The following is a 55,856-nucleotide window of genomic DNA, read 5'->3' as shown; positions in this document are numbered from 1 at the left end:
GACGCCCGGCGCCGACTGATCGTCACCGACGGCGTCTTCTCGATGGACGGCTACGTGGCGCCGCTGCGCGAGATCTGCGACCTGGCCGACCGGTACGACGCCATGGTGATGGTCGACGACTCGCACGCGGTCGGCTTCGTCGGCCCCGGCGGGCGCGGCACCCCGGAGCTGCACGGGGTGATGGACCGGGTCGACATCATCACCGGCACCCTGGGCAAGGCGCTCGGCGGGGCCTCCGGCGGCTATGTCGCGGCCCGCCAGGAGATCGTGGCGCTGCTGCGCCAGCGCTCGCGCCCGTACCTGTTCTCGAACTCGCTCGCGCCGGTGATCGCGGCCGCCTCGCTGACCGTGCTGGACCTGATCGAGAGCTCGCACGAGCTGCGCGAGCGGCTGGCGGCCAACACCGCGCTGTTCCGCACCGAGATGACCGCGGCCGGGTTCGAGATCCTGCCCGGCGACCACCCGATCGCCCCGGTGATGATCGGCGACGCGGCCAAGGCCGGGCGGCTGGCCGAGCTGCTGCTGGAGCGCGGGGTGTACGTGATCGGGTTCTCCTACCCGGTGGTCCCGCACGGTGCGGCCCGGATCCGGGTCCAGCTGTCGGCCGCCCACTCGGAGGCGGACGTGCGCCGCGCGGTCGCCGCCTTCGTGGACGCCCGGGCGGCGCTGGAGGGCTGAGCGGCGCCGAGGCCTTGTCGGCGCAGGATCCGACCTGCCCGCTGCCGGGGCTGCCCCGCCGGCGGGGCTGGCAGAATTGCCTCGTGATCGACGCGAGACGGCTGCGGACGCTGCGCGCCGTGGCGGACCACCGAACGGTGACCGCCGCGGCTGCGGCGCTCTACCTCACCCCCTCCGCCGTCTCCCAGCAGCTGGCCGCGCTGGAACAGGAGACGGGGCACGCGCTGCTCGCCCGGGACGGGCGCGGGGTGCGGCTGACGGCAGCCGGGGAGATCCTGGTCGGCCACGCGGACGCGGTGCTGGCCCAGCTGGAGCGGGCCGAGGCGGACCTGGCGGCCTACGCCACCGGCGCCCAGGGCCAGGTCACCGTGGCCGCCTTCGCCACCGGCATCGCCCAGGTGCTCGCACCCGCGATCGAGGTGCTGGCCGAGTCCGCCCCCGGGGTCCGGCTCAAGGTGCTGGACGCCGAGGGGGATGCCAGCCTGCCGATGGTGCTGGACGGGCAGGCCGACCTCGCGGTCGCGGTCGAGTACCGCGGTGCGCCGCGCGCCGACGACCAGCGGCTGGCCCGCTTCCCGCTCTACGCCGAACCGTTCGAGGCGGTGCTGCCGCTGCACCACCGGCTGGCCGGCCGCGGACCGGTGCCGATGGCGGACCTCGCCGACGAGCCGTGGATCGGCCCGTACCCCGGCAACCCGTGCCACGACGTGGTGCTGCTGGCCTGCGAGCACGCCGGCTTCGCGCCGCGCCTGGTGCACTCCTCGGACGACTTCCGGGCCGTGGTGGCCCTGGCCGCCGCCGGTGCCGGGGTCGCGCTGGTGCCGCGCTCGGCGCTCAGCGGCGTCGACCTGTCCCGCGTCGCGGTGCGCGCGGTGGACAGCGAGCTGGCCACCCGCAAGGTCTTCGCCGCGGTGCGCGGCGGCGCGGAGCAGCACCCGCTGATCCGCCCGGTGCTGGACGCGCTGCGCACGGCGGCGGCCCAGCTCGCCCTGGCCCCGTAGGGCACTGCTGTTACCCCGGCCGCCGGCGCCAATTTGTCGGCTGCTGCCAGCACACATGCCGCTGGCGCCCCGTAGGCTACGGCCATGATCACGAACCCTGGTACCGACGGTCCCGACGCCCTGCTGCCCGTCGGGGTGATCGGCCTCGGCGACATCGCGCAGAAGGCCTACCTGCCGGTGGTCACCGCGCTGCCCGGCCTCGATCTCCGGCTGATGACCCGGGACCGGGCCAAGCTGGGCCGGATCGGCGACCGCCACCGGATCCCCGCCGCGGCCCGCTTCACCGAACTCGGCGCGCTGATCGACAGTGGCGTCCGGGCCGCCTTCGTGCACGCCGCCACCGAGCAGCACGTGCCGATCGTCGAGCAACTGCTCACCGCGGGCGTGGACGTGTACGTGGACAAGCCGCTGGACTACACCCTCGCCGGGGCCCGACGCCTGGTCGAGCTGGCCGAGGGCACCGGGCGCTCGCTCGAGGTCGGCTTCAACCGCCGCCACGCGCCCGGCTACCAGCAGGCCCAGGAGCGCCCGCGCGACCTGATCGTGCTGCAGAAGAACCGCGAGGGCCTGCCCGAGCAGGCCCGCACCCTGGTCTTCGACGACTTCATCCACGTGGTGGACACGCTGCGGTTCCTGGCCCCGGGCGAGATCTCCCACGTCGACGTCCGGGCTCGGACCAGGGACGGGCTGGTCGAGCACCTGGTGCTCACACTCGGCGGCGAGGGGTTCACCGCACTCGGCATCATGAACCGGGTCTCCGGCGCCACCGAGGAAGTCCTCCAGGTGTCCGGCGCCGACGCCAAGCGCGAGGTGCACAACCTCGCCGAGGTGATCGACCACCGCGGCCAGCCCACCGTGCGCCGACGCGGTGACTGGGTGTCAGTGGCCCGCCAGCGCGGCATCGAGCAGTGCGTCACCGGCTTCCTGGACGCGGTGCGGGCCGGGCGGACGGTCTCGGCCCGGGACGCGCTGGCCACCCACGAGCTGTGCGAGGAGATCGTGCGGCGGATCGGCGAGTAGCGCATCGGGGGCGGGGCGGGGTGCCCGGTTCCGTTCCCGGTGCGGGCACCCCATCCCACCCCCGTTCGGTCAGTGCCCGGTCAACTCCCCATCAGCGCGGGGAACCCGGCCGGGTCGGTTTCGAAGCCGCGCCGGCTCTCCCCCCGCAGCACCCAGACGCCGGCCGCGTCGCGCACGAAGTCGGCCACCCGGGCCGCGGTGGTGGACCCGAACTGGGACAGGTCCACGGTGGCCAGCAGCCGCCGGTGCTCGTTGATCCGCACCTCGGGCGCGGCCACCTGCCGGAAGGTCAGCCGGCCGTCCTGCTGCTGGATCGCGACCCCGATCACCACCCGCTTGTACCGGGTGGAGACCCGCTCGAACTCCACCGTGAGCCGCTCGTCGATCGCGGCGCCGCGCCCGTCCCGGCTGTCCCGGCTCAGCTCGATGGTGCCCTCGGGGGAGCGGCTGTCGAAGTGGACCAGGTAGGCGGGGGCCGCCTGCGGGTCGTCCACCTGGTAGACGGCGGCGATCAGGTCCAGGTCGTGTGCGGGCGTGCCCGCCGGGTTCGGATCCCAGGCCAGGGTCACCTCGACCCGCCCGAGGCCCTTGTTGAGGCTGCTCATGACGTTCTCCCCCTCCGCTTGTCGGCGTACCGGCCAGCCATCGTATGACGAACTGTCAGGCACCGGGTGAGTTCGGGCTGGCCGAGCCGACCTTGAGCGGCTCGGCCGAGCTGAGACCGCAGCAGTTGCCGCTCCTACCTCTTGGGCTTGGCCGACTTGGGCGCTGACTTCGGCGCCGACTTGGGCGCCGGCTTCTCCTGCACCGCCTTCGCCGCCTGCTTCTCGTGCAGGGCCTTCACCCGGGCCGCCTCATTGCGCACCTCGCCCTGGATCAGGCGCTCGGAGCGCAGCCAGTCCGGGACCGACTCCTTGATCTCCTCGATCTCGGCGCTGGTCAGCGCCTCGGTGATGCCGCCCCGGGCCAGGCCGGAGACGGAGATGCCGAGCTTGGCGGCCACCACCGGGCGCGGGTGCGGGCCGTTCTGGCGCAGGTCGAGCAGCCACTGCGGCGGCGTGGTCTGGAGCGCGTTCAGCTCCTCCCGGGAGACGACACCCTCCTGGAACTCGGCCGGGGTGGCCGGGAGGTAGACGCCGAGCTTCTTGGCAGCGGTGGCCGGCTTCATCGTCTGGGTCGTCTTGGGCTTGTGCGAAGTCATGGGCACCAGGGTAAGCGAGAAGTACGGAGTCGCTGGTCACGGTGGGTAGCCTGGGGGCGTGACGGATATCCAGGCGACCGACCCGGCCCCCTCCACGGCAGCGTTCCGGCTCGCGTACGTGCCCGGCGTGACCCCCACCAAGTGGCTGCGGGTCTGGGCCGAGCGGCTGCCCGACGTGCCGCTGACCCTGGTGCAGGTCGGGTCGACCGAGGGCGGCGCGGCGCTGGTCGCGGGGGAGGCGGACGCCGGTCTGGTGCGGCTGCCGGTCGACCGCACGGTGCTCAGCGCGATCCCGCTGTACACCGAGACCACGGTGATCGTGCTTCCCAAGGACCACCTGCTGACCGCGTTGGACGAGGTCACCGTGGCGGACCTGGCCGAGGAGGTGCTCTGGCAGCCGCTGGACGACACCCTGGACTGGGCCGAGCGTCCCGGCACACCCGCCTACGAGCGGCCGGAGACCACGGCGGGCGCGATCGAGCTGGTGGCCGCGGGGGTGGGCCTGCTGCCGGTGCCGCAGTCGCTGGCCCGGCTGCACCACCGGCGGGACCTGACGTTCCGACCACTGGTGGGCGTGCCCCAGTCGCAGATCGCGCTGGCCTGGCCGGAGGCGGCGACCACCGAGCTGGTCGAGGAGTTCATCGGGATCGTCCGGGGCCGCACCGCGAACAGCTCGCGCGGGCGCGCCAAGGAGGAGCCGAAGCCGGCGGCCGCGCCCAAGGCGAAGAAGCCCCAGCAGAAGGGCCAGGCCGCCGGTCAGGGGGTGCGGGCCAAGCAGGGTGGCAAGCCGGGTGCGAAGTCGGGAGCCAAGGCCGCCCCGGCCAAGCGCGGCCGCCCGGGCCGCCGCGCCCGGTAGGCGAGCCGCTCGCCCCCTCCAACGTGGCGCAGGCCCACCCCTGCTTGGGGGTGGGCCTGCGTCAGGTCCGACGGTGCGTCACTCGGTGCGTCACTGCGAGGGGCTGTCCGTCGCCCCCGGGGAGGCCTCCGCCGACGGAGCACCCGAGCCGCGGGCCGGCAGCAGCGGCGCGCAGGTCTTGTACGCGGCGGCGGTGGCCGGGTCCGCGGTGTTCAGGTCGCGCATGCTGCCGTTGGTGGGCAGCGTGACGCCGTGGTCCTTCAGGCAGCTGGCGAAGGCCTGCAGCGCACTGTTGTTCAGGTTGCCGCCGCGGCCCTGCCCGTTGCCCTGCGGGCGCAGCGAGGCGCAGGCCTGCATCGCGGCCTGCCGGGTCGGGTCGGCCGAGCCGCCCCCGAAACCGCCGCCGAAGCCGGCCCCGGGGCTGCCGCTGGGGCGACTGGACGGGCGCCCGCTGGGCCGTCCGCTCGGGCGGCCGGAAGGCAGGGTGACGCCGTGCTGCTTGAGGCAGTCGGAGTAGGCGGCGTACTGCTGCTGGTCACCGGAGGCGGAGGGCGAGGCGGTGGCCGGCGCCGACGAGGCGGTGCCGGCGGAGGACGAGCAGCCGGTCAGCAGCAGGCCGGCGGCCAGCAGGGCCGCGGCGCCGGCGGAGCGGATGGTGGTCCGGGTCAAGGCCGGTGCCTCCTGGTCTAGATGAAGCGGTCACCGCAGACTGTTGCGCACGGTCGTGGGGAAAGGCTGGGCCTTCCTGGGAGTTCCCCGCGCACCAGCCGGGCCACCTGACACCCTCGCCGCCCGGATTGCCCCACTCCACCCCCGTACGCGGCGAACCGGCTCCCACCTGCCTCCCACCTCCCTCCCAGCCTCTTCGAAGCGCGAGCTGGCCGAACCTTTGCCCGCCCGTACCTCCCTTTGACGATCTTGGGTTCCCACGCTCCCTCGAAGTCGGCCCGGCCGATCTCCCGCGCGGCAAGCTGCGTCCCGAGTCCGCGAGGTGATCAACTCGCGCCGGCCGGGCTGACTCCCTTGACCTGGAACGAGTTCCACCGCGCCCGCCATTGCCGCTAGTGCCGCGTCAGGCAGCCATCCAGCCATGGAGATCACGATTGTCGGGCCCCTCGGCTGGAGCTTCAGGCTGGATCCACGTGCCTGCTCACGATCCATGCGTGCTTGCCCACCTGGCGGAGACGGGTGAATCCGTAGTCCTCGAACAGTTCGACCGTCCCGCTGAAGAGGAAGCGGCCCTGGGCCTGGCGGCCGAGAGTGGCTTCGGTGATGGCCTCGACCAAGCCTCCGCCGGCCTGGGCGATCTGGTCGAGGGCACCCGCCAGGGCTGCGTGGGCGATGCCCCGGCGGCGGTGTTGCCTGTCGACGTAGATGCAGGTGATCCGCCAGTCCGGGAGCGGGGGCGCGTCCTTGTCGTACGCGCGTCGGTGCTTGATGTTGGACAGTTCCTCAGGGCTGCCGTACTGGCACCAGCCCTGGGCGGCGCCCTCGTCGTCGAGAACGAGTGCCGCATGTGCCTGGTCCGTGCGTACACGCTCCTCTTTGGCGGTGCGGTGGTCGATTCCCGGCCGGCCGCACTCGGGGTGGTAGCCGATGCACCAACAGCCGCCGAAGATGCCGTTGTTGCGTTCGACGAGTTCGGCGAACGCGTCCCAGGTCGAGGCGTTCAGTCGGCGGATGGTGTAACCCGCAGTCAGGGCCCGTTCGGTCACTGTCCGGCTGCCACGGCGCCGAGGAGGCGGGCGAGTTCGGCGGGCCTGGTGAACATCGGCCAGTGGCCGGAGTCGATGTCGACGAACTCGACGTTCTTGGCTCGGGTGAGCTCGGGCGCCTCGCCGGCGGCGATCCATTCGCGGGCCTGCTCCGGGGTGAACTCCGTGCAGACCACCACGACCGGGACCTCGTAGCGGCGTTCGTCCGACAGCCGGACCACGCCCCTGGCCACCTGCTCGGGGACGGGGATGGCATCGGCTTCGATGCGCTGTCGCAGTTCCTCGTCGAGGTCGGCGCTGTCCGCGCCCTCGAACGGGCCCCAGCCGGGGAAGGGCATGGCGCCGTCGCGCATCTCGAAGAAGTCGGCGTACGGCTGGCCGTCCTCGTTCGGGAAGCCGCCGATCAGCACCAGCTTGGCCACCCGCTCCGGGCGGGCGTCAGTGGCCAGCCAGCCGAGCGTGCAGGCGGCCGAGTGCGCCACGAGCAGGGGCTTTTCCGCCGCTGTGTCAACGGCGGCGAGGACCGCCGCCACCTGTTCGTCGAGCGTGGCCGAGGAGTGTCCGTCGCCCTGGCCCGGAAGGGTCACCGGCCGCGGACGGTGACCGAGCGCCTCAAGGGCCGGTGCCACCGCGTCCCACGCGGTGCCGTCCAGCCACAGGCCGCCGATGAGCAGGATTTCCACAGTGAGATCAACTTTCCGTCGAGGTGGGAGCGGTGGCAGCAGCCGAAAGCGTCGCGTGCGCCGCGCAGCGGACACGGCCTGCCCGGTCGGGCTTTGCCATGCTAGGAGCGATTCAGGACGATCTGCTTCCTGATTGCCAGGAAGCCGCCTACGCTGTCCGGCGTGGAGACCGGAACGAGCCCCACCGCCCGCGCACTGCGCACCCTTGAAATCCTGCGGACCCGCCCCGGCACGACGGCCGAGCAACTCGCGGAGAAGCTCGGAGTGACCGATCGCGCCGCACGTCGCTACGTCGCGATCCTGCGGGAGGCCGGCATCCCCGTGGATTCCGTGCGCGGCCCGCACGGCGGCTACCAACTGCGCCGCGGGACCAGGCTGCCACCGGTGAGCTTCACCCAGAGCGAAGCGGTCGGCCTGGTCATGGCGGTGCTCGACGGCAGGCCCGCCGCCACCGACTCTGGGGACCTCGTCGGCTCCGCCCTCGCCAAGGTCATCCACGCGCTGCCCGAGGGGATCGGGCGTCAGGCGGCGGCACTGCGCGAGCACGCCGCGGCCGCGCCCGATCCGAGTGCGGCCTACGCCGATCCCGCCATCACGAGCGCCCTGGTGGACGCGATCGCGTCCAGGCGGCGTGTGGTGATCACCTACCGCAGCGAGGCCGGCAACCAGTGGCAGGCGGCGGTGGACCCGTGGGCGGTCGTCGTGCGCCGGGCGCGCTGGTACCTGCTCTGCCATTCCCATCGTGCGGACGCCGTGCGCACCTACCGGGTCGACCGGGTACTGGCGGCCGAGGAGACTGCGGTCGCGTTCCGGATGCCTGAGGACCTCGACCCGGTCGCAGTGCTGGAGGAGAACCTCGGCACCGGATGGGCCTATCCCACGCGGGTGCTCTTCGACGCACCGGCGGAGCAGGTAGCCCCGTGGGTCGGGCCATCGATGGGGCGGCTCGAACCCGTCGGGGCGGCGGGACAGCAGTGCGTGCTCGTCGGCAGCACCCGCAACCCGGCGATGTATGCGCAGGAATGGTTGGCGGCGGTCCCCTTCGCCTTCCATATCGTGGGCGGGACGGAGCTTCGGGACGCGGTGGCCAACCTGGCGTCCCACCTTGCCGCCGCCGTCTCCGAACCGGCATCGGGGGCGGGGCAGGGTTGGCGCCGAGGCGTCGGCGGCCAGTGAACTCCTGACCTCCACAGCTGGCTCAGGCGGACGTCTCAGCGGCGCTCGCGCATCCCGTGGTGGCCGGCGTTTCCGGTCCGGTGCGCCAGACAGCCGCACGGGGGAGTGGCCGAAGCGGGCCCCGCCTCGGCGATGCCGTAGGGGTGCGACAACAGGGCCCCTGAAAGGTTGGTTGGCTTCGACGCCGTTCGAGCTACCAAGGGGCTCTGCGGTGTTGACGGTGTCGAAGCTCGGAGCCCCTGCCCTGGGGTCGGCAGGCGGTGTCGGAGGAGGTGCCCGGGGTTGAAAACAAGCACGCATGATTGCTTTTTTCGTTCCGCTGGCCCACCATCGTTCCCAGCTACGCCCCGTGCCCCGCGCCAGAGAGGCCGCCGCATGTCCGCCAGCACTGCCCCCCAACCTGTTCGGCCGGTGCGGCCGCTTCGGATCGGGAACGCGTCCGGTTTCTACGGGGACCGGTTCGCCGCGTTCGAGGAGATGCTCGGTGGGGGGCCGCTGGATGTGGTGACCGGGGACTACCTGGCCGAGTTGACCATGTTGATCCTGGCCCGGGACCGGCTGAAGGATCCGCAGGCCGGGTATGCCAAGGGGTTCCTGCGGCAGTTGGAGGGGTGCCTGGGGCTGGCGGCGGACCGGGGGGTGCGGATCGTGGTCAACGCCGGCGGGCTGAACCCGGCGCGGCTGGCCGAGGCGGTCGAGAAGCTGGCCGGGCGCCTGGGCGTCGCGACCCGGGTGGGGTACGTCACGGGTGACGACCTGCTGGGCCGGGCCGCCGAGTTCACCGAGCCGGCCCAACTGCTCGCCGCCAACGCCTACCTGGGCGCCTTCGGCATCGCGGACTGCCTGCGGTCCGGCGCGGATGTCGTGGTGACCGGCCGGGTGACCGACGCCGCCCTGGTGGTCGGCCCGGGGGTGGCCCACTTCGACTGGCAGCGCACCGACTTCGACGCGCTGGCCGGGGCCGTGGTGGCCGGCCACGTGCTGGAGTGCGGCGCGCAGGCCACCGGCGGCAACTACGCGTGGTTCACCGAGCTCGCCGACCCGGCCCGCCCCGGCTTTCCGCTGGCCGAGCTGCACGCGGACGGCAGCAGCGTGATCACCAAGCACCCTGGCACCGGCGGGGCCGTCACCGTCGACACGGTCACCGCCCAACTCCTCTACGAGACGGGCGGACCGCGCTACCTGGGACCCGACGTCACGGCGCGGCTGGACACCGTGCAGCTGGCGCAGCAGGGCCCGGACCGGGTGCGGATCAGCGGGGTGCGCGGCGAGGCCCCGCCCGCCACCCTCAAGGTGGGCCTCAACCGGCTGGCCGGCTGGCGCAACGAGGTGGTCTTCGTGCTCACCGGCCTGGACATCGAGCAGAAGGCCGAGTTGGTGCAGCGCCAGGTCGAGGCGGGGCTGGGGCCGGACGGGCCGGCCGAGGTCCGGTGGACGCTGGCTCGGACCGACCAGCCGGACGCCCCCACCGAACAGCAGGCCGGCGCGCTGCTCCAACTCACCGTGCGCGACTCGGACCAGGCCAAGGTCGGCCGGTCGGTCAGCTCGGCCGCCGTCGAGCTGGGCCTGGCCAGCTACCCCGGTTTCCATCTGACGGCGCTGCCCGGCCCGGGAACCCCGTACGGTGTGTTCACCGCCGCCTACGTCGAGCAGGGCAGCGTCGAGCACTGGGCGGTGCGCCCGGACGGCGGGAGGGAGTTGATCCCGCCGGCCCCGGTGACTGCGGGGGAGGAACCCGAACTCCCGCTGCACCAAGCGCAGTACGAGCCGCACGGACCCACCCGCCGCGCCCCGCTCGGCCTGCTGGCCGCCGCGCGCAGCGGTGACAAGGGCGGCGACGCCAACCTGGGCGTGTGGGTGCGCAGTGACCCCGCCTGGCACTGGCTGGCCACCACCCTGACTACCGAACAGCTGCGCGAACTCCTCCCGGAGACGGAAAAGCTGACGATCCATCGGCATCTGCTGCCGAACCTGCGCGCCGTCAACTTCGTGATCGAGGGCCTGCTCGGCGAGGGCGTGGCCGCCCAGGCCCGGTTCGACCCGCAGGCCAAGGCGCTGGGGGAGTGGCTGCGCTCCCGCTACCTGGACATCCCCGAGGCTCTGCTGCCGAGCCTCCTCGCAAGCTCGGAGACTGCCCTGTGACCGTCCTGCCCACCCGGCTCGACCCGGCCGCGCCCGAGTACGCCGCCAACCGCACCGCGATGCTGGACAAGCTCGCGGCGCTGGACACCGAGCACGCCAAGGCGCTGGCCGGCGGCGGCCCCAAGTACGTGGAACGCCACCGCAAGCGCGGCAAGATGCTGGCCCGCGAGCGGATCGAGGCGCTGCTCGACCCGGACACCCCGTTCCTGGAACTGTCCCCGCTGGCCGCCTGGGGCAGCGACTACCCGGTCGGCGCGGCGATGGTCACCGGCATCGGCACGGTGGAGGGCACCGAGTGCCTGATCACCGCCAACGACCCCACCGTGCGCGGGGGTGCCAGCAACCCTTGGACCCTGCGCAAGGCGCTGCGGGCCAACGAGATCGCGCTGCGCAACCGGCTGCCGGTGGTCAACCTGGTCGAGTCCGGCGGTGCCGACCTGCCCAGCCAGAAGGAGATCTTCATCCCGGGCGGCGCGCTCTTCCGCGACCTCACCCGGCTCTCCGCGGCCGGCATCCCCACCATCGCCGTGGTCTTCGGCAACTCGACGGCCGGCGGCGCGTACGTGCCGGGCATGTCCGACCACACCATCCTGGTCAGGGAGCGGGCCAAGGTCTTCCTCGGCGGCCCGCCGCTGGTCAAGATGGCCACCGGCGAGGAGGCCGACGACGAGTCGCTCGGTGGCGCCGAGATGCACGCCCGCATCTCGGGCCTGGCCGACCAGTTCGCCGCCGACGAGCTGGACGCGCTGCGGCTGGCCCGGCGCACCGTGCTGCGCCTCAACTGGCGCAAGCCCGGCCCGCAGCCCGACCCGCTGGCCGCGCCGCCCCGGTACGCCGAGGAGGAGCTGCTCGGCATCGTGCCGGGCGACCTCAAGGTGCCGTTCGACCCGCGTGAGGTGATCGCCCGGATCGTCGACGGCTCCGACTTCGACGAGTTCAAGCCGCTCTACGGCACCAGCCTGGCCGCCGGCTGGGCCCGGATCCACGGCTACCCGGTCGGCATCCTGGCCAACGCGCAGGGTGTGCTGTTCAGCGCCGAGTCGCAGAAGGCCACCCAGTTCATCCAGTTGGCCAACCAGCGGGACATCCCGCTGGTCTTCCTGCACAACACCACCGGTTACATGGTCGGCAAGCAGTACGAGCAGGGCGGCATCATCAAGCACGGCGCGATGATGATCAACGCGGTCTCCAACAGCCGGGTGCCGCACCTGTCGGTGCTGATGGGCGCCTCCTACGGGGCCGGGCACTACGGGATGTGCGGGCGGGCCTACGAGCCGCGGTTCCTGTTCGCGTGGCCGAGCGCCAAGTCCGCGGTGATGGGACCGCAGCAACTGGCCGGCGTGCTCTCGATCGTGGCCCGCCAGTCGGCCGCGGCCAAGGGCCAGCCGTACGACGAGGAGGCGGACGCCACCATCCGCGCCATGGTCGAGCAGCAGATCGAGGCCGAGTCGCTGCCCGCCTTCCTGTCCGGCCGGCTCTACGACGACGGCGTGATCGACCCGCGCGACACCCGCACCGTCCTCGGGCTCGCCCTGTCCGCCGTGCACGGCGCGCCGGTCGAGGGCGCGCGCGGCTACGGCGTCTTCCGGATGTGAGGGCGATGAGCGAGGCGAGAGTGACGACCAACGCGAAGGCCGCGAGCGGGCTGACGGCCACCAGCGAGGGGGCGTCGACGAGCGACGTGCAGGCCGCGAGCGAGCTGACGGCCACCAGCGAGGGGGCGCCGATGAGCGACGTGCAGTCCACGAGCGAGCCGAAGGACCGTCAGACCATGATCCAGCGCCTGCTGATCGCGAACCGGGGCGAGATCGCCCGCCGGATCGCCCGCACCTGCCGCGAACTGGGCATCGCCACCGTGGCGGTGCACTCCGACCCGGACACGGGCGCCGCCCACGTGCGGGAGGCGGACAGCGCGGTGCGGCTGCCCGGCGCCGCCCCGGCGGACACCTACCTGCGGGCCGACCTGCTGGTCGCCGCCGCGCTGGCGGCCGGCGCCGACGCGGTGCACCCGGGCTACGGATTCCTCTCCGAGGACCCGCAGTTCGCCCGCGCCGTGCTGGCCGCCGGGCTGACCTGGGTCGGGCCGCCCCCGGCGGCGATGGCGGCGATGGGGTCCAAGACCGCCGCCAAGCAGCTGATGGCCGCCGCCGGCGTCCCGGTGCTGGCCCCGGTGGACCCGGCCGCCGCGACCGCGGCCGACCTGCCGCTGCTGGTCAAGGCGGCGGCCGGCGGCGGCGGCCGCGGCATGCGGGTGGTCACCGAACTCGCCGCGCTCCAAGGCGAACTGGCGGCGGCGGGCGCCGAGGCGCTGGCCGCCTTCGGCGACGGCGAGGTGTTCCTGGAGCCCTATCTGGCCACCGGTCGGCACATCGAGGTGCAGCTGCTCGCCGACGGACACGGCACGGTGTGGGCGCTCGGCGAGCGCGACTGCTCGATCCAGCGCCGCCACCAGAAGGTGATCGAGGAGACCCCCGCCCCTGGGCTGGACCCCGAACTGCGGGCCCGGCTGGCCGAGGCCGCCACCGCCGCGGCCCGGGCGATCGGCTACACCGGCGCCGGCACCGCCGAGTTCCTGCTCGGCTCGGACGGCCGGTTCTTCTTCCTGGAGATGAACACCCGCCTGCAGGTCGAGCACCCGGTCACCGAGTGCGTCACCGGCCTGGACCTGGTGGCCCTCCAACTGGCCGTCGCCGAAGGGGAGCGGCTCGGCCCCGAGCCGCCCGCCCCCGCCGGGCACGCGATCGAGGCCCGGCTGTACGCCGAGGACCCGGGCGCCGACTGGCAGCCGCAGAGCGGGGTGCTGCACCGGATCGAGTTCCCCGCGGGCCCGGGCCTACGGGTGGACTCCGGCGTGGTCAGCGGCGACACCGTCGGCGTGCACTACGACCCGATGCTCGCCAAGGTGATCGCCTGGGCGCCCACCCGGGCCGGCGCGGCCCGCCGGCTGGCCGACGCGCTGTCCCGCACCCGGATCCACGGCCTGACCACCAACCGCGAACTGCTCGCCCGCACCCTGCGCCACCCGGCGTTCCTGGCAGCCGAGTTGGACACCGCGTTCCTGACCCGCCACCCGGAGCTGCGCACCGGGCAGCCGGACCAGGAGCCGGACAGAAGCGAACTCCCCCTGGCCGCGCTGGCCGCCGCCCTGGCGGACGCCGCCACCCGCCGCACCCCGCTGCCCTCGGGCTGGCGCAACCTGCCCTCGCAGCCGCAGACCAAGCGGTATCAGGCAGCGGACGGTGCGGAACTGACGGTCCGTTACCGAATGACCCGGGACGGGCTGCAGGCCGAGGAGCACCCCGGCGTCCGGCTGCTGGAGTCCACCCCGGACCAGGTGGTGCTGGAGGTCGACGGCGTCCGCCGCAGCTTCCAGGTCAGCCGCTACGGCCGCCAGGTCCACCTGGACCAGCCCACCGGCAGCACCGCTCTCACCGCCCTGCCCCGCTTCCCCGAACCCGAGACCCAGGTCGACCCGGGCGCCCTGCTCGCCCCCATGCCCGGCACCGTGATCCGGACCGCCGTCACCGAGGGCGAGCAGGTGACGGCAGGTCAGCCGCTGCTCTGGCTGGAGGCGATGAAGATGGAGCACCAGGTCACCGCCCCCGTCGCGGGCACCCTGACCGCACTGCGCGCCGTGCCCGGCCAGCAGGTCGAGCTGGGCGCCCTGTTGGCCGTCGTCGAACCCGTACCCTCACCCTGACCGGAGGACCAGTTCCCATGGCACCGAACAGCACCGAGAGCCCGTTGATCGAGAGCCCCGAGCGGATCGCGCTGCGCCAGGCGGTCGGCGACCTGGGCCGCCGGTTCGGCTCCGAGTACTTCCTCAGGCGCGCCCGGGCCGGCGAGCACACCGACGAACTCTGGCAGGAGGCCGGCAAGCTGGGCTTCCTCGGCGTCAATCTGCCCGAGCAGTACGGCGGTGGCGGCGCCGGCGTCTACGAGCTGTCCATCGTGCTGGAGGAACTCGGCACGGTCGGCTGCCCGCTGCTGATGATGGTGGTCTCGCCCGCCATCTGCGGCACCATCCTGGCCCGGTTCGGCACCGAGGAGCAGAAGCGCGGCTGGCTGCCGGGCCTGGCCGACGGCAGCCGCCGGATGGCCTTCGCCATCACCGAGCCGGACGCCGGCTCCAACTCGCACCGGCTGTCGACGGTGGCCAAGCGGGACGGCTCGGACTGGATCCTGAACGGCCGCAAGGTCTTCATCTCCGGCATCGACGGCTCCGACGCCGTGCTGGTGGTCGGGCGCACCGCGGACGCCCGCACCGGCAAGCTCAAGCCCGCGCTGTTCATCGTCCCGCGTGAGACCCCCGGCTTCGAGTACCGGCCGATACCCATGGAACTGCTCTCCCCGGAGCGGCAGTTCCAGGTCTTCCTGGACGACGTGCGGCTGCCCGAGGAGGCGCTGGTCGGCGACGAGAACGCGGGCCTGCTGCAGCTGTTCGCCGGGCTCAACCCGGAGCGGATCATGACCGCCGCCTTCTCCCTCGGGGTGGCCCGCCAGGCGCTCAACACCGCCACCGAGTACGCCCGCACCCGCACGGTCTGGGACACCCCGATCGGCGCCCACCAGGGGCTGGCCCACCCGCTGGCCCAGTGCGCGATCGAGATCGAGCTGGCCCGGCTGATGATGCGCAAGGCGGCCCACCTGTACGACGCGGGCGACGACCTGGCCGCGGGCGAGGCGGCGAACATGGCCAAGTACGCCTCCGGGGAGGCGGCCACGCGCACCGTCGACCAGGCGGTGCAGACCCTCGGCGGCAACGGGCTGACCCAGGAGTACGGGCTGGCCGCGCTGCTCGCCGCCACCCGGGTGGGCCGGGTGGCGCCGGTCAGCCGCGAGATGATCCTCAACTACGTCGCCCAGCACACCCTCAAGCTGCCGCGCTCGTACTGACACCGGCACCGACACCCACGCAGGACACCGACACCCACGCAGGACACCGACACCCACGCAGGACAGCGACCCCGACCCCGACCCCGACCCGGGCCACCGAGGACCGACGCACGACACTGACACCCTGCCGCCCGCGTGCCGACCCCGGCACGCGGGTAGCACCAGGGGCATCCGCTTCGCTCCCCACCACCCGCAGGAGTCGCCATGGTGTTCCGCAGCCAGTACCCGGACGTGCCCGCCGTCGAGCTCCCGCTGCACGAGGCCGTGCTCGGCGACTCGGTCCAGTGGTACGCCGACACCCCCGCCCTGATCGACGGACTGACCGGAGCGAGCGTCAGCTACCGCGAACTCGGCGAGGCGGTGGACCGGGTGGCCGCGGGACTGGCCGAGGCGGGCCTGGTCAAGGGCGACGTGCTCGCGCTGCACAGCTACAACGCGGTCCGCTACCCGATCGCGCTGTACGGCGCGATCAAGGCGGGCGCCACCGTCACCACCGTCTCCTCGCTGGCCACCCCCGAGGAGCTGGCCGGCCAGCTGCGCGACAGCGGCGCCCGCTGGATCATCAGCGCCCTGCCGCTGTCCCCGGTCGCGCTGGCCGCCGCCGAGGGCCTGGAGATCCGCGAGACCTTCCTGCTGGACGGCACCGACGGCGTCCACCGCACCCTGGACGACCTGCTGGCCGCCGCCGGCCCGGCGCCGCAGGTGGCCATCGACCCGGCCCGGGACCTGGCCATCCTGCCCTACTCCAGCGGCACCACCGGCCTGCCCAAGGGCGTGATGCTCACCCACCGCTCGATCGCCACCAACCTGGCCCAGGTGGCCGCCGTGCACGCCACCGAGCCGGGCGAGCGGGTGATCGGCATTCTGCCCTTCTTCCACATCTACGGGCTGTCCGCACTGCTCAACCGGGCGCTGCGGGCCGGCGGCACCATGGTGGTGCTGCCCCGGTTCGACCTGGAGCAGTTCCTGCGGGTGATCCAGGAGTACCGGATCGAGGCCGTCCCGGTCGCCCCGCCGATCGTCCTGGCGCTGGCCAAGCACCCGCTGGTGGACGCCTACGACCTCTCCTCGATCCGCTACGTGCTCAGCGCCGCCGCCCCGCTGGACGCCGCACTGGCCGCCGCCGCGGCGGACCGGCTCGGCCTGCCGACGATCCACCAGGGCTACGGCATGACCGAGCTCTCCCCGGCCACCCACCTGGTCCCGCTGGACGACCCCGAGCCCTCGCCCGGCGCGGTCGGCAAGCTGGTCGCCGCCACCGAGCTGCGGGTGCTGGCGCTGGACGGCAGCGGCCGCGACCTGGGCATCGACGAGGACGGCGAGATCCTGATCCGCGGCCCGCAGGTGATGATGGGTTACTTCGGCCGCCCGCACGAGACCGACACGATGATCGACTCGGAGGGCTGGCTGCACACCGGCGACGTCGGCCACCAGGACGCGCGCGGCTACCTGCACGTGGTCGACCGGGTCAAGGAGCTGATCAAGTACAAGGGCTACCAGGTGGCCCCGGCCGAGCTGGAGGCGCTGCTGCTGACCCACCCGCAGATAGCCGACGCCGCCGTGATCGGGGTGACCGACGACGAGGGCACCGAACGGCCCAAGGCCTTCGTGGTGCCCGCCCCGGGCGCCGAGCTGACCGAGCAGCAGGTGATCGACTTCGTGGCCGACCGGGTCGCCCCGTACAAGAAGGTGCGCGCCGTCGCCTTCCTGGCGGCGGTCCCCAAGTCCGCCAGTGGCAAGATCCTCCGCCGCGAGCTGCGCGGCAAGTAGCCTCTGCCTGGACGCGGCGCCGCCGCCCGCCACCAGTCGGACCACTCGGAACCACCCGGAGCGCACCACCATGAGCACCGCCGCCCGCACCCCGCAGCAGGACCGAAGCCGGGCCACCCGCCGCCGGCTGCTGGAGGCCGCCGTGGAGTGCCTGGCCGAGCTCGGCTGGAACGGCAGCACGGTCGCCGTGGTGGCCGAGCGGGCCGGTGTGACCCGGGGCGCGGCGCAGCACCACTTCCCGACCCGGGAGGACCTGTTCACCGCGGCCGTCGAGCACGTCAGCGCCGAGCGGCTGGCGGCGGTGCGGGTCGACGCCGACCAGCTGCCGCCGCCCGGGCCGGCCCGCACCGAGGCGGTGGTGGAGCTGATCGTGCGGCTCTACACCGGGCCGCTGTTCCGCGCCGCGCTGCACCTGTGGGTGGCGGCCGCCACCGAACCGGCGCTGGCCGAGCGGATCGTCGCGCTGGAGGACCGGGTCGGACGCGAGTCGCACCGCGCCGCCCTCGAGTTCCTCGGGGTGGACGAAGGAGCCGACGGGGTCCGGGAGAGCGTCCAGGCCACCCTGGACCTCGCCCGCGGCCTCGGGCTCGCTAATCTGCTCACCGACGACGCCGTCCGACGGGCCGGCGTGGTCCGCCAGTGGTCCCGGATGCTCCAGAGCGCCCTGGACGGCCAGGCCCGCTGACCAGCGGTACACCCCCGGTCGCGCGCGGTCGCCGTCGGGGACTTCACCGGGCAGGCTGGATCCGGGCACAGTGGAACCGGGCACAGTGACACGTAGCAACCGCAGCACCCGCAGTCGCAGCACCAGCAACCGAAGTACCCAGCAACCGAAGCACCGAGCAGCCGTACGCACACGCAAGCCGGGGTGGTCGCCAGTATGGACAGTCCAGCACCGAACGCCAGAGGTGACGAGGGCTCCGGCATCGTGCCCGCGGGCTTCGACGGCCACCGGCTGCTGCCGCTGGCCACCGCACTGCTGGACGCCGAGGGCCGGGTGCTGCACTGGAGCGAGGACGCCGAACGGCTGCTCGGCTGGACCGTCGAGGACATGGTCGGCCAGTACGCCGCCCCGCTGCTCGCCGTCCCCGACCGCAGGGACGAGGTGCTGGCGCTCTACGAGCGGATCCTGGTCGACCGCCGCTGGTCCGGCGTCTTCCCGGTCCGGCACAAGGACGGCCACACCGTCGAGCTCGACTTCCGCACCTTCGGCATCACCGGCCCGGGAGAGCGCCCGCTGGTCCTGGCCACCGGCGCCGACCTGCACGCGGTACGCCAGGTGGAGGCCGACCTGGCGGTGCTGGACGGCTTCTTCACCCAGTCGCCGATCGGCATGGCCGTCTACGACACCGAGCTTCGCTTCGTGCGGCTCAACCAGGCGCTGGCCAGGATCAACGGCCTGCCCGCCGAGCAGCACCTCGGCCGGCGGATCGACGCCGTGCTGCCGGGCCTGAACGGTGCCGAGATCGAGGCGGTGATGCGTCAGGTGCTCAGCACCGGGCGCCCGGTGGTGGACGCCCGGTCCTACGGCCGCACGCCCGGCGACCCGCGCCACGACCGCGCCTGGTCCGCCTCCTACTTCCGGCTGGCCGACCCCGAGGGCCGGGTGCTCGGCGTCAGCTCCTCGATCATCGACGTCACCGAACGCTTCCAGGCCGAGGCCCGGGCCGCCCGGGCCCAGGAGCGGCTGACCCTGCTGGCCGACGCCACCGCCCGGATCGGTACCACGCTGGACATGCAGCGCACCGCCGAGGAGCTGATCTCCGCCGTGGTGCCGCGGTTCGCCGACTTCGCCACCGTCGACCTGCTGGACCCGATCCTGCGTGGCGAGGAGCCGAGCACGCTGGCCCCGGACGAGGGCGTGCAGCTGCGCGCGGTGGCCTCCGGCGAGGGGTACGACTCCACCCTGACCCGGACGGCGGACGCGGTCGGCGAGACCTCCGCCTACGACTCGCACCGGATCTACACCAAGAGCCTGCGCAGCGGGCGGCCGCTGCACGTCCCCTACGTGGACGAGGAGAAACTGCGCACCATCGCGGCCCGCGAGGAGCGGGTCAAGCCCGCCCTGGACGCCGGGCTGCACTCCTACCTGCTGGTCCCCCTGATGGCCCGTGGCATGGTGCTGGGCGGCGCCGAGTTCGTCCGCACCCGCAACCCCGAGCCGTTCACCGAGGGCGACGTGTCGCTGGCCGAGGAGCTGGTCGCCCGCACCGCGGTCTGCATCGACAACGCCCGGCTCTACCGGCGCGAGCGGGACACCGCGCTCACCCTGCAGCGCAGCCTGCTGCCGCAGGAGATCCACCGCACCCTGGGCCTGGAGATCGCCTACCGCTACCTGCCCAGCAGCGTGGTCAGCGAGGTCGGCGGCGACTGGTTCGACGTGGTCCCGCTCTCCTGCGGCCGGGTCGCGCTGGTGGTCGGCGACGTGATGGGCCACGGCATCCGGGCGGCCGCGACGATGGGTCAGCTGCGCACCGTGGCACGCACCCTGGCCACCCTGGACATGGCGCCGGCCCAGGTGCTGGCCCGGCTCGACGAGACCGCCGACGGGATCGGCGAGGGCCAGTTCGCCACCTGCGTCTGCGTGGTCTACGACCCGGTGGACCGCAGCTGCACCATCTCCAGCGCCGGGCACCTGCCGCCGGTGGTGATGGGCCCCGACGGCGACGCGACCGTGCTGGAGGTGCCGCCCGGCGTGCCGCTGGGCGTGGGCGGGGTGGCGTTCGAGAACACCGAGTTCACCCTGCGCGAGGGCGCCATCCTGACGCTCTACACCGACGGCCTGGTGGAGCGGCGCGGCGCCGACATCGACCACGGCATCGACCAGCTGCGCCAGACCCTGGCGGCCCGCGGCCGGACCCTGGAGGCGCACTGCGACGCCGTGGTCTCCGCGCTGGTGCGCGGCGGCAGCGAGGACGACGTGGCGATGATCATGGCCCGGGCGCTGCCGATCCCGCGCGACCGGATCGCCACCCTGCCGCTCGGCGGCCAGGGACCGGCCCCCTCGCTGGCCCGCCGGTTCACCCGAGCCACGCTCGCCGGCTGGGGGCTCACCCCGCTGTCCGACTTCGCCGAGCTGCTGGTCAGCGAGCTGGTCACGAACGCGCTGGTGCACGGCGGCGAACCGCTGCGGCTGCGGCTGTTCCGGGACCGCGCGCTGACCCTGGAGGTGGCCGACACCGGGCGCCAGACCCCGCGGCTGCGCCCGGCCGGCTCGGAGGACGAGGGCGGGCGCGGGATGTACCTGGTGAACGAGCTGGCACACCGCTGGGGGAGCCGGGCCACCTCGGAGGGCAAGGTGGTCTGGGCCGAGCTGGAACTTCCGCTGGGCAGCTGACGCTCCGTCGCCGGGCCTGCCGCTGGGCGGCTGACCGCGCGTCGCCCCGGCTGCCGAGCGTCAGGAGCTGCGCCCCGCCCCGGTCGGCCGCAGCAGCCGCCAGGCGGCCACCGCGCCCACCGCGACCAGCCCGGCGGCCAGCAGCGAGGCCAGGCCCACCCCGTGCACGAAGGCCGCGCGGGCCGCCTGCGCCAGGGCGTCGCCGGTCCCGCCGGGCAGCGAGCGGGCTGCCGCCACCGCGCCGCCGAGCGAGGCCCGGGCCTGCGCCGCGGCGGCCGGGTCCAGCCCGGCGGGAGCGGTCACCGCCGCGCTGTAGACGGCGGTCAGCACGGAGCCGAACAGCGCGATACCGAGCGCGGTGCCCAGCTCGTACGCGGTCTCCGAGACGGCCGAGGCGGCGCCGGACTTGCCGACCGGCGCGGCGCTCAGCACCAGGTCGGAGGAGAGCGTGTAGACCAGCCCCTCGGCGGCGCCGACCCCGACGAACACGGCGGCCAGCACCAGGTACGAGGTCGACTCGGTGAGCAGGCCCAGCGCGCCCAGCGCCAGGCCCAGCACGGCCAGTCCGCCGACCAGCGCACCGCGCGCGCCGATCCGCCGGGCCAGCCGGGCGCTGACCAGCGAGGCGCCCATCGCGGCCACGAAGCCCGGCGTCTCGGCCAGACCCGCGGTCAGCGGCGAGTAGCCGCGCACCAACTGCAGGTACTGCGACATGAAGAAGACCACGCCGCCCATGCCGAGGATCGCCACCAGCGCCCCGAGCACGGCGCCGGAGAACCGGCGGTCGGCGAACAGCCGCACGTCCAGCAGCGGGGTGGCCAGCCGCAGCTGGCGCCTGACGAACCCGCGGAGCCCGAGCACGCCGACCGCGCCGGCCGCCCAGACCTGCCAGTGCGCGGGGCCGTTGGCGGCTCCCTCCTTCACGGCGTAGACCAGTGCGATCAGTCCGGTCATCGAGAGCAGCACGCTCACCACGTCCCAGCGGCCCGGCTTCGGGTCGCGCGAGGCGGGCAGCAGCCAGCGGCCGAGCACCAGCAGCAGCGCCATCACCGGCAGGTTGAGCAGGAAGACCGAGCCCCACCAGAAGTGCTCCAGCAGCAGCCCGCCGATCAGCGGGCCGCCGGCCGCACCGGCGGTGGCGGCCGCGCCCCAGATCCCGATCGCGGTGGCGCGCTGGCGGGCGTCGGGGAAGAGCACCCGGATCAGCGACAGGGTGGACGGCATGATGGTCGCCCCGGCCACGCCCAGCAGGGCGCGGGCCGCGATCAGCCAGCCGGCCGAGGGGGCGTAGGCGGCCAGCAGCGAGGCGGCGCCGAAGGCGGTGGCCCCGAGCAGCAGCAGGCGCCGGCGCCCGATCCGGTCGCTCAGCGCGCCCATGCTCACCAGCAGGCCGGCCAGCACGAAGGAGTAGCTGTCGCCGATCCAGAGCAGTTGGGTGGCGCTCGGGTCGAGGACCTCGGTGATCGAGGGGATGGCCAGCACCAGCACGGTCGCGTCGATCGCGACCAGCAGTACGGCCAGCACCAGCACGGCCAGGCCCGCCCAGCGGCGGCGGGTGGCGGCGGGGGTGTCGAGGGCGGCGGGGGTGCTGCGGGGGGTGGTTGCGGGAGCGGTGCGGGCGGTGGCGGCGGCAGGGGCGTGGTGGTGCTGGGCGGTGGTCACGAGGGTCTCCGGAGGGCTCCGCCGAGGAAGAGCTCGATGAGGGCGAAGGCGCTGTCGCGTGGGGCCAGACGGCCGTCCTGGACGGCCCAGCCGACGCCGGCCAGCAGATCGAAGAAGGCCTCGGCCAGCCAGCCGGCCGGCAGTTCGATGCGGAAGGCGCCCTGCTGCTGGCCGCGCAGGAAGAAGGCCCGGACCCGGGCGCCCTGCTCCTCCCACAGGAGGAGCAGCTCGGGGTCGTCGAACAGGTGGTTCTCGCCGGCCAGGAACGCGCAGAGCGCGGCGTCGGGGACCAGCAGCTCGACGAGCCGGCGCAGCACGGCATCCGCCTCGCCGCGCTCCAGGTCGGCGGCGTCCAACGCGTCGTGGTAGCGGCGCAGGGCCAGCAGGCCGACCTCGCGGACCAGCGCCTCCCGGCCCGGGAAGACCCGGTGCAGCGAGGCCCGGCTGATCCCGGCGGCACGGGCGATCTCGTCCAGGTGGGCGGTGGGGTTGCGGGAGAGCACCTCGACGGCTGCCGTCAGTACCGTGTCGCGATCGATGGCCATGAGTACAGGATAGCTCAGCTGAGACACGGATGTCTCAGCTGAGTCGAAGGTGCCCGGCCAGAGCGCGCGAAGAACCGGAGGCGGCTCACGGCTGCCTCCGGTTCGGGAGTCCTGGTGCGGTGCCGGGCAGGCCGGCTCGGCGTGGTTTCGGCTCAGCTCTGGTTGTAGAAGCCGCTTTCGTCCAGCGGGCGGTCGATCACCATGACCTCGACCTCCGGCGGCGTGAGCAGGAAGACCCGGCGGGCGATCCGCTCGATGCCGCCCCGGGTGCCGAAGATCAGGCCGGAGGCGAAGTCCACCATCCGCTTGGCCTCGGCGTCGTCCATCTCGGTCACGTCCATCACCACCGGGGTGCCCGCGCGGACGTGCTCGCCGACGGTGCGGGCCGACTCGAAACCGGTCGGCTTGACCGAGACGATCTTGGCCGGGTTGGGCAGTGCGGGGATGGTGTCGGCCGTCCCCCAGCCGTCGTCCTCGTACACCGCGGCCGGGTAGCTCCCGGACGGCATCAGCCACCCGTTGTGGTGCTCGTCGCGAAGTGCTCCCATGCCGCGCCTCCCTGTCCTGTCCCCGGAGAGTTCCGCCGACGTACCGTCAACCTGACGCGTCATCCACTCGCCGGAACTGTCCGAGTATCGCACTGATCACTGCCGCGGCGCCCGCGCTGGCGCGCCGTTCGGGTTGTGGCGAGTGCCGCTGGCACCCACCACGCGCCGTCCGTCCTCACCACCGGGTGACGCCGCAGGTCGGCGCCCGGTTGCGGATATGCCGCGGGCTTCACCCGATCGCCACGCCGGCGTCGCTTCGTCAAAAAGGAGTTGACGAACGGTCACTCTCCGGTGACGCCGTCCACCGCTTCGCGGAGCAGGTCCGCGTGGCCGTTGTGGCGGGCGTACTCCTCGATCATGTGGATCTGGATCCAGCGCAGCGTCACGTCCTCGCCGCGGCGCTGCTTGCGGCCCACCGTCTCCAGCGAAAGCCCCGCCACCGCCTCGTCGGCCAGCGCCACCTGCCGGCGCCAGGTCGCGAAGGCCTCGGCGGGGTCGGCGGCGTCGGCGCCGTTGAAGTCGTAGTCCTCGTCCTCGTCGGTGTAGTAGAGCGGTTCGCGGTCCAGGCCCAGCAGCACCACCTGGTACCAGTACTGCTCCACCTCGGCGAGGTGGCGGACCAGGCCGAGCAGGCTGAGCGAGGACGGGGCGACCGAACGCAGTTTCAGCTGCTGCTCCGTCAGGCCCTCGCACTTGATCGCCAGGGTGCTGCGGTGGAAGGCCAGCCAGCCGGCCAGCATGGCGGCCTCGTCGGCCGCGAAGGGCGGGGCGACGCGGGCGGTGGGCGTACCCGGGCTCTCGGTCATGTGGGACATCCTGTCAGTACCAGGGTGTACAGGGCGAGTCAATTGACGGCCCGTGGGATCGGCTAGGGTGCGGTCGGCAGAACGCACCGTGTCCGAACCGAAGGGGGAACCACCATGGCACGACCCGTCACCCTGGTCACCGGCGGGGGCCGCGGCATCGGCGCCGCGGCCTGCCTGAAGCTGGCGGCCGCAGGGCACGACGTGGCGGTCGGGTACCGGCAGGACCGGGCAGCGGCCGAACAGGTGGTCGCCGCTGCCCGGCAGGCGGGTGCGCGGGCGGTCGCGCTGCGGCTGGACACGGCGGTGGAGGAGCAGGTCGAGGCCTTCTTCGACGCCGCCGAGGCCGAACTGGGCAAGCCGACCGGCCTGGTCAACAACGCCGGGGTGACCAGCACCCAGGGCCCGCTGGCCGAGCTGCGCACCGAGGACCTGCGCCGGGTGGTGGACGTCAACCTGATCGGCTACCTGCTCTGCGCCCGGCGCGCGGCCCGGGACTTCGCGGCGGGCGGCGCGATCGTCAACGTCTCCTCGGCGGCGGCCACCCTGGGCAGCCCGGGGGAGTACGTGCACTACGCGGCGACCAAGGCGGCCACCGACGCGCTGACCGTCGGGCTGGCCAAGGAGTTGGGCCCGCGCGGGATCCGGGTGAACACCGTCTCGCCGGGGACGATCGCCACCGAGTTCCACGCGCTCGGCGGCGAGCCCGGCCGCCCGGAGCGGGTGGCCCCGGTGATCCCGCTGCGCCGCCCGGGCCGGCCCGAGGAGATCGCGGGCGCGATCGCCTGGCTGCTCTCCCCGGACGCCTCCTACACCACCGGGGCCACCTTGCGGGTGGCGGGCGGGTTGTAGCTGCCCGTGGGCCGCCGGGCGGTCTGTACCGCCGCGCGGGTCAGGCGGTGGCCGGGCCGGCCGCAGCGGCCGCGGAGTCAGGCAGTCGGCGGCGGCGGGTGCGCCAGGCGGCGGCCAGGCTGACGGCGCCGAGCAGCGCGATCAGCGCCGTCGAGGCGAGGAAGGCCGGCGAGCCCGGGCTGCCCGCGCTCGCGCCGGCCACCACGTAGGCGGCGGTACCGGGCAGCACGCCGAGCAGGGTGGCCCCGAGGTAGGGGGCCGCCCGCACCCCGGACAGCGCCGCGCCGAGGTTGACCGCCTGGAACGGGATCCCCGGCACCAGGCGGAGCAGCAGCACGCTGGCGAAGCCCCGTTCGGTCAGCCGCCGGTCCAGCCCCGTCAGTGCCTTGCCGCGCACCAGCGGCCGCAGCGCCCCGTGGCCGAGGCCGCGCCCCAGCCCGAAGGCGAGCGCCGCGCCGCCGGTGGTCCCCAGCACCGCGACCGGCACGCCGACCCGGGCCCCGAAGAGCACTCCGGCGGCCACGCTGAGCGCGGGCTTGGGCAGGAACGCCAGGGTGCCCAGGGCGAACAGCGCCACGAAGGCCGGGGCGCGCCAGAACCCCGGCACCGCCGCGACGGCGGTGCGGGGATCCCACGCCGCCAACGAGGCGGCCGCCGCCCCCAGCAGGAGCACCAGCAGCACGAGCCTGGCCCACCGGGAACCGAACAGTCGACGCATCCGACCGAGGTTAGTGCACCTGGACCGGCCGCTCGGACGGCACCGCGTCCGGCCGAGGGGCCGCCGCCCGCAGCGCCCGGGCCGCCGGGACCAGGGCCGCCGCCAGCAGGGTCACCAGGACGAAGGAGACCCGCAGCGAGGTGCCCTGGGCCACCAGGCCGACGATGGCCGGGGCCACCAGCCCGGAGGTGTAGGTCACGGTGGCGACCCCGGCGATGGCCTGGCTCGGGTTGGGCCCCGCGTGCCCGGCCGCCGCGAAGGCCAGCGGCACCACCACCGCGATCCCCAGCCCGATCAGCCCGAACCCGGGGATCGCCAGCCCCGGCCCCGAGGCGGCCACCACCAGCACCCCGCCCGCGGCCGCCACCACCCCGCCGAGCCGCACCGTGGTGACCGCGCCCAGCCGTGACACCACCGCGTCCCCGGCGAACCGCCCGAGCGTCATCAGGGCGGTGAACGCGGCGTAGGCCAGGGTGGCCGTGCCCGCGGCGGCACCGGTGACGTCCCGCAGGTAGACCCCGGACCAGTCGATCCCGGCCCCTTCGGCGAAGACGGCGCAGAACCCGACCAGGCCGATCAGCAGCGCCGAGCGCGGCGGCACCGAGAACCGCGGCGGAGCCTCGGCCTCCGGCTCGGGCCGCACGTCCAGCAGGTGGCCGCAGACCAGCTGGGCGGCGGCCAGCAGCGCGAGCGCGACCAGGGCCAGGTGGGCGCGCGGGTCCAGGTGCTGACGGGCCGCCAGTAGCCCCAGGCCCGCCGCGACCAGCCCGCCCAGGGTCCACATCCCGTGCAGCCCGGACATGATCGAGCGGCCCAGCCGCTGCTCGACCTCCACGCCCTCGGCGTTCATCGCCACGTCCGCCATCCCGGCGGTGGCGCCGAAGACCAGGGTGGCCAGGCAGAGCCAGGGCAGCCCGGGGGCCAGCGGCGGCAGCGTGAGGGCCAGTGCGTACAGGCCGATCAGCAGCCGGATCGCGGTGCGGGCTCCGAGCCGGTGCGCGATCCGGCCGGCCAGCGGCATCGCGAGCGAGGCGCCGAGCGCGGGCATGACCAGGGCCAGCCCGAGCTGCCCGGCCGACAGGTGCAGGTGCTCCCGGATCGCCGGGATCCGGGTGGCGAAGGTGCCGGCGAGAGTGCCGTGCACCGCGAAGACCAGGGCGACGCTGACCCGGGCCCGGCGCAGTCGAGCGGCTGGCGGCATGGCGGTGGATCCCTCCCGAGGAGACGCATGGGCAGTGGGGCTGCTGATAAATTATCAGGAAGGGACCCTGATAGATAGATCTGGAAGGATGCCTTCCCATGACCACAGCGCGCACGGCCACGCCGAGCACCGCCCGCGCGATCAACGACCGGCTGGCCCTGGACCTGCTGCTGAGGCAGGGCCCACTGACCGCGACCGAGCTGCGCACCCTGACCGGGCTGTCCCGCCCCACCGTCGCCGACCTGCTGGAACGCCTGCAGCACGGCGGCCTGGTGGCGATCGTCGGCGAGCGCGGCGAGGAGCGGCGCGGCCCCAACGCCCGGCTGTACGGGCTGCGCGCCGACCGCGCCCACCTGGCCGGGGTGGACGTGCGCGCGGGCGGCGTCACCTTCACCGTCGCCGACCTGACCGGCCGCACGGTGGCGGGCGCCACCCTGCCGATCGACCCCGAGGACCCGGCCGGCCCGCCCCCCGGCTACGCGGACCGGGTGCTGCAGGCGCTGCTCGCCGCCGCCCGCGAGGCCGGGGCCGGCGATCTGCACACGGTCACCGTCGGCGCGCCCGGCCTGGTCCACCCGGCCACCGGCCAGCTGCGCCCCACCAGCCTGCCGCCGCACTGGCACACCGACCTGGTGGCCGTGCTGCGGGCCGGGCTGACCGGCGAGGTGATCCTGGAGAACGAGGTCAACCTGGCCGGGATCGCCGAGCACCGGCTCGGCGCGGTCACCGACCGGGACACCTTCGTGCTGCTCTGGCTCGGCCACGGCACCGGCGCCGCGGTGATGCTGGACGGGCGGCTGCGCCGGGGCGCCTCCGGCGGTACCGGCGAGATCGGCTTCCTGCCGGTGCCCGGCACCGGCGGTCTGCCCGGCAGCCTGGGCTGCGACGGCGGGTTCCACACGCTGGCCGGCAGTCGCGCGGTCTGCGAGCTGGCCCGCGCCCACGGCGTGCCGGTGCCGGACGGCGCCGAGGACGCCGCGGCCGCGGAGGCCGCCGTGCTGGCCGCCCGGGCGGCGGGTACGGCCGGCGAGGCGTTCCTGGACGGGCTCGCCGACCGGGTCGCGCTCGGCGCCACCGCGGTCTGCGTGTTGCTCGACCCCGGCTGCCTGGTGCTCGGCGGCGAGACCGGCCGGGCCGGCGGCAGGGCGCTGGCGGACCGGGTGGCGGCCCGGCTGGCCGCGCTCTCGCCGCTGCCCACCGAGGTGCGGCCCAGCGCCACCGGCGGCGGTGCGGTGCTCAGCGGTGCGGTGCTGACCGCCTCGGACGCGGTCTGCCGGGACCTGTTCGGCGGGCCGTGACCGCCGCGGTCCGGGGCCTGGCGCCGATGGTGCAGGATGGGGGAGTTGTCGATCACCCTCCAGCACGGGAGCGCGCCATGGACCAGCCGGGACGTCCCGTGCACCAGTACCGGATCGGCGAGGCGGCGGCGATGCTCGGGGTCAGCGCGGACACCATGCGGCGCTGGGTGGACGCCGGGCGGGTGGCCGCCGAGCGGGACGAGCACGGGCACCGGATCGTCCCCGGCGAGCAACTGGCCGCCTTCGCCCGCGAGCTGGCCAAGCCCGGTGCGGCCGAGGCGGAGGGGCGGCCCTCCTCGGCGCGCAACCGGTTCCCCGGCATCGTGACCCAGGTGGTGCTGGGGGACGTGGCGGCGCAGGTGGAGATCCAGGCCGGGCCGTTCCGGGTGGTCTCGTTGATCAGCCGTGACTCGGCGGAGGAACTGCAGCTGGTGCCAGGGGCACCCGCGACTGCGGTCATCAAGTCGACCAATGTGATGATCGAGCGCAGCAGCTGACGTACCGGCTGACGTATGTACCCGCTGACGCAGCAGCGGACGACGAGGAGGACCGTGTACCCCCCTACCGCGAGCACGTGGACCTGATGACCCCTTGGCTGTGGAGCGTTGCGCGATGACTGCTGTGGACGCGGTCCGTCCGATCGCGGTGGCCCACCGTGGCGACCCGTACCGGTACCGGGAGAACACCCTCGCCTCGGTCGCCGCCGCCTTCGCGGCCGGTGCCGACGCGGTGGAGGTGGACGTCCAGCTGACCCGTGACGGCGTCCCGGTGCTGCTGCACGACCGCACGCTCAAGCGCCTGTGGGGGCTGGACCGCCCGGTCGCCCGGCTGACCGCGGCCCAACTGGCCGCGCAGCGGTTCGCGGGCGGCGAGCGGGTGCCGACCCTGGCCGAGGCGCTGAAGCTGACGGCTGAGCAGGGCGGGCGCCGACTGCTGATCGATCTGGACGACGCCCAGCCGGTCGCGGCCACCTGGGCGGCGGTCGGCGCGGCCGGCGCCGAGGACCTGGTCGCGTTCTGCGGACCGACGGCGGCGATGTTCGCGGTGCGCGAGCTGGCGCCGGGTGCGCAGCTCTCGCTCACCTGGAAGCAGCCGGCCATGCCCGCGGCGGCCCTGCTGGCCGACCTGGCGCCCCGCTACCTCAACCCGCCGTTCGGGCTGCTGGACGCCGGGTTCATGGCCCGGGCCGCCGAGCTGGGCCTGCTGGTCTCCACCTGGACCGTGGACACCCGGCGCACCATGCGGCGGATCCGGGCGCTCGGGGCGGCCTCGATCACCTCGAACCGGATCGGGGTGCTGCGCCAGGAGCTCGACCGGTGACGGTGCTCGGCCCCCGGGCGCTGAACCGGGCGCTGCTGGCTCGTCAGTACCTGCTGGCACCCGCCGCGCTGACGCCGGCCCAGCTGGTCGACCACCTGGTCGGGCTCCAGGCCCAGGCCGCCGAGGCGCCGTACTACGCGCTGTGGAGCCGGCTGCCGGACTTCGCCCCCGAGCAGCTGGACGCGCTGCTGGTCGACCGGAGCGCGGTGCGGCTGGGCCTGCAACGGGGCACCATCCACCTGGTCTCCGCCGCCGACTGCCTGCGCTGGCGCACCCTCTTCCAGCCGGTGCTGGAGCAGGGTGTGCGCAACCGCGCCGCCCTGCTGGCGGGCCTGGACCTGGACGCCGTGGTCGCCCGCGGCCGCGCGCTGGTCGAGGCCGAACCGCGCACCTTCCAGGAACTCGGCACCCTGCTCGCCGCCGACTTCCCCGACCGTGACCCGGCCGCGCTCGCCCAGGTGCTGCGGGCGAGGCTGGCGCTGGTCCAGGTCCCGCCGCGGGGCCTGTGGCGCACCGGCGGGGCGGCCGCGCACACCACCGCCGAGCAGTGGCTCGGCGCTCCCCTGGGCGCCGCCCCCGAACCGGACGAGCTGATCCTGCGCTACCTGCGCGCCTTCGGCCCGGCCAGTGTCGCCGACGTGCAGAAGTGGTCCGGCCTGACCAGGCTGGGCCCCGCCGTCAAGCGCCTGGACCTGCCCGAGTTCCGCGACGACCGGGGCCGCACCCTCTACGACCTGCCGGACGCCCCGCGCCCCCACGAGGCCACCCCGGTCCCGGTGCGCCTGCTCGCCCCGTTCGACAACGCGCTGCTGTCGCACGCCGACCGGGCCCGGATCCTGCCGGACGCCTACCGCCGGGCGGTGATGGGCCCCAACGGCATCGTCCGCGGCACGATCCTGGTCGACGGCTTCGTGGCCGGGCGGTGGCGGCTGGCCCGCGCCCGCGACCGTGCCACCGTCCACCTGGAGCCCTTCGCCCCGTGGGAGCGCAGTACCCGCTCCGCTGCCGAGGCGGCCGCGGAGCGGGTACTGCCCTTCGCCGCACCGGAGCTGACGGTCCATGAGGTCGTGGTCGCGGACTGACCCCGGCGGCGGCCGCACCCGCGGTCGGCCCGCTGCGGTGCGCTGACCGCCGCCCGGGTGACGGGCGGGTGGCTCGCGCCCGCTCCGCCGGAGCATGCCTTCGGCCAGGCCTGCGCCGCGCTCCCCGGTGCCGGGCCGGGCACCCTGGCGGCGCTGGGAGAGCGCTCGCGCTGCTCTGCCTGGTGCCGCAGGGCGGACTGGCGCTCGCCGCGGCCCCGCCGGCCTGCCCGCCGCTGGGCCCGCCCGAGCAGCCGCGCGCCCACTGACAGGAGGGCGGCTGTCGGGGCAGGAGCGCAGTGAGGGCGCCCGGGGGTCGTGTTGCCCGGGGCGCCCAGGTGACGTCAGGCGGGGGGCGTCGGGGCCTTCGCCGTGATGACGGAGAACCTGCCGCCCTGAGGGTCGGCCAGGACCGCCATCCGTCCGGCCGCCATGTCGAAGGCCGGAGCGAGGACGCTGCCACCGGCGCGGACGGCGGCATCCTGGACCTCGTCGACGCTGTCCACGTGGAAGTACGCCTGCCAGTGCGGCGGCGTACCGGGCGGCAGGGCGGACAGGTCCATCATCCCGCCCACCGCGCGCCCGTCGACCTGGAACTCGATGTACCCCTCGGCGCCCGGCATCTCGGAGCTGCGCGTGGTGACGGGCAGGACGGAGGAGTAGAACGCGGAGGCGGCCGGCAGGTCGGCGGTGATCAGCTCGTTCCAGATGAGGGCGCCGTGCTCGTTGACGATGCCCGCGCCGCCGAAGGTGCCTGACTGCCACAGACCGACGACGGCACCGGTCGGGTCAGCGACCACAGCCATCCGCCCGAGGTCCATGACCTCCATCGGGCCCGCCACGACCGTGCCACCGGCGTCCGTGACGCCCTTCACGGTGGTGTCGATGCTGTCCGTCGCCAGGTACGTCGTCCAGACGGTCGGCGGGAGCGGATCGGGCACCGTCCCGTCCGGGTTCATCGCCTTCATGATCCCGGCGACCGCCTTGCCCTTGAGGGTGCAGACGGCATAGCCGCCCAGCTCCGGCGGGCCCACCTGGCCCTGCCAGCCGAAGAGGTCGCAGTAGAAGTCGAGGGCCGCCTGCTGGTCGGGGACCATCAGCTCGATCCAGCAGGGGGTGCCAGGCTTGTAGGGGCCGTTCACTTCGGGCATGGATGCCTCCAGGACGCTTCTCGGGGATGGACGGGCCGTCCCCTACCCGGGCTCTGCGCGCAGAATCGAGCCGTACGGGTGACGCGTGGTCCGGGTGGTGCGGATGCTGATCAGAGCACCGGCCCCGCTGACGGAGCAGGTGATCATCTGTCAGACAGGCCCTGGCCGGCCGGGGCTCAGATCGGTTCCTCGAACCCGAACCGGGGCACGACCGCGCGGGACCGGATGGCCTGGCGGGACGCCGGGGTCCGGGCTCAGGAGTAGTCGGCCGCCCGCCGTGCGGTGATCCAGGTGCCCAGACGGGCTATCAGACCGGTGGCCCACAGGCCGAGTGCGGTCACCGCGACACCGGCCACGCAGTCCAGCAGGTAGTGGTTGGCCGTGCCCACCACCACCACGGCGATGGCCGCCGGATAGAGCAGGCCCAGCGCGCGGAGCACCCGGTTGCGGCTGTACCGCCAGAGCAGCAGCCCGCACCACAGGGCCCAGCCCACGTGCAGGCTCGGCATCGCCGCGTAGTCGTTGGTCATCTCGGCCAGCCCCTTGGGGACGCCGCCTCCGCCGCTCCACCAGCCGATCGAGGCGTGCTGGGCCAGCACGTCGACGAATCCCGCGGAGCCGTCCAGCAGGCGCGGCGGCGCGGTCGGAAAGGCCACGAAGCCCGCCAGGCCCAGGGTGGTCGTCACCAACAGCCAGTTGCGCGCGTGGGCGTAGGCAGCGCGGCGGAAGCGCCAGAGCCAGAACAACACCGCACCGGTGACCGCGTAGTGCAGCGTGGCGTAGGCGAAGTCGGCCGGGACGCCGAGCCAGGAGTGGGTGGTGAAGGCGCGGTTGAGCCAGAGTTCGGGGCTGAGGTGCAGGGCGCGTTCGGCGGAGAGCAGGTCCTGCCCGTGCTGCTGGGCCTGCACCAGGTTGTTGCTGGCGAGCAGTCGGCTGCCGTCGTAGGCCGCGTAGACCAGCAGCAGGAGTTCCCAGCGCCCCCGGCGCCACCACGGGCGCCGAGACTGCGAGGGCGCGACCGGCGGGGCGGTCGGTGCCTGCTCCGCCGGGGCGCCGGTGGGCGCGGGGCGGGCATGCTCGGTCCTCAGCACGGTCGTCCCCTCCCCGTGCCCCCGGACATGCCGAACCGGATCTGCATGGTTCCCCCCACACCTGGCGGCCGTTGCACAGCGTTGTTCGTGTGCCGCATGCCTGAATGGATCTTAACTGCTGGTTGCGGCTCGATTATCACTCGTATGCACGGCGCCCTCGGCGGATGGGTGGGCAGCTGCGACCGGCCCTGTCAGGGCCAACGGGTCACTGCCCCGCGACCTGTAGGCGGGTCACTGCCCCGCGACCAGCAGGACGCCGAGCGAGGTCATGGTGGCCGCGATCACGCCGTCCAGCACGCGCCAGGAGGCGGGGCGGGCGAAGAAGCGGGCCAGCAGCCTGGCGCCGAAGCCGAGGGCGGTGAACCACAGGACGCTGCCGAGCGCGGCCCCGGCGCCGAAGGCCCAGCGGTCGCGGCCGTAGGAGCCCGCCACCGAACCGAGCAGCAGCACCGTGTCCAGGTAGACGTGCGGGTTGAGCCAGGTCAGGGCGAGGCAGGTGAGCACGGCGGTGCGCAGCGCGGGGGCGGTCTGCCGCAGCGCATCCAGCCCGGCGGGGCGCAGCGCGCGCCGGGCGGCCAGCAGGCCGTAGCCGACCAGGAAGGTGCCGCCGACCCAGGCCAGTGCGGTGATCGCGGTCGGCCAGGCCCGCACCAGGCTGCCGATCCCGGCCACCCCGGCCGCGATCAGCACCGCGTCCGAAGCGGCGCAGATGGCCACCACCGCCGGGACGTGACGCCGGCTCAGGCCTTGGCGCAGCACGAAGGCGTTCTGCGCGCCGATGGCGACGATCAGGGAGAGTCCGGTGCCCAGCCCGGCGGCCGCGGCGATCAGGGGTGTCTGCACACCGCGAGGGTAGGCAGGCAGCAACCGGCCAGGCCAGCTAAAGATTCTTACGTATCATTAGCAGTCATGATGATGACCGAGCTGCCGCTCGACCAGGTGCGGACCCTGCTCGCGGCCGTCGACGAGGGCACCTTCGAGGCGGCGGCGCGGGCGCTGAGCGTGACCCCGTCCGCGGTCAGCCAGCGGATCAAGGCGCTGGAGCAGCGGACCGGGCGGGTGCTGCTGCTGCGCTCCAAGCCGGTGCGGCTGACCGAGTCCGGCGAGGTGGTGGTGCGGTTCGCCCGCCAGGTCGCCCGGTTGGAGCAGGACGCGGCCGCGGAGCTCGGGCTGCCGGAGTCGGGTGAGCCGGCCCGGGTGTCGGTCGCGGTCAATGCCGACTCGTTGGCCACCTGGTTCCTGCCGGCCCTGACCCGGATCGGGCGGACGGGGCGGGTCGCCCTGGAACTGCACCGCGAGGACGAGGAGCACACCACCCGGCTGCTGCGCCAGGGCACCGTGATGGCGGCGGTCACCGCGACGCCGGCCCCGGTGCAGGGGTGCTCGGTGCGGGGCCTGGGGCGGATGCGGTACCGGGCGATGGCCAGCCCCGCCTTCGCCGAGCGGTGGTGCGGCGGGGACGGGGCGATCGGGGCACTGCTGCGGGCGGCGCCGGTGGTGGTCTTCGACCGGCGGGACGACCTGCAGGACAGGCTCCTGCGCGAGCTCGACCCGGCCGGCACGGGCGGCGGGGTGCGCCACCACGTGCCGGCCTCGGAGTCCTTCCTGGACGCGGTGGTGGCCGGGTTGGGCTGGGGGCTGCTGCCCGAGCTGCACGTGGCGGCGCGCGGGGTGCGGGGGCAGCTGCGGGACCTGGTGCCGGGGCGGGCGGTGGAGGTGCCGCTGTACTGGCAGCAGTGGAAGCTCGACTCGCCCGCGCTCGCCGAGCTGGCGGGCGAGGTGGTCCGGGCAGCGGCCCAGGCGCTGGGAGAGCAGGGCGTGCAGGGGAAGCAGCGGGCCGACGGGGCATAGGGCAGCGCAGGCGCAGGGTGTGTCGGGTGGGGCCAGAGTGACGGGGCGTCGGCGAAGCTTCGTGTGAGACGGACCGTCAGAAGATATGCTGAGATGGCCCCTAGGGAGTGAAGATCCGTCAACTGGGGAGGCAGGGTGGAACCAGGACCCACACGGGAGCCCGGCCCCGTGCCGGAGTCCGCCCCCGCCCCGGGGACCGACCCGCGCCGCCCGTTCCAGATGCTGCCGCCCGTCGCCCGCGCCGCAGTCGCCTGGGCCGTGGTCGTGGTGCTCGCCATCACGGTCGGCAGCCTGGTGGTCTACGCGCTGGTGGCGCTGCGCGCGGCCACCGTGCCGCTGGTCATCGCCCTGCTCGGCACCGCGCTGCTGCACCCCGTGATGCCCTGGCTGGTCCGCTGCGGCCTGCGGCGGGGCACGGCGGCCGCGCTGACCTGCGTGGTGCTGGTGGCCGCCGTCGGCACGGTGATCGCGGTGCTCACCAATTCGCTGGTGCACACTGCCCCACAGATCGCCAGGTCGCTCCAGGAGGCCGGGACCAAGCTGGCCGGCTGGCTGGGCCCGACCGGCGACCGCATCCACCAGTCGCTGACCACCGCCGCCGGCTCCGGCAGCTCGGTGGGCGGCTCGCTCTTCACCGACCTGGCCAGCGGAGTGCTCTCCGGCCTGGGCATCGCGGTGGAGCTGATCACCGGCGGGGTGCTCGCCCTCGCGCTGGTCTTCTTCTTCCTGCGCGACGGCGACCGGACCGCCGACCTGGTCCGCTCGGTGCTGCCCGCCGAACGGGCCGAGCTGGTGGTGGCCTGCGGGCAGCAGGCGTTCGCCGCGATGGCCGGCTTCATGCGCGGCACCACGCTGATCGCGCTGATCGACGCGCTGTTCATCACCGTCGGCCTGGTGATCCTCGGGGTGCCGGGCGCTGCGGGGCTGGGGGCGCTGGTCTTCCTGGGCGCGTTCATCCCGTTCATCGGCGCCTTCCTGTCCGGCACGGTGGCCGTGCTGGTCGCGCTGGCCGACGGCGGGCTCACCAAGGCGCTGTGGACGCTCGGCGTGGTGCTGGCGGTGCAGGCGATCGAGGGGAACGTGCTGCAGCCCGTGATCCAGAGCCGCACGGTGGAGCTGCACCCGGCCACCATCATGTTCGCGGTGGTGGCCGGATCGGGGGTGGCCGGCATGGTCGGCGCGCTGCTCGCGGTGCCGGTCTGTGCGGCCGCCCTGGGGATCGTCTCGGTGCTGCGTGGCCGCCGACTGGGCGAACCCGCACCGGCAGGGGACTGAGGCGGCGTCACTGCGCCGGGTCGGTGCCGCGCTACAGGCTACTGGCCGGTATGGTCGGTGGCGGTCCAGCCGAAGGCGGCTCGGTGCAGAGAGTTGGGTGCGGCAGACGTGGAGTTCCGAGAAGACATCCTGGGTGCCCCGTACGAGGCGGCCGAACTGCCGCTGGCGGCCGATGACGAAGGTGCCGTCACCGCGACCCTGGTCCGCCGGCTGGTCCCGGGTTCGCAGCGGGCCGTGCTCTACGTGCACGGGTACAACGACTACTTCTTCCAGACCAACCTGGCCGACCACTTCGTCGCGCTCGGGTTCTCGTTCTACGCGCTGGACCTGCGCAAGTACGGACGCTCGCTGCGCCCGCACCAGTCGCCCAACTTCGTGCGCGACCTGGCCGCGTACGACGAGGAGCTGGACGAGGCGGTGCGGGTGATCCGGGAGTTGGACGGGCACACCCGCCTGCTGGTCGACGGACACTCGACCGGCGGGCTGGTCGCCGCGCTCTGGGCGCACCGGCGGGCCGGGCGCGGGCTGGTGGACGGGCTCTTCCTGAACAGCCCGTTCCTGTCGATGCCCACCTCGCCCGTCCTGCGCACCCTGGGCGCGCCGGCCGTGGGCGCGCTGGGCCGGCTCGCCGGGGGCCTGCGCAAGCTGCCCAGCACGCTCAACCCGCACTACGTGCACAGCCTGCACCGCGACCACAAGGGCGAGTGGGACTTCGACCTGGCGCTCAAGCCGGCCGAGGGCTTCCCGCTCTACGCGGGCTGGCTGGCGGCGATCCAGCGCGGCCACCGCGAGGTGCGCCGGGGGCTGGCGGTCGACGTGCCGGTGCTGCTGATGGCCTCCACCGCCTCGATCGCCACCACCAGCTGGGACCCGGCGCTGCACCGCCGTGACGCCGTGCTGCGCGCGGACGACATCGCGGCGCTGGCCCCGAAGCTGGGACGGCACGTGACCACGGTGCGGATCGAGGGCGGCATGCACGACCTGGTGCTGTCCGGGCCCGAGGCGCGCGAGCAGGTCTTCGCCGAGCTGGACCGGTGGCTCGCGGCCTACTTCCCGGCGACGGTCTGAAGGCCTGACGGCCTGAAGCTCTGACGGGTCTGACGGCCTGACGGCCTGACGGCCTGACGGCCTGAAGCTCTGACGGTCTGACGGTCTGACAGCAGGCCGGACGGTGCTGCGCGGGAACGTCGTGGGCTGCGGCCCGGTGCCACGGGGTGCTGCCATGGCCTCGTGCCACGGCGTCATGCCGCGCCCTTAAGCTGCGGGCATGCCCAACGACCCCGCCGAGCCGCTGCCGGTCCTGCGCGAGACGGCCTTCGGCACCGCCAAGCTGATGCCCGACCTGGACTGCCCGGGCGGCTGGCTGCTCACCGTGGACGGCACCCCGCAGTCCTACGTGGACCTGACGGACCCGCAGCACCTCGAGTTCGAGTACACCCACCGCCTCGGCCACCTGGCCGACACCGTCGCCCCGCCCGGCGCGCCGCTGGCCGTCCTGCACCTGGGCGGCGGCGCGCTCACCCTGCCGCGCTACCTGGCCGCCACCCGCCCGGGCTCGCGCCAGTTGGTCGGCGAGGCGGACGGGCCGCTGGTGGAACTGGTCGCCGAGGTGCTGCCGTGGGACGGGCAGGGGATCGAGGTCACCGTCGGTGACGCGCGCGAGGTGCTGGCGACCGCCGAGCCGGGCGGCCACGACCTGGTGGTCGCCGACGTCTTCCGCGGCTCGCGCACCCCGGGCCACCTGACCTCGGTGGAGTTCGTCCGGCTCGCCGCCGCCGCGCTGCGCCCCGACGGCGTCTACGCCGCCAACCTCGCCGACGGCGCCCCGCTGGACTTCGCCCGCGCCCAGGCCGCCACCGTACGGGCCGTCTTCCCGCACACCTGCCTGCTCGCCGAGCCCTCGGTGCTGCGCGGGCGCCGGTTCGGCAACCTGCTGCTGGTCGGCTCCCACCGCGAGCTGCCCGCCGCCGCACTCACCCGCCGGCTGGCCGGCGATCCCTTCCCGGCCCGCCTGGTCGACGGCCCCGAGCTGCGCCGCCTGACCGGCACCGCCGACCCGGTGACCGACGCCGACGCCCGCCCGTCCCCGGTGCCGCCGGCCGGGGCGTTCAGCATCGGGTGACGTACTGTCAGCTCCAGCCCACCGATCAGCGGCGGACCGACCCCGAGGAGACGACCGGATGCCCCGCACGCTCGCCGTCGAGCTGGCCGATGTGCCCGAGACCGCGCTGTGGACCCTCTACCAGCGGGCCGGCGAGGCCCGCCGGGCGGACGCGGTGCTGCACGACCCCCAGGCGGTGGAGCTGGTCGACCGGATCGACTACCCCTTCGCCGAGCGGTTCGGGCCGGCCGGCGGTTTCCAGTCCCAGCTGCAGGCACTGCGGGTGGCCTGCTTCGACTGCGAGGTGTCCGACTTCCTGGCCCGCCACCCGCGCGGCACCGTGGTCTGCCTGGGCGAGGGCCTGGAGACCCAGTACTGGCGGATCGACAACGGCCGGGCCCAGTGGCTCACCGTCGACCTGCCGGAGATGGTCGCGCTGCGCACCGACCTCCTCCCGCCCGGCCCGCGCCAGCGCTACCTGGCCTGCTCGGCCACCGACCCGGCCTGGCAGCCCGAGGTCGACCCGGCGCACGGCGTACTGATCACCGCCCAGGGCCTGCTGATGTACCTGCCGCCGCATCAGGTCCGGGCCCTGATCGCCTCCTGCGCCCGGGCCTTCCCCGGCGGCAGCCTGGTACTGGACAGCATTCCGCGCTGGTTCAGCCGCCTGGCGGTCCAGGGCAAGCTGCGGCACCACGGGTACACGCCGCCGCCGATGCCGTGGGGCATGGACGCGGGCGAGCGGGAGAAGCTGCGCACGGCCGACCCGGCGGTGGCCTCGGTGCGCGACGTGCGGCCATCGGGCGGCCGCGGCATGCTGGGAGCCCTGCTACCCCTGGCGCTGGCTGTCCCGCCGATCGCCGAGCGCCGCCCGACGGTCACGGTCCTGACGTTCGACCAGCAGCCCGGGTAGGGCAGCTGGGCTGGGACCCACCGAGAGCTGGATGTCTCGTGGCAGCCCACCGATCGACCGGATTGGTGGACCGGAGTTGTCACCACGGCCGGACCACTCGCCGATGCCGATCGCTGAGCTGCCGTCGACGGACCCGCAGCACCCGGTGACCGGATCACGGGCCGTATGCCAGGCAGAGCCGCCCTGCTGCACTCCGTTTCCGACCTCTGTAGCTGCCCTCGCGGGTATGCGAGGGCAGCTACAGGACAAGCCTTGCTTGAGCGGTGTACCGGACGGCCGCCGCGGGCGGGCTACTGCGTGTCGAACCGGTCGATCACCAGGTAGGTGCCTCCCGTCTTGGTGAGAGTCAGGGTGTGCCGTCCGATCGGCAGCCCGCTGACCGCGTAGACCGTCTGCTGGGCGTGGCGGCTGGTGGCGTTGGCGTTGACGGTGCCCTTGGCGGCGCCGTCGAGGGATACGGCGAGGGTGCCCTCGTCGCTGTTGGTCTCGGTGACGAGGCTGATGCCGGTCCCGGTGAAGGTGACGGTGGCCGAGTCGCCGTTCGCCGCGGCGGCGTGGACGTCGTTCTGGTAGTCGCCGAAGCCGCGGCTGGGGTAGTACTGCCAGGAGGCGCCGGTGTAGGTGATGGCGGGGTCGGTGTCGTTGTGGACGCCGGTGACCTCGAAGCCGTCCAGGGTGGACCAGGTGCCGTTGCGCTTGACGACCTGGACCGTGTGGCTGCCCGCGCTCAGTCCGCTGGTGCTGTAGACGACCGCCTGGGCCTGGCGGGTGGTGGAACTGGTGTCGAACAGACCCTTGGAGGTGCCGTCGAGGAAGACCTCGACCTGCCCCTGGTCGCTGCTCCTCTCACCGACGACCGAGACGCCGGTGCCGGTGAAGGTCAGCGAGGCGCTGTCGCCGTCGGCCTGCGTGGCGTGCACGGCGTCGTCGTAGTCGCCCAGGCCGCGGTTGCCGTTGGCTGTCCAACTGCCGGTGTAGGAGATTGCGGTGTCGTCGTCGTCGATCCGGCCGGTCATCGGCCGGTAGCCGGCGTCCGGGCCGGCGGCGGCGATGACGGCCTGGGCGGCGGGGGGCCAGGCGCCGCCGGAGACGATGGTGGCCTGGTTGAAGGTGATGTTGGTGCCGCGGTTGTTGTAGGCGGAGGTGTCCGAGTAGTTGTCGTGGATGTTGATGTCGTGGATCGTCGGCGTCCACATGCCGATCCAGCCGCCCCCGCCGATGCGCGCGACGTTGTCGTAGGTGTTCCAGTACGAGCTGCCCTCGTCCTGGTACAGCTTGTTGTTGGTGTGGTTGGTGACCTCGACGAGGTTGCCGGCGAGCACGGAGGTGCTCCCGTCGTTGCCCTGGCCGCCGTTGGTGTAGATCGGGCCGCCGTCGTAGAGGATGTTCATCACGTCGTGCACGTGGTTGTCCAGGATCTGGTTGCCGCCGGCGTAGATGGTGCCGTGGCGGCAGGAGGCCAGGTGCTGGGCGGACTGCATGGAGCACGGTGAGGCGTAGCCCCAGCCCCAGCCGAGCGAGATGCCGGAGTACGGGGTGTGGCCGATGTCGTTGTGCGAGATCGCGAGGTTGCGGGTGTAGCCGGCCCAGATGCCGACCGCGTCGGAGTAGTCCTGACCGACGTGGTCGATCCAGTTCTCGGAGACGGTGTCGCCGGTGGTCATCCGGCCGGTGTCGGTGAGGTAGTAGTCGTCGACCTCGCCGACGGAGACGCCGCCGCCGGAGGTGTCGTGGATGAAGCTGCCGGTGATCGTGGAGCTCTGGGTGCCGTCGGCGAGGTCGATGCCGGTGCCGCCGGTGTGCGTGATCTCGTCGCCGGCGAAGGTGATGTTCGAGCTGCGGTGGACCTGTACGGCGGCCGGGATGCGGGTCGGGGCGTCGGCGTGGCTGGGGTCCCACAGCACGCCGGCCTGGTTGTCGATGTAGCCGGCCGTCGCGGGCAGCATCCAGGTGGTGTAGGCGAAGGTCAGGCCCTGGAAGGTGATGTCGAGCGCGGGCGTGACCGCGTCCGGCACCACGGTGAAGCCGTCGAGGACCAGAAACGTCCCGGAGGTCTTGACCAGCTTGACGGTGTGCCGGCCCTTGGACAGGCCACCGACGGAGGCGACGACCTGCTGGGCGAGCCGGGAGGTGCCGGCGGCGGAAACACTCTGGGTCTTGGTGCCGTCGACGTAGACGTCGATGCCGCCCTCGTCGGTGTTGGCCTCCGACAGCACGTCGATCCCGGTGCCGGTGAAGGTGTAGCTCGCCGAGTCGCCGTTGACCGTGGTGGAGTGCACGTCGTCGTAGAGGTCGCCCACGGCTCGCGCGGAGGAGTACGACCACGAGCCGTTGTAGGTGATGGACGGATCCGTGTCGTTGACCGGGACGAGGTGGCCCGGGGTGCCGTTCAAGGTCAACAGCGTCTCGCGGGTGGGCAGTTCGACATCCGCCGTGCTGAGGTCCTGACCGCCGCGCGGCATGTAGTACACAAAGCCCGCCGAGCTGTTGAGATAGAACTCGCCCGGCGAGTCCAGCAGTTGATAGGCGTTTTCGACGTAGCTGATCGAACTGAGGGCAGGCAGTCCGGCACCGTTGAACGGGAACTGCCGGTTGGGTACCGCGGTGTTGTTGTTCCGGAAGCAGGTCGGGTCGACGTCGAGGCTGGAGCCGCCTCCGCTCGGCACGGTGATGCCCGCCAGCGGGCAGCGCATCTGCTTCCACGCGTTGTCGTCCACCACCTCCACCGAGGCGGCGTCGGTGAACGAGGCGTAGGAGGAGTCGGCGGTGGTGAAGCTGGACCCGGAGAGGGTGAAGCCGGCGGGGTTCAGCGGCCCGCGTGCTCGCTGCGCCCGCACCCCGTTGACGAACAACTGCCGACTCTGCGTGCCGACCGGTACGGCGGCACGGTAGATGTTCTTCGAACTGTCGTAGAGCGAGAACCCGGTGACCTGCTGGGCCCCGCTCAGCACCGGGACTTCGCCAGGGTAGTTGGCCCAGACGACCTTGTGGCCGTTCTGTCCGGAGTCCTGCGTCCCGAGACTGAACGCCTGGGACAGTCGGTACGTGCCGCCGCGGAGGTAGACGTCGATGTCCGCGGCCATCCCGGCGGTCAGGGACTCCACCTGGCTCTTGACGCTGTCCAGAGTGCAGGGAGCGCTGACCGAGCAGGTGCTCCCCGATCCCGAGGGTGACACGTAGAGCACGGTCGGGGTTGCGGCGGATGCCGGAGCGGGTGCGGCCACAGCGGCGCACAGAAGCGCGCCGAGGGTGCCGAGTGCTCGGAGTGCACGGAGTGTGTCGCGGAGGCTGACGGATCTGGAACGGAACAAGGGCATTGGTGCTCCTACGGGATGCGGGTGGGTGCTGCCGTTCCGGGTCCACTGCTGGGCGAGGGAGCCGGAGGCGGCCCGCCGGCCGCCGACCTGCTGCCGAGCCGTCCCGGGCGCCTGCCCGACGTGGGCCACGGCGGGCGAGAAGCGCGACGGCCCTGTCTGCCCACTATGTTGACTTGTGTTTGATTCTTCCTTCTGTGCGGTATTGGGCGGCACTTATCCATACATAGGAGCAATAGGGTGGGGGTACGCCATGGTTGCGTCCGAGCAACCGCATAGTCGACGCGCCTCAACAGTCCGAGAGCATGCTCTGTCGGGAGGAGTCGGTCAAGAGGTCGCACACAACTATGGCGGCATACATAGGAGGTATTGCTCGGCCATGCGCCTGTGGTCCCCATCAGCATCCCAGGAATGGGCAAGGCGAGACCGTGGCTCTGCGGCCGTGGCGTGGTGTTCGGTTCGTTTATGTTCAAATATGTGAAGCCGTGGCTGGGTTCAGCCCCAACGGCTTGCGGATCGGCCCGCTCGCTTCCGACACGCCCCGCCCTGCGGGCCGAGGGCGGGCGAACCCTGGAGAGTGAATCCCACGCGAGTACGCGGGTAGCCGGGGCACCACGACCCGGACGCCCGCAGCACTGCGGGCGGACCGTCGAACGAAAAGGACACCACTGTGAAGCACCTCAAGCTGCGCGACCTGGACGTCTCCCGGATCGGCCTGGGAGCGATGGGCATGTCCCACGGCTACACCGGCGCCGGAACCGACGATGCGCAGTCGATCCGCACCATCCACCGCGCCTTGGACCTGGGTATCACTTTCATCGACACCGCCGAGGTCTACGGTCCCTACACCAACGAGGAGTTGGTGGGCCGGGCCCTCAAGGGGCACCGCGACCAGGTGGTGCTCGCCACCAAGTTCGGCCTGATCTCCCACACCGGCCGCGAGAGCGGCCCGGACAGCAGCCCGGCCAACGTCCGCGCCGCCGTCGAGGGTTCGCTCAAGCGCCTGGGCACCGACCACATCGACCTCTGCTACCAGCACCGCGTCGACCCGGGCACCCCGATCGAGGAGACCGTCGGCGCGCTGGCCGAGCTGGTCGCCGAGGGCAAGATCCGGCACATCGGCCTGTCCGAGGCCGGCCCGGACACCATCCGCCGCGCCCACGGCGTCCACCCGGTCACGGCGGTGCAGTCCGAGTACTCGCTGTTCACCCGCGACCCCGAAGCCCGTGTCCTGCCCGTGCTGCGCGAACTGAACATCGGCTTCGTCCCGTTCTCCCCGCTGGGACGCGGCTTCCTGACCGGCACCATCCGCTCCACCGGGCAGTTCGACCCCAGCGACTTCCGTGCCGACAACCCCCGCTTCACCGGCGAGAACTTCGAGCACAACCTGCGCCTGGCCGACCAGGTCGCCGCCATCGCGGCCGAGACCGGCGCCACCCCTGCGCAGGTGGCGCTGGCCTGGCTGCTGGAGCAGGGCGACTTCATCGCGCCCATCCCCGGCACCCGGCGCGTGGCCCGGATCGAGGAGAACGCCGGCGCCGACTCGGTCCGCCTCACCGACGACCAGCTCGCCCGGCTCAGCAGCATGCCCCCGGCGGCCGGCGACACCCACAACGAGGCCGGCATGCGGATGATGGAGCGCTGAAGACCGGGAGCAATCCGCGCGCGTCGCACCGGACCTCGCTCGGTGAAGCTCGTCGAAGCGGGCTGCGCACGCCGCGTTCCTCCGACGCTGGCGGGGGCGTGCCCCGTCCGAGCGCGGCGAGTTGCTGCTGCGCGGCGCCGACGTCCTGGCTGCCCACTCCGCCGAGCTCGCCGAGCTGGTGTCCCTGGAGAACGGGAAGCACCGATGTGCCGTCATCGACGCCCGGCCGCGGACCCCGTGATCGGCGGGGGAGCGTCCCGCATCGACCCGGCGGGGCCCGGCGACCGCTGGTGGCCGGGCCCCGCCGGGGTGGTGTCGTCGGGTCAGACGGTGGCGGCCAGGGTGACCTCGATGTTGCCGCGGGTGGCGTTCGAGTAGGGGCAGACCTGGTGCGTGTCCCGCAGGAGCTGGTCGGCGGTGGCCTGGTCGAGGCCGGGCAGGTGCGCGGTGAGGCCGACCGCCAGGGTGAACCGCCCGTCGTCGATGGAGAGCAGGCTCACCTCGGCGGTGACCGTCGACCCGGGCACGGGGGTCTTCCGGCCGGCCGCGATCAGCCGGAGCCCGTTGTGGAAGCAGGCCGCGTACCCGGCGGCGAACAGCTGCTCCGGGTTGGTCTGTTCGCCGCCGGGGCCGCCCATCTCCTTGGGGACCGTCAGGTCGGCCTCCAGGATGCCGTCGGGCGTGCGAACGTGGCCGTTGCGGCCGTCGCCCGTCGAAATCGCCTGGGTGGTGTAAAGCGTGGTCGTGGGCACGTTCGGTCTCTTTCGTTCGGTGGGGAGTGCAGCGCCGATCGGCGCCGCGCGATGCTTCGCGCGAGGAGGTCGGCGGAGTTCAGGAGGGCGCAAGGGCGGCCGGCCCGGACGACGACGGGTCGCCGTAGTCCCGCAAGCCGACGGCGGCGGGGGTGAGTTGGGCGCGCCGGCTCGACCGGAACTCGCCGAGCACCGAAGCGCCGTGGGATTGAGCGGTCATGCCGTTCAGTATTGGGCGGACCGCACGGGCGTGCCTGCCCCTGCCAGGGTCAGGCACGGATGCGCAGCGGAAGGCGGCCGTCGCACCGGACCGCCGGCCGGTGTGACGGGGCGTCAGGCCCGGGCGGCAGTCGCCGGCGGGGGCAGGGTCTCCCGGTGGGCCCGCGCCGTGGCCATCAGTGCGTCGAGCGCCTCCCTGGTGCGGGTCAGCTCGGCGATGTGGTCGCAGAGCCGGTCGCGCTCCTGGGCCATCCGTTCCAGCGCGGTGTCGGAGTTCTCGGTGCTCGGCGAATCGACGCACGGCAGCAGTTCGGCGATGGTGCGGCTGGACAGGCCTGCGGCGTACAACCGCTGGATGAACCCGACCCGTTCGATCTCGCCGTCGGTGTAGTGCCGCTGCCCGCTGGGACTGCGGGTGCTGGTCAGCAGCCCCTGCTCCTCGTAGTACCGCAGGGACCTGACGCTGACTCGGGCCCGTGCCGCGAGCTCCCCGATCCGCATGCCGTCCTCCTGGTCGTGACCTGCGCCACACAGCTTGCCTCTGACGTCAATGTCAGGTTTTAGCGTAGCTGCAGTGCCCGACGGACGGGCGCCGCGGTGCACGAAGGAGCCCTACGGTGACGACCCTTTTCGACAGCCATCGGCTTGGTGAACTGACCCTGCCCAACCGGGTGGTGATGGCCCCGATGTCCCGGGTCCGGGCCGCCGCCGGCGGTCTGGCGACCCCGTCGATGGCGACGTACTACGCTCAGCGCGCGACGGCCGGACTGATCGTGACCGAGGGGGTGCAGCCGAGCCTGATCGGGCAGTCCAATCCGGGGACGCCGGGGCTGCACACGGCTGAGCAGACCGCGGCCTGGCGCCCGGTGACCGCGGCGGTGCACGCCAACGGCGGACGGATCTTCGCCCAGATCATGCACGGCGGGCGGGTCTCGCACCCCGACACCACCGGGTACCAGCCCGTCGGGCCTTCGGCCGTCCCCGCCACCGGCGAGGTGTTCACCCCGACCGGGCCCCAGCCCATGCCCGTGCCCCGTGCGCTGGAGACCGCCGAGGTGCCCGAGCACGCCCGGTCGTTCGCCGAGGCCGCCCGCCGCGCCGTCGACGCCGGGTTCGACGGCGTGGAACTGCACGGCGCCAACGGCTTTCTGATCTCGCAGTTCCTCTCCTCCAACGCCAACCTGCGCACGGACCGCTACGGCGGCTCGGTGGCCAACCGGATCCGGTTCGCCGTCGAGGCCGCGGCCGCCACCGTCGAGGCCGTCGGCTCCGTCAGGACCGGCATCCGCCTCTCCCCGGGCGGCACTTTCTTCGGAGTGGCGGAGGAGGACGTGCCCGAGCTCTACGCCGCCCTGCTGGCCGAGCTCGCCCGCCTCGACCTGGCCTACGTCCATCTCGAGGCCACCACCGAGGAGGAGGTGCTCCTCGACCTGCGCCGTGCCTGGCCGGGCACCCTCATCGTGAACCCGACGTTCCCGCTGGGGCCGAAGCAGACCGGCCGGACCGAGGCGGACCACTGGCTGGGGCTGGGCGCCGAACTGATCAGTTTCGGTCGCGCCTTCATCGCCAACCCCGACCTCGTCGAGCGGCTGCGGCTGGGGGCGCCGATCGCCCCGGTGGACGAGGCCACCTTGTACCAGGGCGGCGACGCGGGGTACCTGACCTACCCGGCCTATCAGCACGCGAGCTGACACTGCGTGGCCCCGTGGCCCCGTGGCCCCGTGGCGCCGAAGGCCCGGGGCCACGGGGCCAGCCGGAGGTCCGGGACGACTCGTCTTGCCGGATCGGCACGAGGAGTCGTCCCGTGCGCGCCCGTCCTCGCATGACGGAAGCGCTGATCGCGGCGGCCGGCCGCCCACCCGAACGCCTCGGTCAGCCGATGTGCACGTCCACCGTGGTGAAGCCGAGCGAGCGCAGCAGCTGTTGGAGCGCGTTCCTGGTGTTCTGCTCCGCGTGCTCCAGCAGGCCCGAGGACTTCGCGGCGTTCTGGATCCGCTGGGAGGCCAGCTGCTCCACCTGCTGCTGGTTGCCCGGGTTGCCGGAGAAGAAGTCGCCGATCCGGTCGAAGAGGCCGCGCTCCTGGGAGTAGACGTAGGACTGCTTGGGGTCCAGCGCCACCTGCCCCAGCTGGGCGTGCGGCAGCGAGATCGTGACGCTGCGCCGGTCGGCGGAGACCGATACGCCGGAGCCGGAGACCTGGCCGAGGTCCACGTAGGCCTCCACGCTGCCGGCCGCCACGTACAGCGTCCGGTGGCCGAGCAGGCCCGGGGGCAGGAAGGCGGCCTCGTGGTCGAGGTCGACCACCAGCTGGAAGTTGCCGCTGGCGGCGGTGTAGCGGCTCATGTCCTGGATGGACTTGAGCAGCACCGGCTGGCTGCGGTCGGTGGTCTTCTCGGCGAACGGGTCGGGCAGGCCCGGCAGCAGGTGGAGCGAGGCCGAGGCGAGCAGGACCGCGGCGATCGCGGCCAGGGTGATCGGCAGGCCGACGTACCAGGGGAGCCGGCGGCCTGCGGGTGCGGGTGCGGGTGCTTGGGTGTCCGGAGTGGCTCTCCGGCTGGGGCGGCGGAACACGGCGATCTGCCTCCTTGGGGGGAACTCCTCGGGTCTGCACGTCGCATGAGCGTCGGTCAGGCCGCCAGGACGGGTTCCCCGAACCCGGGCGGTCAACGCTTCCGGGTGACTGGCTGTTTGGACTCGCCTGAGCGGGAACCCGAACGCGAGTTGCACGAACCACTCGCCCTGCCCACCGACGAAGCCTGCGTGAACATCACCCGGCACCGACGCGGCAGACTCGTCCGCCAAGGCACTCTCGTGCCCCAACCGGAGTGTCGGCGTTATCGTTGGCCGGTGAACGGCAACCTTGAGACGTTCCAGGCGGAGCTGGCCGCCAGCGGGTTTCCTCCGCTTGTCAACAAGCTGGCCGGGGCCGACTTCCAGGGCCGGATCGCCACCCGGAACCTCGGGCCGCTGCGGCTGGTCTCCCTCACCACGCCCGAGAGCTCCTGCATCGGGCGGGAGCGCGCCGCCTGCGACGGCGAGAACCTGGCGATCAAGGTGATGACCTGGGGCCGGACGCGGATCAAGCAGGGGCGCGACGATGCCGAACTCGGGCCGGCCGACCTGGTGCTGCTCGATCCCACGCGTTCGATCCGGTTCGAGAGCACCGCCGCGGCGCACGTCACCATCCTGGTTCCGCGCCGGGAGCTCCGGATCCGGCCCGCGCAGATCGACCGGCTCATCGGCGCACGCATCGACGGCAGTCACGGTCCGGGCGCTCTCGTCTCCGTGCTGCCTCGGGAGTTGGCGCGTTCGGCGACCGAGTTCCGCGAGGCGGAGGCGCTGAGGTCGGCGGCGGCCGTCGTCGAGCTGATCGCGGTCGCGCTGGAGGCCCGGCTGGGCGACGGACAACCGGCTCCGGACGAGCGGCTGCGGGACCGGATCTCCGGCTACATCGAGGCCCGGCTGGCTGATCCCGATCTGTCCCCGCCCAGCATCGCCGCCGCCCACCACATGTCCGTGCGCCGGCTGCACAAGCTGTTCGAGGATCAGCCGCTCACCGTAGCGGCCCTGATCCGCCGTCGCCGCCTTGAGCGCTGCCGGGCCGAGCTGACCGGAGGCGGACGTACGGTCACCGCCGTGGCCGCCCGGTGGGGATTCTCCGATCCCGCCCATTTCAGCAAGCTCTTCAAGCTGACGTACGGCTACAACGCCCGTGCACTGGTAACCAGCAACCGTGCACGGGCGACCAAGACGCGCACGGCCGGCCCGGAACAGGATGGTGGGCACCAAGGCCGGCAATAGATGGGAACGTCATGGCGAAGGTAAACATCGTCCGCCCCGGTGAGGGCGAGATCCTCGGCAGCGGGGCGCAGCAGATTCGGATCCTGGAGAACGGCGAGCACACCGACCACCGGCTGGGGTTCGCCGAGGTCACTATTCCACCGGGCACCCCGAGCCCGTTGCAGCACCGCCACGCCCAGCACGACGAGGGCTTCTACGTGCTGGCGGGAACGTTCCGGTTCACCGTCGGCGAGGACCAGTACGACGCCGGGCCGGGCACCTGGGTCATCGTGCCGACCGGGGCGCCGCACACGTTCGCCAACGTCGGCGACGAGAACGCGGTCATGCTGAACACGTTCACGCCGGACCTGTACGTGCAGTACTTCCGCGACTTCAAGGCCATGATCGATTCCGGGCAGCCAGTCAACGCCGAGACCATGAAACCGCTGTGGAAGAACTACGCCACCGAGATTTCGGACGAATACGCCTCGTGAAGCGCCTTCGGTACGAACGCTACGGCGGACCGCCGCGCTGCCGACCTCGGGGGCGGCAGGACCCGTTCCCGGCAGCGCCCTCGCATGAGGGAAACGCTGGACGTGTCACAGCGCGTCAGCTGGGCGCCTGCGGCCACGGGGTGCGGGTCGGCCAGGCAATTTCGTGCAGCAGGGCGATTGCGTCCGACAGGTCTCGGGCCGGCGTGCGGCAGCTGCGGCGTGCGGTGCGGACCTGCCAGGTGCCGGCGCCGTCCAGGTGGGCAGCGCCGAGGCAGACGGGTCGGGTGATGTCGGTGACGTCGGTGATGGTCAGCGTTCCATCGGCCCCGGTGGCCCGGTAGCGGCGGCCCATGCATTTGACGACGATGACGCACGGCGTCAACTCGGTGGCGTAGCTTGCCGAGCCGGGTGAGGGTGCGCCAGCGGGTTCCTGGGCCGGGAGGAGGTGCTTCAGCATCCGAGAGCCCGTCACTTTCGGTTTGTGCATCGTGCCTTGACGTCACCATAGCGCGGTCGGCAGTGCCTCGTGCCCCGTCCAGGCGCCCTTCCCCGATCCGGCGGCCCGGCGCATGCTGGTCCCCGGCAGGGACAACGGCGTCCCGCCCACGGGGGTGACATGGACGATCGGGACCTGTTCGAGCGCATCACCCGCGCCGTCCGGCCGGCGCTGGCGCAGGGGCGGGTCGCCAGCTACATCCCGGCGCTGGCCGCGGTGGACCCGCGCCGGTTCGGCCTGGCGATCGCGGACACCGACTCGCGGACAGTGCCGCGCGGGACCGGGGACTGGCAGGTGCCGTTCTCCATCCAGTCGCTGTCCAAGGTCTTCACCCTCGCCCTGGTACTGGCCGCCGACGGCGAGAGGCTGTGGAGCCGGGTGGGCAAGGAACCCTCGGGCGCGGCGTTCAACTCCCTGGCGCAGCTTGAGCGTGAGCAGGGGATCCCGCGGAACCCGTTCGTCAACGCCGGGGCGCTGGTGGTCACCGACCGGCTGCTGACCCTCACCGGGGACGACCGCGGCACCCTGCGCGACTTCCTGCGCGCGGAGAGCGGCAACCCCCGCATCGACTTCGACGCCGAGGTCGCCTGGAGCGAGAGCCGCCACGGACACCGCAACGCCGCCCTGGCCCACCTGCTCGCCGACCACGGCAGGCTCGACAACCCCGTTCCCGACGTTCTTGACCACTACTTCTGGCAGTGCTCCCTCGCCATGAACTGCCGCGATCTGGCCCTGGCCGCCGGCTTTCTGGCCCGGCACGGCCTGCGCGCGGACAGCACCCGCCTGCTCACCAGCAGTGAGGCCAAGCGCGTCAACGCCGTCATGCTGATCGGCGGCACCTACGACGCAGCCGGCGAGTTCGCCCACCGCGTGGGACTGCCCGCCAAGAGCGGCGTGGGCGGCGGCATCATCGCCGTCATCCCCGGCCGCTGCACCCTGTGCACCTGGGGCCCCGCGCTGGACGCCCACGGCAACTCCATCGCCGGCATCACCGCCCTCGACACCCTGACCACCGTCACCGGCTGGTCCATCTTCTGAGGAGGCATACCCCGCCGGCCGGCGAACGAGTCCGGGCACAGCAGTCGAGAGGTGCATCCCCGAAGGCTGGGTCAGAACGAGACACAGGCCCCAGGGATGACGGCGGGTCGGGTCCCGCCGCACAGCGGAGGGCGGTGCGGGCGCCACCGGCACCCTCGGCCGGTGAGGCCGACCAGCAGCGTCAGGTGCGGCTGGTGAGGCCCCGCAGCAGGTAGTGCAGGCCTGCGTCCACGGCGGCCTCGCGCTCGGCGGCGGACCTGAACGGCTGCAGGTTGAGCAGGATGGTGGCCAGGCCGTGGACGGTGGCCCAGCTGGCCATGACGGCCGCGTCCGTCTCCTCGGCCGGAAGCAGGCCCGCCTCGGTCAGGCGCCGCAGGGCTGCGATGAGCAGCGTGTCCGGCTTCGGGCGGTCCTCGCTCGCGAAGTCCCGCTGCTTCTCGCCGCGTCCAGGGGTGCCGACCCCGTCGGGATTGCCGTCCATGGCGATCCGGAACAGGCCGGGCTGGTCGAGCGCGAAGTGCACGTAGGCGCGGCCGACTTCGCGCAGGTGGACCTCGGCCGCCCCCGGTGCGTCGGCGGGTTCCTCGACCTGGGCGAGGTGCGACAGCATGGCGGCGGCCATCTCGCGCAGGGCGTGCTGGGCGACCGCGGACTTCAACTCGGCCAGCGTTGCGAAGTGCGTGTAGACCGCGTTGGGGGCCACGCCCACGATCCGGGTGACCTCCCGCAGCACGATCGCCTCGGGGCCGCCCGTGCGGGCCAGCTCGGCCCCGGCCCCGACGAGCGCGGCCCGGAGGTCTCCGTGGTGGTAGCTGGAGCGGGTGCGCGTCGAACGAGTGGCCATGCCGTCGATCTTGGCACGGACACTCACCTCGGGCCAGCAGTTCATTCCGGGACGGGGGTGGCCCGGACCTGGGAGCGCACCTGTCCGGCGCCCGAGGAGAAGCGCAGACCCGGCAGGTTGCGGCGGCGGATCATGAGCTCGGCCACGACGATGTTGGGCAGCCAGCACAGGAACGGGACGGCGGCATACGCGTTGTCGAACATCTGTTGGTCCGTCGCATGGCTGCCGACCAGAGCCTGTGCGCCGATGAGCAGGCCGAGCCAGAGCCGCAGGGTGGGGGCGGCGAAGGTCAGGGCGAAGCTGCGGATCATCCAGGCCCGGTGCTCGGCCACGTCGCGTCCGCGGATCGCGCGGTAGCCGCGGTAGGTGGTCCACGCCCACAGCACTGCGAGGCTGCCGAAGCCGAACAGGCCCACCAGCCCGGCCTGGCTGACGAACGACATCACGAACGCCGCGACCGAGCCGACCGCGATGGCGAGGACGTAGGTGCGCCCGATCCAGCGGTGGAGCGTGGGCCACCGTCGGCGGATCGCCCGGACGAACTGGAACGGCCCCACGGACAGGGCGACTCCGGCGAAGACGATGTGCAGGTAGAAGGCGAGCTGGATCGGCAGTGCACGCTGGGCGTAGTTGCTCGCCAGCCCGACGTGCTGAGCGCCGAGCGTCTGCAGCCCGGCGGTTGCGTACTGGCCGACGAAGTAGCCCGTGACGGCAAGTGAGAACACGGCCATGAAGGTCCAGTTGAGCCGGGGGTTGCCCCGGCGGCTGTCCTTTCCGGTGGGCCTGTCCTTGCTCGCGGGCGGAGTCTTCGCTGTCGGTGTGGTGGCCACGGCGGTGCCTCTCTCAGGGAAGGCGGAGGTGCGGAACCATCGATCTGGACGCTGTCCAGATTAGGGAGTGTGCTCTCGACGTGTCAATGCACCTGGAGGGCAGGTCGGCGTCAGGAACCGCCTGCCGGAGGCGTCGTGCCGGTGTCGGTCCGACCGGGCAGCGCCGGTCGGACCGACCGTCCGATGGTCAGTCAGAGCCCGCGGGCAGCTCGAACCCGAGGGAGGTCAGGGCCTCCTCGGCGGCCTGCTGGTCCTGCTCGTACGTGCCGCCCGAGATGCCGAGACCGCCGGTGCACCGGCCGTCCTCGATGATCGGGTAGCCGCCGCCGACGGCCATCAGGCGCGGGTGGCCGGCCAGGGGCGCGACGCGCGGGTTGGCCAGGTAGTCGTTCCACACGTGGGTCGGGGTGTGGAACGAGGCCGCCGTCCAGGCCTTGTCGAGGGCGACCTCGACGGTGAGGAAGGGTGCGCCCTCGGCGCGGTCGAAGGCCATCAGGTGCCCGCCCTGGTCGGTGACGGCGACCGCCGCACCGAAGCCGATCCGCGCGGCCGCCGCGTGCACCGCCGCGATGAGCGCGCCGGCGGCGCCCTGGGTGATCGAGCCGGTCGGGCCGGACTTCTGAAGTGCGTCGGTGGTCATGAACAGTCTCCTGCGTTCCTGTGCGGTGGCGCTGCTGTCGCCCGGCCCACCGCAGCGGTGAGCCGGGCGTGGGGGTTGCGCGGGTGACGCGGATGAAGACGGACTTCAAACCTCTTGCGAGGGAGGTCAGTTGGCGACGGTCAGGACGAGCTTGCCGCGGGTGCGGCCGGCCTCGCCGCGGGTGTGGGCCGCACCCGCCTGCTCCAGCGGGAAGGTCTCCGCCACCTCGACGGCGATCCGGCCGGCGTCGATCAGGGCGGCGATCGTGGTCAGCGCGGCGCCGTCCGGCTCGACCAGGAACGGAGTGACCCGCACGCCGGCCGCCTGCGCCGCCTGCGCCAGCTCCGGGGAAACGCCGGCCGGGATGGCGACCAGCAGACCGCCGGGGCGCAGCACCGTCAGCGAGCGGGTGCTGGTGCGGTCGACGTCGTCGCCGACCAGGTCGATGACGACGTCGACGTCCTTGACGGCCTCCTCGAAGCGGGTGGCGGTGTAGTCGATGCTCTCGTCGGCGCCGAGCTCCGCCAGCCAGGGGTGGCGCGCCGCGCTGGCGGTGGCGATCACGTGCGCGCCCAGGTGGCGGGCGAACTGCACCGCGAAGTGGCCCACCCCGCCGGCGGCAGCGGTGACCAGGACGCGCTGACCGGCCGTGACCTGGGCGGTGTCGACCACGGCCTGCCAGGCCGTCAGCGCCGCCAGCGGCACGGCGGCCGCGTGCACGTGGTCGAGGGTGGCCGGCTTGCGCGCCCACTGGCGGGCCGGCGCGGTCACGAACTCGGCATAGGCGTTCGCGACGCGCGGGAACCACGGCATCCCGTAGACCTCGTCGCCGGCCTTCAGCGTGGTCACCCCGAAGCCGACCTCCTCCACCACCCCGGACACGTCCCAGCCCAGGGTGAACGGCGGCTCGCCCAGCAGGCCCGCCATGCCGGTGCCGCCGCGGGTCTTCCAGTCCACCGGGTTGATCCCGGCCGCGTGCACCCGCACCAGCACCTCGGTCGGCAGCGGCACCGGGCGCGGCACCCGCTCGACCCGCAGCACCTCCGGGCCGCCGAAAGCGTCCTGGACCACCGCGCGCATCATGTCTGCGGACATGCGTCATCTCCTGAAAGAGCACTCTGCGAAGGGCCGTTGGCGGGCCCTCCCTCGACGTCGACGACGCTATCCCCGTGGGTATAGTTACCTTCAAGGTTCAGTACTTCCCATCGGGAAGTGACCTGGTGAGGAGCCCACGCATGACGACCACCTGCCCGAGCGGCCAGCACGCGCACCACGACGTCTACGCCGCCCAGTGCCCGTGCCGCGCCCTGCTCGACCTGCTCGCCAACAAGTGGTCGGCCCTCGCCATCGGCGCGCTCGAGGACGGCCCGCAGCGCTTCGGCGAACTCCAGCGCAAACTCCAGGGGGTCAGCCCCAAGGTGCTCACCCAGACCCTGCGCCGCCTGGAGGACTTCGGCATCCTCGACCGCACCGTCTACCCCGCCGTGCCGCTGCACGTCGAGTACTCGCTCACCCCGCTCGGCGAGAGTGCCGCGGTCCCGCTCAACCATCTGCGCAACTGGGTCGAGGAGAACATCGACCACGCCGGCCGACCCGAGCCGGTGGCGCTGTAGCGGGCAGCCAGTACCCCGTCAGGGCAGCGGCACCGCGTGAAGGCAGGTGTGGCGGCCGGGCCCCGGCAGCGCGGTGAGCGGCCTCGCCGCCTCTCCGGCGACCGCCACCCGGAAGGCGCCCGCCTCATCCGCGTACACCGGCTCCCCGGCAGTGGTGAACTCGCCGGTGAGGTGGACGACGACGACCTCGGGCGGCACGTGCCGGCCGGGCGGGCCGGGCAGGGTGACCGCGTAGCGCCGGGGGCTCTCCATGGCTCGCCACACCTCATCCGACCCGTGGTTCGGTGCCGGCCAGGGCGGCGCGGACGCTGTCGTGGATGGTGAGTACGTCGTCGGCACCGGTGATCTCCAGCAGTCGGCAGGTCTGGGCAGGGGGCGCCGCCAGCACGAGGGGGATGCCGGCGGCGCAGGCGGCGATCCGGGCCCTGAGCAGCGCGTTGAGGCAGGTGGAGTCGCAGAAGGTGAGGCCGGCGAGGTCGACGACCAGCAGGGGCGGGCGCTCGGCCACGGCGCGCTCGAGCGCGCTCTCCAGCGGTCGGCGCTGGTCGTGGTCGACTTCGCCGTGCAGGTGGAGGATCTGGGCGGTGTCGCGGATGGTCGTGGTGGTGATCCGCAGCAGCGGCGCCGGGACACTGGTGTTCTCGAAGTGCGTGCCGTGCCGGGGGGACATGGAGGCTCCCTTCCAGCCAGGAGAGGCGTCTGTGCGCGAGCCTGTCCCGGGGCCCGTGGCCGCGGCCGCGTCCAGGGGGCTGCGTCACCGGCTGTGAGGGCCCGGCCCGGTCTTGCTCCCGCGCTCGCGGACCGGGCCCGCTGCTTCAGGCGGCGGCGGCCAGGTCCGCGCGGCCGAACAGCAGCGCGTAGCCGCGGGGCAGTTGGGCGAGGAGACGGTCGGTGAGGTGGTCGTCGGTGAGAGTGGTGAGGGCGGCCAGGACGGAGGAGGCGTCCCAGCGGGCGGTGGTGAGGCTGGTGCCCAGGGTGTGGGCGAGGGTGTCGACGAAGGCGGGGGCGGTGACGGGGTGGGGCAGCGGGATCTGGGCAGTGAAGACGGCGCGGGCCCGCTCGGGCAGGACGGCGGCCAGGTCGCAGCGTTCTTCGCCGGTGAGCTGGGAACCGAGTAGGGCCAGCACGGCGTCCAGGACGCGTTCGGCCTCCTCGTCGCTGGGGTAGCGGCCTCCGGTGCGGACCTGGTGCAGGAGGCGGCGGTAGCGGATCATGGCGGGCGGCCTTCCGGAGTCGGGGTCGCGCGGGCGGCGCGGCAGCATGGGCAAGGGTGCGGCGGGGCGGGGCGAGGCGGGGCGAGACGGGGCG

Annotated in this window: 55 protein-coding genes and 1 pseudogene (1 of these 56 cut by a window edge); 29 read left to right on the top strand and 27 right to left on the bottom strand. The window is 73.3% G+C overall.

Going from position 1 to position 55,856, the window contains the following annotated elements:
- The 3 genes from C7C46_RS22195 to C7C46_RS22185 all read left to right on the top strand — a co-directional run.
- Positions 1–678 carry the 3' portion of a glycine C-acetyltransferase gene (locus C7C46_RS22195; protein ID WP_110671651.1) on the top strand. The gene continues 504 nt to the left of window position 1, outside the view, so the window shows 678 of its 1,182 coding nt (coding positions 505–1,182); the start codon falls outside the window, past its left edge; the stop codon is at positions 676–678.
- A gap of 83 nt (positions 679–761) precedes the next feature.
- On the top strand, positions 762–1,679 hold the full coding sequence (locus tag C7C46_RS22190) for a LysR family transcriptional regulator (protein WP_110671650.1): 918 nt from the start codon (positions 762–764) through the stop codon (positions 1,677–1,679).
- A 123-nt stretch (positions 1,680–1,802) separates the two neighbouring features.
- Positions 1,803–2,699 (top strand): Gfo/Idh/MocA family protein, encoded by an 897-nt coding sequence (locus tag C7C46_RS22185; protein WP_342775423.1) that lies wholly within the window; start codon positions 1,803–1,805, stop codon positions 2,697–2,699.
- An 80-nt stretch (positions 2,700–2,779) separates the two neighbouring features.
- On the opposite strand, the gene C7C46_RS22180 is transcribed toward C7C46_RS22185, so the two are convergent.
- Both C7C46_RS22180 and C7C46_RS22175 read right to left on the bottom strand, forming a co-directional pair.
- A complete protein-coding gene (locus C7C46_RS22180) occupies positions 2,780–3,304 on the bottom strand; it encodes a TerD family protein (protein ID WP_110671648.1) in 525 nt (174 codons plus the stop codon).
- A gap of 134 nt (positions 3,305–3,438) precedes the next feature.
- Positions 3,439–3,900 carry a DUF5997 family protein gene (locus C7C46_RS22175; RefSeq protein ID WP_110671647.1) on the bottom strand — a complete coding sequence of 154 codons (462 nt, stop codon included), beginning with the start codon at positions 3,898–3,900 and terminating at the stop codon, positions 3,439–3,441.
- 58 nt (positions 3,901–3,958) lie between these two features.
- On the opposite strand from C7C46_RS22175, the gene C7C46_RS22170 reads away from it, so the two are divergent.
- Positions 3,959–4,756: a LysR family substrate-binding domain-containing protein gene (locus tag C7C46_RS22170; protein WP_425470103.1), complete on the top strand. Its 798-nt coding sequence runs from the start codon at positions 3,959–3,961 to the stop codon at positions 4,754–4,756.
- Between the two features lie 90 nt (positions 4,757–4,846).
- Here the strand turns inward: C7C46_RS22170 and C7C46_RS22165 are convergent, their stop codons facing one another.
- From C7C46_RS22165 to C7C46_RS22155, 3 genes are all read right to left on the bottom strand, one after another.
- Entirely contained in the window at positions 4,847–5,425 is a 579-nt protein-coding gene (locus C7C46_RS22165; RefSeq protein ID WP_110671646.1) for a hypothetical protein, read from the bottom strand.
- A gap of 458 nt (positions 5,426–5,883) precedes the next feature.
- Positions 5,884–6,471: a GNAT family N-acetyltransferase gene (locus C7C46_RS22160; RefSeq protein WP_245984699.1), complete on the bottom strand. Its 588-nt coding sequence runs from the start codon at positions 6,469–6,471 to the stop codon at positions 5,884–5,886.
- Positions 6,468–7,154, bottom strand: a complete 687-nt coding sequence (locus C7C46_RS22155; RefSeq protein WP_110671645.1) for an alpha/beta fold hydrolase — start codon at positions 7,152–7,154, stop codon at positions 6,468–6,470. Before C7C46_RS22155 ends, C7C46_RS22160 begins: the two co-directional genes overlap by 4 nt.
- A 162-nt stretch (positions 7,155–7,316) precedes the next feature.
- On the opposite strand from C7C46_RS22155, the gene C7C46_RS22150 reads away from it, so the two are divergent.
- From C7C46_RS22150 to C7C46_RS22115, 8 genes are all read left to right on the top strand, one after another.
- Entirely contained in the window at positions 7,317–8,330 is a 1,014-nt protein-coding gene (locus C7C46_RS22150; protein ID WP_110671644.1) for a helix-turn-helix transcriptional regulator, read from the top strand.
- A gap of 375 nt (positions 8,331–8,705) precedes the next feature.
- Complete coding sequence (locus tag C7C46_RS22145; protein ID WP_110671643.1) at positions 8,706–10,472, top strand: acyclic terpene utilization AtuA family protein; 1,767 nt, start codon at positions 8,706–8,708, stop codon at positions 10,470–10,472.
- Positions 10,469–12,067 (top strand): acyl-CoA carboxylase subunit beta, encoded by a 1,599-nt coding sequence (locus tag C7C46_RS22140; protein WP_110671642.1) that lies wholly within the window; start codon positions 10,469–10,471, stop codon positions 12,065–12,067. The genes C7C46_RS22145 and C7C46_RS22140 overlap by 4 nt, the downstream gene beginning before the upstream one ends.
- Positions 12,068–12,243: 176 nt before the next feature.
- Entirely contained in the window at positions 12,244–14,172 is a 1,929-nt protein-coding gene (locus tag C7C46_RS22135; RefSeq protein WP_110671665.1) for an acetyl/propionyl/methylcrotonyl-CoA carboxylase subunit alpha, read from the top strand.
- A gap of 17 nt (positions 14,173–14,189) precedes the next feature.
- Positions 14,190–15,368, top strand: a complete 1,179-nt coding sequence (locus C7C46_RS22130; RefSeq protein WP_110671641.1) for an acyl-CoA dehydrogenase family protein — start codon at positions 14,190–14,192, stop codon at positions 15,366–15,368.
- Between the two features lie 207 nt (positions 15,369–15,575).
- Complete coding sequence (locus C7C46_RS22125; protein ID WP_110671664.1) at positions 15,576–17,138, top strand: AMP-binding protein; 1,563 nt, start codon at positions 15,576–15,578, stop codon at positions 17,136–17,138.
- Between the two features lie 70 nt (positions 17,139–17,208).
- A complete protein-coding gene (locus C7C46_RS22120; protein ID WP_110671640.1) occupies positions 17,209–17,823 on the top strand; it encodes a TetR/AcrR family transcriptional regulator in 615 nt (204 codons plus the stop codon).
- A gap of 195 nt (positions 17,824–18,018) precedes the next feature.
- Positions 18,019–20,475, top strand: coding sequence for a SpoIIE family protein phosphatase (locus tag C7C46_RS22115; protein ID WP_110671639.1), 2,457 nt, complete (start codon positions 18,019–18,021; stop codon positions 20,473–20,475).
- 60 nt (positions 20,476–20,535) lie between these two features.
- On the opposite strand, the gene C7C46_RS22110 is transcribed toward C7C46_RS22115, so the two are convergent.
- The 4 genes from C7C46_RS22110 to C7C46_RS22095 form a co-directional block, all read right to left on the bottom strand.
- A complete protein-coding gene (locus C7C46_RS22110) occupies positions 20,536–22,011 on the bottom strand; it encodes an MFS transporter (protein WP_425470104.1) in 1,476 nt (491 codons plus the stop codon).
- A gap of 122 nt (positions 22,012–22,133) precedes the next feature.
- The gene (locus C7C46_RS22105) at positions 22,134–22,682 is read right to left on the bottom strand and encodes a TetR/AcrR family transcriptional regulator (RefSeq protein WP_110671637.1); all 549 of its coding nucleotides are present in this window, start codon (positions 22,680–22,682) and stop codon (positions 22,134–22,136) included.
- Positions 22,683–22,834: 152 nt separating this feature from the next.
- Positions 22,835–23,230, bottom strand: coding sequence for a cell division protein SepF (locus tag C7C46_RS22100; RefSeq protein ID WP_181442461.1), 396 nt, complete (start codon positions 23,228–23,230; stop codon positions 22,835–22,837).
- Between the two features lie 281 nt (positions 23,231–23,511).
- Entirely contained in the window at positions 23,512–24,036 is a 525-nt protein-coding gene (locus tag C7C46_RS22095) for a DinB family protein (RefSeq protein WP_110671635.1), read from the bottom strand.
- A 114-nt stretch (positions 24,037–24,150) separates the two neighbouring features.
- On the opposite strand from C7C46_RS22095, the gene C7C46_RS22090 reads away from it, so the two are divergent.
- Complete coding sequence (locus C7C46_RS22090) at positions 24,151–24,885, top strand: SDR family oxidoreductase (RefSeq protein ID WP_110671634.1); 735 nt, start codon at positions 24,151–24,153, stop codon at positions 24,883–24,885.
- Between the two features lie 40 nt (positions 24,886–24,925).
- Here C7C46_RS22090 and C7C46_RS22085 read toward each other — a convergent pair whose 3' ends face one another.
- Together C7C46_RS22085 and C7C46_RS22080 are read right to left on the bottom strand one after the other, a co-directional pair.
- A complete protein-coding gene (locus C7C46_RS22085; RefSeq protein ID WP_110671633.1) occupies positions 24,926–25,603 on the bottom strand; it encodes a TVP38/TMEM64 family protein in 678 nt (225 codons plus the stop codon).
- A 10-nt stretch (positions 25,604–25,613) separates the two neighbouring features.
- Complete coding sequence (locus C7C46_RS22080; protein ID WP_110671632.1) at positions 25,614–26,804, bottom strand: MFS transporter; 1,191 nt, start codon at positions 26,802–26,804, stop codon at positions 25,614–25,616.
- A gap of 98 nt (positions 26,805–26,902) precedes the next feature.
- Between C7C46_RS22080 and C7C46_RS22075 the strand changes: the two genes are divergently transcribed.
- The 4 genes from C7C46_RS22075 (at position 26,903) to C7C46_RS22060 (ending at position 30,504) form a co-directional block, all read left to right on the top strand.
- A complete protein-coding gene (locus C7C46_RS22075; RefSeq protein WP_110671631.1) occupies positions 26,903–28,102 on the top strand; it encodes an ROK family transcriptional regulator in 1,200 nt (399 codons plus the stop codon).
- A 77-nt stretch (positions 28,103–28,179) separates the two neighbouring features.
- The gene (locus C7C46_RS22070) at positions 28,180–28,599 is read left to right on the top strand and encodes a TOBE domain-containing protein (RefSeq protein WP_110671630.1); all 420 of its coding nucleotides are present in this window, start codon (positions 28,180–28,182) and stop codon (positions 28,597–28,599) included.
- Between the two features lie 115 nt (positions 28,600–28,714).
- Positions 28,715–29,422, top strand: a complete 708-nt coding sequence (locus tag C7C46_RS22065) for a glycerophosphodiester phosphodiesterase (protein WP_110671629.1) — start codon at positions 28,715–28,717, stop codon at positions 29,420–29,422.
- Positions 29,419–30,504: a winged helix DNA-binding domain-containing protein gene (locus tag C7C46_RS22060; RefSeq protein ID WP_110671628.1), complete on the top strand. Its 1,086-nt coding sequence runs from the start codon at positions 29,419–29,421 to the stop codon at positions 30,502–30,504. The genes C7C46_RS22065 and C7C46_RS22060 overlap by 4 nt, the downstream gene beginning before the upstream one ends.
- 341 nt (positions 30,505–30,845) lie before the next feature.
- On the opposite strand, the gene C7C46_RS22055 is transcribed toward C7C46_RS22060, so the two are convergent.
- From C7C46_RS22055 to C7C46_RS22045, 3 genes are all read right to left on the bottom strand, one after another.
- On the bottom strand, positions 30,846–31,643 hold the full coding sequence (locus tag C7C46_RS22055) for a VOC family protein (protein WP_110671663.1): 798 nt from the start codon (positions 31,641–31,643) through the stop codon (positions 30,846–30,848).
- A gap of 263 nt (positions 31,644–31,906) precedes the next feature.
- Positions 31,907–32,743 (bottom strand): phosphatase PAP2 family protein, encoded by an 837-nt coding sequence (locus C7C46_RS22050; RefSeq protein WP_245984698.1) that lies wholly within the window; start codon positions 32,741–32,743, stop codon positions 31,907–31,909.
- 231 nt (positions 32,744–32,974) lie between these two features.
- Entirely contained in the window at positions 32,975–33,586 is a 612-nt protein-coding gene (locus C7C46_RS22045) for a LysE/ArgO family amino acid transporter (protein ID WP_110671627.1), read from the bottom strand.
- Between the two features lie 69 nt (positions 33,587–33,655).
- Between C7C46_RS22045 and C7C46_RS22040 the strand changes: the two genes are divergently transcribed.
- The 5 genes from C7C46_RS22040 (at position 33,656) to C7C46_RS22020 (ending at position 38,883) form a co-directional block, all read left to right on the top strand.
- The gene (locus C7C46_RS22040; protein ID WP_110671661.1) at positions 33,656–34,594 is read left to right on the top strand and encodes a LysR family transcriptional regulator ArgP; all 939 of its coding nucleotides are present in this window, start codon (positions 33,656–33,658) and stop codon (positions 34,592–34,594) included.
- Positions 34,595–34,762: 168 nt separating this feature from the next.
- Positions 34,763–35,869, top strand: coding sequence for an AI-2E family transporter (locus C7C46_RS22035; RefSeq protein ID WP_245984697.1), 1,107 nt, complete (start codon positions 34,763–34,765; stop codon positions 35,867–35,869).
- A gap of 108 nt (positions 35,870–35,977) precedes the next feature.
- Positions 35,978–36,937 carry an alpha/beta hydrolase gene (locus C7C46_RS22030; protein WP_110671626.1) on the top strand — a complete coding sequence of 320 codons (960 nt, stop codon included), beginning with the start codon at positions 35,978–35,980 and terminating at the stop codon, positions 36,935–36,937.
- 199 nt (positions 36,938–37,136) lie between these two features.
- Positions 37,137–37,991, top strand: a complete 855-nt coding sequence (locus tag C7C46_RS22025; protein ID WP_110671625.1) for a spermidine synthase — start codon at positions 37,137–37,139, stop codon at positions 37,989–37,991.
- 58 nt (positions 37,992–38,049) lie between these two features.
- On the top strand, positions 38,050–38,883 hold the full coding sequence (locus C7C46_RS22020) for a class I SAM-dependent methyltransferase (protein ID WP_110671624.1): 834 nt from the start codon (positions 38,050–38,052) through the stop codon (positions 38,881–38,883).
- Positions 38,884–39,173: 290 nt separating this feature from the next.
- Here the strand turns inward: C7C46_RS22020 and C7C46_RS22015 are convergent, their stop codons facing one another.
- Positions 39,174–41,987: a right-handed parallel beta-helix repeat-containing protein gene (locus C7C46_RS22015; protein ID WP_146259173.1), complete on the bottom strand. Its 2,814-nt coding sequence runs from the start codon at positions 41,985–41,987 to the stop codon at positions 39,174–39,176.
- A gap of 880 nt (positions 41,988–42,867) precedes the next feature.
- Here C7C46_RS22015 and C7C46_RS22010 point away from each other — a divergent pair.
- Together C7C46_RS22010 and C7C46_RS22005 are read left to right on the top strand one after the other, a co-directional pair.
- Positions 42,868–43,842 (top strand): aldo/keto reductase, encoded by a 975-nt coding sequence (locus C7C46_RS22010; protein ID WP_110671622.1) that lies wholly within the window; start codon positions 42,868–42,870, stop codon positions 43,840–43,842.
- Between the two features lie 70 nt (positions 43,843–43,912).
- Positions 43,913–44,083: pseudogene (locus C7C46_RS22005) on the top strand (aldehyde dehydrogenase family protein); the annotation flags it as partial.
- Between the two features lie 82 nt (positions 44,084–44,165).
- Here the strand turns inward: C7C46_RS22005 and C7C46_RS22000 are convergent.
- From C7C46_RS22000 to C7C46_RS21995, 3 genes are all read right to left on the bottom strand, one after another.
- A complete protein-coding gene (locus C7C46_RS22000) occupies positions 44,166–44,594 on the bottom strand; it encodes an organic hydroperoxide resistance protein (protein ID WP_110671620.1) in 429 nt (142 codons plus the stop codon).
- Positions 44,595–44,673: 79 nt separating this feature from the next.
- Positions 44,674–44,814: a hypothetical protein gene (locus C7C46_RS35205; RefSeq protein WP_181442460.1), complete on the bottom strand. Its 141-nt coding sequence runs from the start codon at positions 44,812–44,814 to the stop codon at positions 44,674–44,676.
- A 113-nt stretch (positions 44,815–44,927) separates the two neighbouring features.
- Positions 44,928–45,314 carry a MerR family transcriptional regulator gene (locus C7C46_RS21995; protein ID WP_110671619.1) on the bottom strand — a complete coding sequence of 129 codons (387 nt, stop codon included), beginning with the start codon at positions 45,312–45,314 and terminating at the stop codon, positions 44,928–44,930.
- 116 nt (positions 45,315–45,430) lie between these two features.
- Here C7C46_RS21995 and C7C46_RS21990 point away from each other — a divergent pair, with 116 nt between their 5' ends.
- On the top strand, positions 45,431–46,504 hold the full coding sequence (locus tag C7C46_RS21990; RefSeq protein WP_110671618.1) for an alkene reductase: 1,074 nt from the start codon (positions 45,431–45,433) through the stop codon (positions 46,502–46,504).
- Between the two features lie 181 nt (positions 46,505–46,685).
- Here the strand turns inward: C7C46_RS21990 and C7C46_RS21985 are convergent, their stop codons facing one another.
- On the bottom strand, positions 46,686–47,384 hold the full coding sequence (locus tag C7C46_RS21985) for a DUF4230 domain-containing protein (RefSeq protein ID WP_181442459.1): 699 nt from the start codon (positions 47,382–47,384) through the stop codon (positions 46,686–46,688).
- Between the two features lie 45 nt (positions 47,385–47,429).
- Between C7C46_RS21985 and C7C46_RS21980 the strand changes: the two genes are divergently transcribed.
- Positions 47,430–48,614, top strand: coding sequence for a helix-turn-helix domain-containing protein (locus C7C46_RS21980; RefSeq protein ID WP_245984695.1), 1,185 nt, complete (start codon positions 47,430–47,432; stop codon positions 48,612–48,614).
- Between the two features lie 11 nt (positions 48,615–48,625).
- Complete coding sequence (locus C7C46_RS21975) at positions 48,626–49,087, top strand: cupin domain-containing protein (protein ID WP_110671616.1); 462 nt, start codon at positions 48,626–48,628, stop codon at positions 49,085–49,087.
- A gap of 115 nt (positions 49,088–49,202) precedes the next feature.
- Here C7C46_RS21975 and C7C46_RS21970 read toward each other — a convergent pair whose 3' ends face one another.
- A complete protein-coding gene (locus tag C7C46_RS21970; RefSeq protein WP_146259172.1) occupies positions 49,203–49,544 on the bottom strand; it encodes a hypothetical protein in 342 nt (113 codons plus the stop codon).
- Between the two features lie 159 nt (positions 49,545–49,703).
- On the opposite strand from C7C46_RS21970, the gene C7C46_RS21965 reads away from it, so the two are divergent.
- Complete coding sequence (locus tag C7C46_RS21965; protein ID WP_110671614.1) at positions 49,704–50,621, top strand: glutaminase; 918 nt, start codon at positions 49,704–49,706, stop codon at positions 50,619–50,621.
- A gap of 181 nt (positions 50,622–50,802) precedes the next feature.
- Here the strand turns inward: C7C46_RS21965 and C7C46_RS21960 are convergent, their stop codons facing one another.
- From C7C46_RS21960 to C7C46_RS21945, 4 genes are all read right to left on the bottom strand, one after another.
- Positions 50,803–51,465, bottom strand: a complete 663-nt coding sequence (locus C7C46_RS21960; protein ID WP_146259171.1) for a TetR/AcrR family transcriptional regulator — start codon at positions 51,463–51,465, stop codon at positions 50,803–50,805.
- Positions 51,466–51,506: 41 nt separating this feature from the next.
- On the bottom strand, positions 51,507–52,295 hold the full coding sequence (locus C7C46_RS21955) for a DUF2306 domain-containing protein (RefSeq protein ID WP_220040669.1): 789 nt from the start codon (positions 52,293–52,295) through the stop codon (positions 51,507–51,509).
- Between the two features lie 187 nt (positions 52,296–52,482).
- On the bottom strand, positions 52,483–52,935 hold the full coding sequence (locus C7C46_RS21950; RefSeq protein ID WP_110671611.1) for a GlcG/HbpS family heme-binding protein: 453 nt from the start codon (positions 52,933–52,935) through the stop codon (positions 52,483–52,485).
- A 126-nt stretch (positions 52,936–53,061) separates the two neighbouring features.
- A complete protein-coding gene (locus C7C46_RS21945) occupies positions 53,062–54,030 on the bottom strand; it encodes an NADP-dependent oxidoreductase (protein WP_110671610.1) in 969 nt (322 codons plus the stop codon).
- A gap of 140 nt (positions 54,031–54,170) precedes the next feature.
- Here C7C46_RS21945 and C7C46_RS21940 point away from each other — a divergent pair, with 140 nt between their 5' ends.
- Positions 54,171–54,548: a winged helix-turn-helix transcriptional regulator gene (locus tag C7C46_RS21940; protein ID WP_110671609.1), complete on the top strand. Its 378-nt coding sequence runs from the start codon at positions 54,171–54,173 to the stop codon at positions 54,546–54,548.
- 18 nt (positions 54,549–54,566) lie between these two features.
- Here C7C46_RS21940 and C7C46_RS21935 read toward each other — a convergent pair whose 3' ends face one another.
- The 3 genes from C7C46_RS21935 to C7C46_RS21925 form a co-directional block, all read right to left on the bottom strand.
- Entirely contained in the window at positions 54,567–54,800 is a 234-nt protein-coding gene (locus C7C46_RS21935; protein ID WP_110671608.1) for a DUF6296 family protein, read from the bottom strand.
- Positions 54,801–54,813: 13 nt separating this feature from the next.
- Positions 54,814–55,218: an STAS domain-containing protein gene (locus C7C46_RS21930; protein ID WP_110671607.1), complete on the bottom strand. Its 405-nt coding sequence runs from the start codon at positions 55,216–55,218 to the stop codon at positions 54,814–54,816.
- 145 nt (positions 55,219–55,363) lie between these two features.
- Positions 55,364–55,856, bottom strand: a 493-nt coding sequence (locus tag C7C46_RS21925) for a DUF2267 domain-containing protein (RefSeq protein WP_342775422.1), incomplete at its 5' end; no start/stop codon positions are given.

This window comes from Streptomyces tateyamensis (genome assembly GCF_003205575.1).
In the GTDB taxonomy this organism is placed as follows: Bacteria; Actinomycetota; Actinomycetes; order Streptomycetales; family Streptomycetaceae; genus Kitasatospora; species Kitasatospora tateyamensis.
Note: the sequence above shows the minus strand (reverse complement) of the source record. Positions and strands in the feature narration are given on the sequence as shown.

Coding starts and splice junctions, on each gene's coding strand:
- C7C46_RS22180 (WP_110671648.1), bottom strand. CDS start 3,304: ATGAGCAGCCTCAACAAGGGCCTCGGGCGGGTCGAGGTGACCCTGGCC.
- C7C46_RS22175 (WP_110671647.1), bottom strand. CDS start 3,900: ATGACTTCGCACAAGCCCAAGACGACCCAGACGATGAAGCCGGCCACC.
- C7C46_RS22145 (WP_110671643.1), top strand. CDS start 8,706: ATGTCCGCCAGCACTGCCCCCCAACCTGTTCGGCCGGTGCGGCCGCTT.
- C7C46_RS22135 (WP_110671665.1), top strand. CDS start 12,244: ATGATCCAGCGCCTGCTGATCGCGAACCGGGGCGAGATCGCCCGCCGG.
- C7C46_RS22130 (WP_110671641.1), top strand. CDS start 14,190: ATGGCACCGAACAGCACCGAGAGCCCGTTGATCGAGAGCCCCGAGCGG.
- C7C46_RS22120 (WP_110671640.1), top strand. CDS start 17,209: ATGAGCACCGCCGCCCGCACCCCGCAGCAGGACCGAAGCCGGGCCACC.
- C7C46_RS22115 (WP_110671639.1), top strand. CDS start 18,019: ATGGACAGTCCAGCACCGAACGCCAGAGGTGACGAGGGCTCCGGCATC.
- C7C46_RS22105 (WP_110671637.1), bottom strand. CDS start 22,682: ATGGCCATCGATCGCGACACGGTACTGACGGCAGCCGTCGAGGTGCTC.
- C7C46_RS22100 (WP_181442461.1), bottom strand. CDS start 23,230: ATGGGAGCACTTCGCGACGAGCACCACAACGGGTGGCTGATGCCGTCC.
- C7C46_RS22095 (WP_110671635.1), bottom strand. CDS start 24,036: ATGACCGAGAGCCCGGGTACGCCCACCGCCCGCGTCGCCCCGCCCTTC.
- C7C46_RS22090 (WP_110671634.1), top strand. CDS start 24,151: ATGGCACGACCCGTCACCCTGGTCACCGGCGGGGGCCGCGGCATCGGC.
- C7C46_RS22085 (WP_110671633.1), bottom strand. CDS start 25,603: ATGCGTCGACTGTTCGGTTCCCGGTGGGCCAGGCTCGTGCTGCTGGTG.
- C7C46_RS22080 (WP_110671632.1), bottom strand. CDS start 26,804: ATGCCGCCAGCCGCTCGACTGCGCCGGGCCCGGGTCAGCGTCGCCCTG.
- C7C46_RS22075 (WP_110671631.1), top strand. CDS start 26,903: ATGACCACAGCGCGCACGGCCACGCCGAGCACCGCCCGCGCGATCAAC.
- C7C46_RS22070 (WP_110671630.1), top strand. CDS start 28,180: ATGGACCAGCCGGGACGTCCCGTGCACCAGTACCGGATCGGCGAGGCG.
- C7C46_RS22065 (WP_110671629.1), top strand. CDS start 28,715: ATGACTGCTGTGGACGCGGTCCGTCCGATCGCGGTGGCCCACCGTGGC.
- C7C46_RS22040 (WP_110671661.1), top strand. CDS start 33,656: ATGATGACCGAGCTGCCGCTCGACCAGGTGCGGACCCTGCTCGCGGCC.
- C7C46_RS22025 (WP_110671625.1), top strand. CDS start 37,137: ATGCCCAACGACCCCGCCGAGCCGCTGCCGGTCCTGCGCGAGACGGCC.
- C7C46_RS22020 (WP_110671624.1), top strand. CDS start 38,050: ATGCCCCGCACGCTCGCCGTCGAGCTGGCCGATGTGCCCGAGACCGCG.
- C7C46_RS35205 (WP_181442460.1), bottom strand. CDS start 44,814: ATGACCGCTCAATCCCACGGCGCTTCGGTGCTCGGCGAGTTCCGGTCG.
- C7C46_RS21995 (WP_110671619.1), bottom strand. CDS start 45,314: ATGCGGATCGGGGAGCTCGCGGCACGGGCCCGAGTCAGCGTCAGGTCC.
- C7C46_RS21980 (WP_245984695.1), top strand. CDS start 47,430: ATGAGCGTCGGTCAGGCCGCCAGGACGGGTTCCCCGAACCCGGGCGGT.
- C7C46_RS21975 (WP_110671616.1), top strand. CDS start 48,626: ATGGCGAAGGTAAACATCGTCCGCCCCGGTGAGGGCGAGATCCTCGGC.
- C7C46_RS21970 (WP_146259172.1), bottom strand. CDS start 49,544: ATGCTGAAGCACCTCCTCCCGGCCCAGGAACCCGCTGGCGCACCCTCA.
- C7C46_RS21965 (WP_110671614.1), top strand. CDS start 49,704: ATGGACGATCGGGACCTGTTCGAGCGCATCACCCGCGCCGTCCGGCCG.
- C7C46_RS21960 (WP_146259171.1), bottom strand. CDS start 51,465: ATGGCCACTCGTTCGACGCGCACCCGCTCCAGCTACCACCACGGAGAC.
- C7C46_RS21950 (WP_110671611.1), bottom strand. CDS start 52,935: ATGACCACCGACGCACTTCAGAAGTCCGGCCCGACCGGCTCGATCACC.
- C7C46_RS21945 (WP_110671610.1), bottom strand. CDS start 54,030: ATGTCCGCAGACATGATGCGCGCGGTGGTCCAGGACGCTTTCGGCGGC.
- C7C46_RS21940 (WP_110671609.1), top strand. CDS start 54,171: ATGACGACCACCTGCCCGAGCGGCCAGCACGCGCACCACGACGTCTAC.
- C7C46_RS21935 (WP_110671608.1), bottom strand. CDS start 54,800: ATGGAGAGCCCCCGGCGCTACGCGGTCACCCTGCCCGGCCCGCCCGGC.
- C7C46_RS21930 (WP_110671607.1), bottom strand. CDS start 55,218: ATGTCCCCCCGGCACGGCACGCACTTCGAGAACACCAGTGTCCCGGCG.